The organism is Mycobacterium sp. 1274756.6, from assembly GCF_001668625.1.
Classification (GTDB): domain Bacteria; phylum Actinomycetota; class Actinomycetes; order Mycobacteriales; family Mycobacteriaceae; genus Mycobacterium.
In genome coordinates this window covers 1-53,010 of the sequence record NZ_LZLJ01000086.1, presented here as the reverse complement: position 1 = coordinate 53,010, position 53,010 = coordinate 1, and the positions used below count along the sequence as shown (strand labels likewise).

The 53,010-nt window shown below is 71.1% G+C and carries 49 protein-coding genes; 17 read left to right on the top strand and 32 right to left on the bottom strand.

All coding sequences use genetic code 11. The features are described from left to right. Positions 1-77: 77 nt before the first annotated feature. The 5 genes from A5643_RS13395 to A5643_RS13375 all read right to left on the bottom strand — a co-directional run bounded on the left by A5643_RS13395 (position 78) and on the right by A5643_RS13375 (position 4,281). Positions 78-1,082 carry a sulfate/molybdate ABC transporter ATP-binding protein gene (locus A5643_RS13395; RefSeq protein ID WP_066856284.1) on the bottom strand — a complete coding sequence of 335 codons (1,005 nt, stop codon included), beginning with the start codon at positions 1,080-1,082 and terminating at the stop codon, positions 78-80. A 17-nt stretch (positions 1,083-1,099) separates the two neighbouring features. After that, on the bottom strand, positions 1,100-1,912 hold the full coding sequence (gene cysW / locus A5643_RS13390; protein ID WP_066856281.1) for a sulfate ABC transporter permease subunit CysW: 813 nt from the start codon (positions 1,910-1,912) through the stop codon (positions 1,100-1,102). After that, positions 1,909-2,742 carry a sulfate ABC transporter permease subunit CysT gene (gene cysT / locus A5643_RS13385; RefSeq protein ID WP_066856278.1) on the bottom strand — a complete coding sequence of 278 codons (834 nt, stop codon included), beginning with the start codon at positions 2,740-2,742 and terminating at the stop codon, positions 1,909-1,911. The genes cysW and cysT overlap by 4 nt, the downstream gene beginning before the upstream one ends. Further along, on the bottom strand, positions 2,739-3,752 hold the full coding sequence (locus tag A5643_RS13380) for a sulfate ABC transporter substrate-binding protein (protein WP_066856276.1): 1,014 nt from the start codon (positions 3,750-3,752) through the stop codon (positions 2,739-2,741). The genes cysT and A5643_RS13380 overlap by 4 nt, the downstream gene beginning before the upstream one ends. A 328-nt stretch (positions 3,753-4,080) precedes the next feature. After that, positions 4,081-4,281 carry a hypothetical protein gene (locus A5643_RS13375; RefSeq protein WP_066856318.1) on the bottom strand — a complete coding sequence of 67 codons (201 nt, stop codon included), beginning with the start codon at positions 4,279-4,281 and terminating at the stop codon, positions 4,081-4,083. A gap of 53 nt (positions 4,282-4,334) precedes the next feature. Here A5643_RS13375 and A5643_RS13370 point away from each other — a divergent pair, with 53 nt between their 5' ends. Continuing rightward, the gene (locus A5643_RS13370; protein ID WP_066856274.1) at positions 4,335-5,573 is read left to right on the top strand and encodes an FAD-dependent oxidoreductase; all 1,239 of its coding nucleotides are present in this window, start codon (positions 4,335-4,337) and stop codon (positions 5,571-5,573) included. 55 nt (positions 5,574-5,628) lie between these two features. Beyond that, a complete protein-coding gene (locus tag A5643_RS13365) occupies positions 5,629-7,617 on the top strand; it encodes a glycoside hydrolase family 15 protein (RefSeq protein WP_066856314.1) in 1,989 nt (662 codons plus the stop codon). Positions 7,618-7,663: 46 nt separating this feature from the next. Here the strand turns inward: A5643_RS13365 and lepA are convergent, their stop codons facing one another. Further along, positions 7,664-9,571 (bottom strand): translation elongation factor 4, encoded by a 1,908-nt coding sequence (lepA, locus tag A5643_RS13360; RefSeq protein WP_066856311.1) that lies wholly within the window; start codon positions 9,569-9,571, stop codon positions 7,664-7,666. Between the two features lie 57 nt (positions 9,572-9,628). Between lepA and A5643_RS13355 the strand changes: the two genes are divergently transcribed. After that, positions 9,629-10,231 (top strand): type II toxin-antitoxin system PemK/MazF family toxin, encoded by a 603-nt coding sequence (locus A5643_RS13355; RefSeq protein ID WP_066856271.1) that lies wholly within the window; start codon positions 9,629-9,631, stop codon positions 10,229-10,231. 63 nt (positions 10,232-10,294) lie between these two features. On the opposite strand, the gene A5643_RS13350 is transcribed toward A5643_RS13355, so the two are convergent. After that, the gene (locus A5643_RS13350; RefSeq protein WP_066856308.1) at positions 10,295-10,723 is read right to left on the bottom strand and encodes a CBS domain-containing protein; all 429 of its coding nucleotides are present in this window, start codon (positions 10,721-10,723) and stop codon (positions 10,295-10,297) included. Positions 10,724-10,987: 264 nt separating this feature from the next. Here A5643_RS13350 and rpsT point away from each other — a divergent pair, with 264 nt between their 5' ends. Continuing rightward, entirely contained in the window at positions 10,988-11,248 is a 261-nt protein-coding gene (gene rpsT / locus A5643_RS13345; protein ID WP_066856268.1) for a 30S ribosomal protein S20, read from the top strand. 4 nt (positions 11,249-11,252) lie between these two features. Here rpsT and holA read toward each other — a convergent pair whose 3' ends face one another. The 3 genes from holA to A5643_RS13330 form a co-directional block, all read right to left on the bottom strand. Next, a complete protein-coding gene (gene holA, locus A5643_RS13340) occupies positions 11,253-12,200 on the bottom strand; it encodes a DNA polymerase III subunit delta (protein ID WP_197497730.1) in 948 nt (315 codons plus the stop codon). Between the two features lie 70 nt (positions 12,201-12,270). Continuing rightward, on the bottom strand, positions 12,271-13,809 hold the full coding sequence (locus A5643_RS13335; protein WP_156628802.1) for a ComEC/Rec2 family competence protein: 1,539 nt from the start codon (positions 13,807-13,809) through the stop codon (positions 12,271-12,273). Positions 13,810-13,813: 4 nt separating this feature from the next. After that, positions 13,814-14,644, bottom strand: a complete 831-nt coding sequence (locus tag A5643_RS13330) for a ComEA family DNA-binding protein (RefSeq protein ID WP_066856262.1) — start codon at positions 14,642-14,644, stop codon at positions 13,814-13,816. A 186-nt stretch (positions 14,645-14,830) separates the two neighbouring features. Between A5643_RS13330 and A5643_RS13325 the strand changes: the two genes are divergently transcribed. From A5643_RS13325 to A5643_RS13310, 4 genes are all read left to right on the top strand, one after another. Further along, positions 14,831-16,003, top strand: coding sequence for an acyl-CoA dehydrogenase family protein (locus A5643_RS13325; protein WP_066856259.1), 1,173 nt, complete (start codon positions 14,831-14,833; stop codon positions 16,001-16,003). A gap of 7 nt (positions 16,004-16,010) precedes the next feature. Continuing rightward, positions 16,011-17,099: an acyl-CoA dehydrogenase family protein gene (locus A5643_RS13320; protein WP_066856256.1), complete on the top strand. Its 1,089-nt coding sequence runs from the start codon at positions 16,011-16,013 to the stop codon at positions 17,097-17,099. 142 nt (positions 17,100-17,241) lie between these two features. Further along, positions 17,242-17,922, top strand: a complete 681-nt coding sequence (locus tag A5643_RS13315) for a phosphodiesterase (RefSeq protein ID WP_066856253.1) — start codon at positions 17,242-17,244, stop codon at positions 17,920-17,922. Positions 17,923-17,983: 61 nt separating this feature from the next. Next, positions 17,984-19,027: an NAD(P)H-dependent amine dehydrogenase family protein gene (locus tag A5643_RS13310; protein WP_066856251.1), complete on the top strand. Its 1,044-nt coding sequence runs from the start codon at positions 17,984-17,986 to the stop codon at positions 19,025-19,027. A gap of 14 nt (positions 19,028-19,041) precedes the next feature. Here the strand turns inward: A5643_RS13310 and A5643_RS13305 are convergent, their stop codons facing one another. Genes A5643_RS13305 through nadD form a run of 5 tightly spaced genes read right to left on the bottom strand, consistent with a single transcriptional unit; the run spans position 19,042 to position 22,249 of the window. Continuing rightward, positions 19,042-19,884 carry a DegV family protein gene (locus A5643_RS13305; protein WP_066856249.1) on the bottom strand — a complete coding sequence of 281 codons (843 nt, stop codon included), beginning with the start codon at positions 19,882-19,884 and terminating at the stop codon, positions 19,042-19,044. Then, positions 19,881-20,627, bottom strand: a complete 747-nt coding sequence (gene octT / locus A5643_RS13300) for a diglucosylglycerate octanoyltransferase (protein ID WP_066856246.1) — start codon at positions 20,625-20,627, stop codon at positions 19,881-19,883. Before octT ends, A5643_RS13305 begins: the two co-directional genes overlap by 4 nt. Then, positions 20,617-21,279, bottom strand: a complete 663-nt coding sequence (gene gpgP, locus A5643_RS13295) for a glucosyl-3-phosphoglycerate phosphatase (RefSeq protein ID WP_066856243.1) — start codon at positions 21,277-21,279, stop codon at positions 20,617-20,619. Before gpgP ends, octT begins: the two co-directional genes overlap by 11 nt. Beyond that, a complete protein-coding gene (gene rsfS / locus A5643_RS13290) occupies positions 21,276-21,647 on the bottom strand; it encodes a ribosome silencing factor (RefSeq protein WP_066856239.1) in 372 nt (123 codons plus the stop codon). The genes gpgP and rsfS overlap by 4 nt, the downstream gene beginning before the upstream one ends. Continuing rightward, positions 21,644-22,249, bottom strand: a complete 606-nt coding sequence (gene nadD, locus A5643_RS13285) for a nicotinate-nucleotide adenylyltransferase (protein ID WP_286143655.1) — start codon at positions 22,247-22,249, stop codon at positions 21,644-21,646. Before nadD ends, rsfS begins: the two co-directional genes overlap by 4 nt. Positions 22,250-22,725: 476 nt before the next feature. Here nadD and A5643_RS13280 point away from each other — a divergent pair, with 476 nt between their 5' ends. The 3 genes from A5643_RS13280 to A5643_RS13270 are packed head-to-tail and all read left to right on the top strand — an operon-like array spanning position 22,726 to position 25,806. Further along, on the top strand, positions 22,726-23,646 hold the full coding sequence (locus A5643_RS13280; protein WP_066856233.1) for a cyclopropane mycolic acid synthase family methyltransferase: 921 nt from the start codon (positions 22,726-22,728) through the stop codon (positions 23,644-23,646). Positions 23,647-23,659: 13 nt separating this feature from the next. Beyond that, positions 23,660-24,556 carry a cyclopropane mycolic acid synthase family methyltransferase gene (locus tag A5643_RS13275; RefSeq protein WP_066856230.1) on the top strand — a complete coding sequence of 299 codons (897 nt, stop codon included), beginning with the start codon at positions 23,660-23,662 and terminating at the stop codon, positions 24,554-24,556. Beyond that, positions 24,553-25,806 carry a KasA/KasB family beta-ketoacyl-ACP synthase gene (locus A5643_RS13270; RefSeq protein WP_066856227.1) on the top strand — a complete coding sequence of 418 codons (1,254 nt, stop codon included), beginning with the start codon at positions 24,553-24,555 and terminating at the stop codon, positions 25,804-25,806. Before A5643_RS13275 ends, A5643_RS13270 begins: the two co-directional genes overlap by 4 nt. Positions 25,807-25,826: 20 nt before the next feature. On the opposite strand, the gene A5643_RS13265 is transcribed toward A5643_RS13270, so the two are convergent. Further along, a complete protein-coding gene (locus A5643_RS13265) occupies positions 25,827-26,879 on the bottom strand; it encodes an NAD-dependent epimerase/dehydratase family protein (RefSeq protein WP_066856224.1) in 1,053 nt (350 codons plus the stop codon). A gap of 251 nt (positions 26,880-27,130) precedes the next feature. On the opposite strand from A5643_RS13265, the gene A5643_RS13260 reads away from it, so the two are divergent. Further along, on the top strand, positions 27,131-27,721 hold the full coding sequence (locus tag A5643_RS13260) for a methyltransferase family protein (RefSeq protein WP_066856221.1): 591 nt from the start codon (positions 27,131-27,133) through the stop codon (positions 27,719-27,721). A gap of 11 nt (positions 27,722-27,732) precedes the next feature. Here the strand turns inward: A5643_RS13260 and A5643_RS13255 are convergent, their stop codons facing one another. From A5643_RS13255 to A5643_RS13245, 3 genes are read right to left on the bottom strand one after another with little or no spacing between them, the layout of a single operon-like run. Next, positions 27,733-29,157 carry a vWA domain-containing protein gene (locus tag A5643_RS13255; protein ID WP_066856218.1) on the bottom strand — a complete coding sequence of 475 codons (1,425 nt, stop codon included), beginning with the start codon at positions 29,155-29,157 and terminating at the stop codon, positions 27,733-27,735. Positions 29,158-29,161: 4 nt separating this feature from the next. Then, positions 29,162-30,037 (bottom strand): AAA family ATPase, encoded by an 876-nt coding sequence (locus tag A5643_RS13250; RefSeq protein ID WP_066856215.1) that lies wholly within the window; start codon positions 30,035-30,037, stop codon positions 29,162-29,164. Between the two features lie 25 nt (positions 30,038-30,062). Further along, positions 30,063-31,343 carry a glutamate-5-semialdehyde dehydrogenase gene (locus A5643_RS13245; protein WP_066856212.1) on the bottom strand — a complete coding sequence of 427 codons (1,281 nt, stop codon included), beginning with the start codon at positions 31,341-31,343 and terminating at the stop codon, positions 30,063-30,065. Between the two features lie 83 nt (positions 31,344-31,426). Here A5643_RS13245 and purU point away from each other — a divergent pair, with 83 nt between their 5' ends. Together purU and A5643_RS13235 are read left to right on the top strand one after the other, a co-directional pair. After that, positions 31,427-32,320: a formyltetrahydrofolate deformylase gene (purU, locus tag A5643_RS13240; RefSeq protein WP_066856209.1), complete on the top strand. Its 894-nt coding sequence runs from the start codon at positions 31,427-31,429 to the stop codon at positions 32,318-32,320. 7 nt (positions 32,321-32,327) lie between these two features. Next, entirely contained in the window at positions 32,328-33,185 is an 858-nt protein-coding gene (locus A5643_RS13235) for a PfkB family carbohydrate kinase (RefSeq protein WP_156628801.1), read from the top strand. Positions 33,186-33,201: 16 nt separating this feature from the next. Here A5643_RS13235 and A5643_RS13230 read toward each other — a convergent pair whose 3' ends face one another. Beyond that, positions 33,202-35,244, bottom strand: a complete 2,043-nt coding sequence (locus tag A5643_RS13230) for an NAD(+) synthase (RefSeq protein ID WP_066856206.1) — start codon at positions 35,242-35,244, stop codon at positions 33,202-33,204. Between the two features lie 56 nt (positions 35,245-35,300). Here A5643_RS13230 and A5643_RS13225 point away from each other — a divergent pair, with 56 nt between their 5' ends. The 3 genes from A5643_RS13225 (at position 35,301) to A5643_RS13215 (ending at position 38,078) form a co-directional block, all read left to right on the top strand. Beyond that, positions 35,301-35,846 carry a cysteine hydrolase family protein gene (locus tag A5643_RS13225; protein WP_066856298.1) on the top strand — a complete coding sequence of 182 codons (546 nt, stop codon included), beginning with the start codon at positions 35,301-35,303 and terminating at the stop codon, positions 35,844-35,846. Positions 35,847-35,865: 19 nt separating this feature from the next. Next, a complete protein-coding gene (locus tag A5643_RS13220) occupies positions 35,866-36,729 on the top strand; it encodes an NAD-dependent protein deacetylase (RefSeq protein WP_231995564.1) in 864 nt (287 codons plus the stop codon). Between the two features lie 89 nt (positions 36,730-36,818). Then, positions 36,819-38,078, top strand: coding sequence for an MFS transporter (locus tag A5643_RS13215; protein ID WP_156628800.1), 1,260 nt, complete (start codon positions 36,819-36,821; stop codon positions 38,076-38,078). Positions 38,079-38,086: 8 nt separating this feature from the next. On the opposite strand, the gene A5643_RS13210 is transcribed toward A5643_RS13215, so the two are convergent. The 12 genes from A5643_RS13210 to A5643_RS13155 all read right to left on the bottom strand — a co-directional run bounded on the left by A5643_RS13210 (position 38,087) and on the right by A5643_RS13155 (position 52,820). Continuing rightward, a complete protein-coding gene (locus A5643_RS13210) occupies positions 38,087-39,346 on the bottom strand; it encodes a cytochrome P450 (RefSeq protein ID WP_066856203.1) in 1,260 nt (419 codons plus the stop codon). Positions 39,347-39,425: 79 nt separating this feature from the next. After that, positions 39,426-40,526 carry a glutamate 5-kinase gene (proB, locus tag A5643_RS13205; RefSeq protein ID WP_066856200.1) on the bottom strand — a complete coding sequence of 367 codons (1,101 nt, stop codon included), beginning with the start codon at positions 40,524-40,526 and terminating at the stop codon, positions 39,426-39,428. Continuing rightward, positions 40,523-41,959, bottom strand: coding sequence for a GTPase ObgE (gene obgE, locus A5643_RS13200; protein WP_066856196.1), 1,437 nt, complete (start codon positions 41,957-41,959; stop codon positions 40,523-40,525). The genes proB and obgE overlap by 4 nt, the downstream gene beginning before the upstream one ends. Before the next feature lie 102 nt (positions 41,960-42,061). Then, on the bottom strand, positions 42,062-42,328 hold the full coding sequence (gene rpmA, locus A5643_RS13195) for a 50S ribosomal protein L27 (RefSeq protein WP_066856193.1): 267 nt from the start codon (positions 42,326-42,328) through the stop codon (positions 42,062-42,064). Positions 42,329-42,340: 12 nt separating this feature from the next. Next, a complete protein-coding gene (gene rplU / locus A5643_RS13190) occupies positions 42,341-42,652 on the bottom strand; it encodes a 50S ribosomal protein L21 (RefSeq protein WP_066856190.1) in 312 nt (103 codons plus the stop codon). Positions 42,653-42,832: 180 nt separating this feature from the next. Beyond that, positions 42,833-45,640, bottom strand: a complete 2,808-nt coding sequence (rne, locus tag A5643_RS13185) for a ribonuclease E (RefSeq protein WP_197497729.1) — start codon at positions 45,638-45,640, stop codon at positions 42,833-42,835. 294 nt (positions 45,641-45,934) lie between these two features. Further along, entirely contained in the window at positions 45,935-46,345 is a 411-nt protein-coding gene (ndk, locus tag A5643_RS13180) for a nucleoside-diphosphate kinase (protein WP_066856187.1), read from the bottom strand. A gap of 30 nt (positions 46,346-46,375) precedes the next feature. Beyond that, entirely contained in the window at positions 46,376-46,723 is a 348-nt protein-coding gene (locus A5643_RS13175) for a DUF4233 domain-containing protein (RefSeq protein ID WP_082948951.1), read from the bottom strand. A gap of 47 nt (positions 46,724-46,770) precedes the next feature. Next, entirely contained in the window at positions 46,771-48,183 is a 1,413-nt protein-coding gene (folC, locus tag A5643_RS13170) for a bifunctional tetrahydrofolate synthase/dihydrofolate synthase (protein WP_066856181.1), read from the bottom strand. Then, positions 48,180-50,858, bottom strand: coding sequence for a valine--tRNA ligase (locus A5643_RS13165; RefSeq protein ID WP_066856178.1), 2,679 nt, complete (start codon positions 50,856-50,858; stop codon positions 48,180-48,182). Before A5643_RS13165 ends, folC begins: the two co-directional genes overlap by 4 nt. Before the next feature lie 45 nt (positions 50,859-50,903). After that, positions 50,904-51,485 carry a DUF937 domain-containing protein gene (locus A5643_RS13160; RefSeq protein ID WP_066856287.1) on the bottom strand — a complete coding sequence of 194 codons (582 nt, stop codon included), beginning with the start codon at positions 51,483-51,485 and terminating at the stop codon, positions 50,904-50,906. A 78-nt stretch (positions 51,486-51,563) separates the two neighbouring features. Continuing rightward, positions 51,564-52,820 carry a saccharopine dehydrogenase family protein gene (locus A5643_RS13155; protein WP_066856175.1) on the bottom strand — a complete coding sequence of 419 codons (1,257 nt, stop codon included), beginning with the start codon at positions 52,818-52,820 and terminating at the stop codon, positions 51,564-51,566. Positions 52,821-53,010: the final 190 nt, after the last annotated feature.

Genomic DNA, 53,010 nt, shown 5'->3' with positions numbered 1-53,010 from the left:
AATCACCACCGAGCCCACTCCGCCCTCGGAGGCCGGCCACCGGTCACCCGACTGACCAACCTCCCCGGACATCACAGCTAGGGCGCGCTGAGCGACGAGGTCTGGGTGGCCCGCACGTAGACGGTGTCACCGGCGTTCAGTTGCAGCGCCTCGGCATCCCCGCGGGTGATCTGGGCGGTGAACGGGCGGCCGGTGGCGGCGCTGGTCAGCTCCACCCGCACCTCGAACCCGAGCATCACCACCCGGTTGACGGTGGCGCGCAGCACCGCCGCCTGCGCGCCGGGACCGCCTGCCGCGACGGCCATCTCCGGGGTGCGCCCCACCCGGATGTCGTGCGGGCGCACCAGGCTGCCGTTGAGGGAGGACACCGGCCCCAGAAACGACATGACGAAGGCGTTCGCCGGCTCGTCGTAGACCTCGTCGGGGGTGCCGACCTGTTCGATGCGGCCCTGGTTGAGCACCGCGATCCGGCCGGCCACGTCGAGGGCCTCGGCCTGATCGTGGGTGACCAGCACGGTGGTGACGTGCACCTCGTCGTGCAGCCGGCGCAGCCAGACCCGCAGGTCGTCGCGGACCTTGGCGTCCAACGCCCCGAACGGTTCGTCGAGCAGCAGCACCTGCGGGTCGACGGCCAGCGCGCGGGCCAACGCCATCCGCTGGCGCTGCCCGCCGGAGAGCTGGCTGGGATAGCGGTCCTGGAACCCGGCCAGGCCGACCACCTCGAGCAGGTTGTCGACCTTCTTGGCGATCTCGGCTTTGGGCCGGTGCCGGATCTTCAGGCCGAAGGCGACGTTGTCGCGCACCGTCATGTGTTTGAAGGCCGCGTAGTGCTGGAAGACGAACCCGATCCCGCGCTGTTGCGGCGGCACCCCGGTGACGTCGCGGCCGTGGATGGTGATCGTCCCGCTGTCGGGGTGGTCGAGGCCGGCGATGGCGCGCAGCAGCGTCGATTTGCCCGACCCGCTGGGCCCCAGCAGCGCCGTGAGCGACCCCTGCGGCACCGAGAAGTCAACGTTGTCCAGTGCCACGAAGTCGCCGTAGCGCTTGTTGGCGCCGGACACCGTGATCGCGTCGTCCGCCATCGGCTCTCCTTCGGTGTTCACGCGGCCGCTCTCTTCCGCCGGGCGTCCAGGATCACCTGGGCGACCAGGACCAGCACCGCCACCCCCATCAGCAGCGTGGACAACGCGTAGGCGCCGTACTCCTCGCCGCGGCTGTAGCGGTCGGAGACCAGCAGGGTCAGCGTCTGGGAGGTTCCGGGCAGGTTGGACGACACCATCAGCACCGCACCGTATTCGCCGAGCGTGCGGGCGACGCTGAGCACGATCCCGTAGGTCAGGCCCCACCGGATGGCCGGCACGGTGATGTGCCAGAAGGTCTGCCAGCTGTTGGCGCCGAGCGTGGCCGCGGCCTCCTCCTGGTCGGTGCCCAGCTCACGCAGCACCGGCTCAACCTCCCGGACCACGAACGGGCAGGTGACGAAGACACTGGCCAGCACGATGCCCGGCAGGCCGAAGATGATCTTGAACCCGAGGTTGTTCTCCACGAACCCCAGGGCGCCGGCCGATCCCCACAGCACGATCAGCGCGACGCCGACCACCACCGGGGACACCGCGAACGGCAGGTCGATCACCGCCTGCAGCAGGCCTTTGCCGCGGAACCTGTTGCGCGCCAGCACCAGCGCGGTCGGCACGCCGAAAATGACGTTGAGCGGCACCACGATCGCCACCACCAGCAGCGACAGGTCGAGTGCGGCGATCGCCGCCGGGGTGCTGATGTAGGCGAAGAACTGGCTGAGCCCGGGCTGGAAGGTGCGCCACAGGATCAGCGAGACCGGCACCACCAGCAGCGCCAGGACGTAGGCGAGCGCCACGAACCGCAGCACCAGCCGGACCGGGGTGGACAGCGTCATGCGAGCTGCTCCTCGTGCCGCGCGACCCGGGTGCCCACCAGGCGCAACAGCAGCAGCACGCTGAACGAGATCGTCAGCAGCACCACCGAGATCGCGGCGGCGCCGGCCCGGTCGTCGTTCTCGATCAGCGTCCGGATCCACTGCGAGGACACCTCGGTCTTGCCCGGGATCGCGCCGCCGATCAGCACCACCGACCCGAATTCGCCGATGGCGCGGGAGAACGCCAGGCCCGCGCCGGTGAGCAGGGCCGGCGCCAGGGCGGGCAGCACCACGGTGCGGAAAACGGTGCCGGGTCCGGCGCCCAGCGACGCCGCGGCCTCCTCGGCCTCCCGGTCGATCTCGAGCAGCACCGGTTGCACGGTGCGTACGACGAACGGGCAGGTGACGAAGGCCAGCGCCACCCCGACCCCCCAGGCGGTGTGCTGCAGGTGCACGTCGACCGGGCTGTTGGGTCCGTACAGCGCCAGCATGACCAGGCTGGCGACGATGGTGGGCAGCGCGAACGGCAGGTCGATGATGGCCTCCACCAACCGTTTTCCGGGGAAATCGTCCCGGACCAGCACCCAGGCGATCAACAGCCCGAAGACCAGGTTCAGCGCGGTGACGCCGGTGGCGATCGTGACGGTGACGCGAAACGACTCCACCGCCGCCTTCGAGGTGACCGCGGAGACGAAGGCCTCCGGCCCGGCGTCGGCGGCCTGCCACACGATCGCCGCCAGCGGCAGCAGCACGATCACCGACAGCCACCCGGTGGCCATCCCGACCCGAAGTCCGGTGCCACCGCGGCGCAGCGGCGCCGGTGGGCGCTCGAGCGTCGCGGTCAGACTCATCCGGTCGCCTCGAGGTAGATGGCGGTGATCGCGCCGGTGTTCTTGGCGAACAGCTGCGGGTCGACCACGTCCCAGCCGCCGAGGTCGGCGATGGTGAACAACCGCTTCGGCGCCGGGAACCGGTCCCGGAACTCCGCGATCGCCGCCGGGTCCACCGGCCGGAACCCGGCCTGCGCCCAGATCCGCTGCGCCGTCGGCGTGTACAGGAAGTTCTTGAACGCGGTCGCCGCACTCAGATGCCTGCTGGTGGTCAGCACCGCCACCGGGTTGTCGATCTTGAAGGTCTGTTCCGGCACCACGTGCTCGATCGGCTTGCCCTGCCGTTGCGCCTCGATCGCCTCGTTCTCATAGCTGATCAGGACGTCGCCGCTGCCCTGCACGAACACGTCGGTGGCCTCCCGCCCCGACGCCGGCCGCAACGTGACGTGGTCGTTGACCAGCCGGGTGACGAAATCCAAACCGGCCTGAGGGTTTTTGCCTGCGTCGCTCTTGACCGCGTACGGCGCCAGCAGGTTCCACTTCGCCGACCCGGAGCTCAGTGGGCTCGGGGTGACGACCTCGATGCCGGGGCGGAGCAGGTCGTCCCAGCCCCGGATGTTCTTCGGGTTGCCGGCACGCACCACCAGCGCCACCACCGAGCCGAACGGGATACCCTTGGTGGCGTCCTCGTTCCACGACGGGGAGACCTTGCCGGCGTCGACCAGCCGGGTGATATCCGGCTCGACGGAGAAGTTGACCACGTCGGCGGGTTTACCGTCGGCCACGCCCCGCGACTGGTCCGCCGAGGCGCCGTACGAGGCGGTCACCTCGATTCCGTCGCCCTCCTCGGAGTCGTTGAACGCCGGGATGATCTTGCTCCAGCCCGGTTCGGGCACCGCGTAGGTGACCAGCGTGATCCGGGTGTGGGCGTCTTTGAGTCCGCTGGAGCCCACCACATCGCTGGGGCCACCGCCGCAGGCGGCGAGCAGGGTGACCACCGCCGCGAGTGCGGCGAACCGGGGAGCGAGCATCGGGGACCTTTCCGGGTGGGCTTCGGCGACAGCGGGCGCACGGCTGCGGTCGGGGTGCCGAGCCGGAACGGGGTGTTCAGACCCGGAGCACCGGTCCGCAAGCGGGGGTGCCGGTCAGCGGCAACAGTCCACATCGGTGACGGCGCAGACCGGCGCGGACGGGCGCGCCGGGACACGGCACGTCACTCGACCGGGGGCTGCGCACATGGCGGGAAGCCTAACAGAATCCGGACCGCCGGCGACGCTCAGCGGGTCAGCAGCCAGGTGACGATCACCAGCACGATCAGCGCCACCAGAATCAGGGTCACCCGGGACCGCGGCATCGGCTTCACGACGGCCGCTTCGTCTCGTCGAGGCCCCGGGCGCGGTGCATCAGCCAGATGCCGTTACCCAACAGCCCGTCGAGCACCACCGCCACACCGTAGGACAACAGCAGCACGATCGGGATCACCACGATGGTCTGCAGGGCGAACCCGAGGCCGGAGAGCCACAGCTCCACACCGTCCCACCAACTCAGGAAGCCGTCCACGATCTCCACCCTAGGGGTCGCGGCGCTCGGCACCAACGTGAAACGATCGGCAGATGACCGCCGAGGCCGCCCCCGCGGAGTCGACCGGCGTGGTGATCGTCGGGGGCGGGCCGGCCGGGATGGTGCTGGGGTTGCTGCTGGCGCGCGCCGGGCTGGCCGTGGCGGTGCTGGAGAAGCACGCCGATTTCCTGCGCGACTTCCGGGGCGACACCGTGCATGCCAGCACCTTGCGGCTGCTCGACGAACTCGGGCTCGGCGAGCGGTTCGCCCGGTTGCCGCAGCGGCTGATCGACTCGATCGTGCTGCGCGTGCAGGGGGTGGCGGTCACCGTGGACGTCAGCGCGATCCCCGGCCCGCATCAGCACATCGCGCTGGTGCCGCAGTGGGATTTCCTGGAGTTGCTGGCCGAGGCGGCGGCCGCCGAGCCCGGCTTCCGGCTGCTGCGCAACGCCGAAGTGGTCGACGTGCTGCGCCGCGGCAGCCGGGTCACCGGGGTCACCTACCGCGAGGCGAACGGTCGGCTGCGGCGGCTGCAGGCGCCGCTGACCGTGGCCTGCGACGGCCGGTCCTCGACGGTGCGTCGGGTGCTGGGCGCAGCGCCGCGCCGGTTCGGCGTGCCGATGGACGTGTGGTGGTTCCGGTTGCCGCGCCGCGACAGCGACCCGGCCGGGCTGGCCGGAGTGCTCGACGCCGGCCGGGCGATCATCATGATCGACCGTCGCGACTACTACCAGATCGCCTACCTGATCCCGAAGGGCCGCGACGCGGAACTGCGCGCCGCGGGGCTCGGGGCGCTGCGTCGGGCGCTGGTCGAGCAGGTGCCGTGGTTGGTCGACCGGGTCGACGCGCTGGGCTCGTTCGACGAGGTGAAGCTGCTCGACGTGCAGCTCAACCGGCTGCGCCGCTGGTCGCGGCCGGGGGTGTTGCTGTTGGGCGACGCCGCGCACGCGATGTCGCCGGTCGGCGGGGTCGGGATCAACCTCGCGGTCGCCGACGCGGTCGCCGCCGCGCGGCTGCTGGCCGCGCCGCTGCGCCGCGGCCGGGTGGCGCGCCGGCACCTGGCCCGGGTCCAGGCGCGGCGTTGGCTGCCCACGGTCCTGGTGCAGATGGTGCAGCGGGTGCTGCACGCGAAGGTGATCGCGGTGGCCGTCACGGCGGCGGATCCGACGCCGCCGCGGCTGGTGCGGCTGGCCGGCCGCTCACCGCGGCTGCAACGGTGGGCCGGGTACGCGGTGGCGATCGGGCCGCTGCCCGAACCCGCCCCCGCGTTCGCCCGTCGACCGGGCTGCTGACGGTCGCGCCGCGCGGGCGGTGGACTCCGCGGCGTTTACCGAAGATGATGTCGGCATGGTTATGCATGTCCAGCCGGCCAGTGACGCCCCACCACCGCCGCACGCGGTCACCGAACCGGTGCCCGAGGCCGTCAGCGGGCTGCGCAACCCGTTCCCGCCGATCGCCGACTACGCCTTCCTCTCCGACTGCGAGACCACCTGCCTGATCTCGGCGGCCGGCTCGGTGGAGTGGCTGTGCGTGCCACGCCCGGATTCGCCGAGTGTGTTCGGCGCGATGCTCGACCGCAGCGCCGGTCATTTCCGGATCGGCCCCTACGGGGTGTCGGTGCCCTCGGCGCGTCGCTACCTGCCGGGCAGCCTGATCCTGGAGACCACCTGGCAGACCCACACCGGGTGGCTCATCGTGCGCGACGCCCTGGTGATGGGGCCCTGGCATGACATCGAGACCCGCTCACGCACCCACCGGCGCACCCCGATGGACTGGGACGCCGAACACATTCTGCTGCGCAGTGTCCGCTGTGTGAGCGGCACCGTCGAGCTGATGATGAGCTGCGAACCGGCGTTCGACTACCACCGCATCGGCGCCACCTGGGAGTACTCCGCCGCCGCCTACGGCGAAGCGGTGGCCCGCGCCAAGACCAACCCGGACGCCCACCCGATGCTGCGGCTGACCACCAACCTGCGGATCGGCCTGGAGGGCCGGGAGGCGCGGGCGCGGACCCGGTTGAAGGAGGGCGACAACGTCTTCGTGGCGTTGAGCTGGTCGAAGCACCCGGCGCCGCAGACCTACGAGGAGGCCGCCGAGAAGCTGTGGAACACCACCGAGTGCTGGCGGCAGTGGATCAACATCGGTGACTTCCCCGACCACCCGTGGCGCTCCTACCTGCAGCGCAGCGCGCTGACGCTCAAGGGGCTGACCTACTCCCCGACCGGTGCGCTGCTGGCCGCGAGCACCACGTCGCTGCCGGAGACGCCGCAGGGCGAACGCAACTGGGATTACCGCTACGCCTGGATCCGCGACTCGACGTTCGCGCTGTGGGGCCTCTACACCCTCGGGCTCGACCGGGAGGCCGACGACTTCTTCGCGTTCATCGCCGACGTGTCCGGCGCCAACAACGGCGAGCGGCACCCGCTGCAGGTGATGTACGGGGTCGGCGGCGAACGCAAGCTCGAGGAGGAGGAGCTCAACCACCTGTCGGGCTATGACAACGCCCGGCCGGTGCGGATCGGCAACGGCGCCTACAACCAACGGCAACACGACATCTGGGGCACCATGCTCGATTCGGTGTACCTGCACGCCAAGTCGCGCGAGCAGATCCCCGAGGCGCTGTGGCCGGTGCTCAAGCAGCAGGTCGAGGAGGCGATCAAGCACTGGCGCGAGCCCGACCGCGGCATCTGGGAGGTGCGCGGCGAGCCGCAGCACTTCACCTCCTCGAAGATCATGTGCTGGGTGGCGCTGGACCGCGGCGCCAAACTGGCCGAAGTGCAGGGCGAGAAGAGCTACGCCCAGCAGTGGAGCGCCATCGCCGACGAGATCAAGGCCGACGTCCTCGAACACGGCGTCGACGAGCGCGGCGTGCTCACCCAGCGCTACGGCTCGGATGCGTTGGACGCCTCGCTGCTGCTGGCCGTGCTGACCCGCTTCCTGCCGCCGGACGACCCGCGGATCCGCAGCACGGTGCTGGCGATCGCCGACGAACTCACCGAGGACGGGCTGGTGCTGCGCTACCGGGTGGAGGAGACCGACGACGGCCTCACCGGCGAGGAGGGCGCGTTCACCATCTGCTCGTTCTGGCTGGTCTCGGCGCTGGTGGAGATCGGTGAGATCCACCGCGCCAAGCACCTGTGTGAGCGGCTGCTGTCCTTCGCCAGCCCGCTGCACCTCTACGCCGAGGAGATCGAGCCGCGCACCGGGCGGCACCTGGGCAACTTCCCGCAGGCCTTCACCCACCTGGCGTTGATCAACGCGGTGGTGCACATCATCCGCGCGGAGGAGGAAGCCGACAGCTCCGGGGATTTCCAGCCGGCGAACGCCCCGATGTAGCGGCCGGCGTAGGGCGCGACGTAGCGGCCGGTCCGGCCGGGGCGGGTTACTTCTTGGCCTTGTCGCCGGCGGCGTCGGTGGACAGCGCGGCGACGAAGGCTTCCTGCGGGACGTCGACCCGGCCGATGGTCTTCATCCGCTTCTTGCCTTCCTTCTGCTTCTCCAGAAGTTTGCGTTTGCGGGAGATGTCACCGCCGTAGCACTTGGACAGCACGTCCTTGCGGATCGCCCGGATGTTCTCCCGGGCAATGATTTTCGAGCCGATCGCGGCCTGCACCGGCACCTCGAACTGCTGGCGCGGGATCAGCTCTTTGAGCTTGGTGGTCATCTTGTTGCCGTAGGCCGCCGCCGAATCCTTGTGCACGATGGCGCTGAAGGCGTCGACCGCCTCGCCCTGCAGCAGGATGTCCACCTTGACCAGGTCGGCTTCCTGCTCGCCGGCCTCCTCGTAGTCCAGGCTGGCGTAGCCGCGGGTGCGGGACTTCAGCGAGTCGAAGAAGTCGAAGATGATCTCGCCCAGCGGCAACGTGTAGCGCAGTTCGACCCGGTCCGGCGACAGGTAATCCATGCCGCCGAGTTCCCCGCGCCGCGACTGGCACAGTTCCATGATGGTGCCGACGAACTCGCTGGGCGCCAGGATCGTGGTCTTCACGATCGGCTCGAACACGGTGCGGACCTTGCCCTCCGGCCAGTCGGAGGGGTTGGTGACCTGAATCTCCTCCAGCTCACCGGATTTGCCGTCGCGCAGCACCCGGTAGACCACGTTCGGCGAGGTGGAGATCAGGCCGAGATCGAATTCGCGTTCCAGGCGCTCCCGGGTGATCTCCATGTGCAGCAGGCCCAGGAACCCGCACCGGAACCCGAAGCCCAGCGCCACCGACGTCTCCGGTTCGTAGGTCAGGGCGGCGTCGTTGAGCTGCAGCTTGTCCAGGGCGTCGCGCAGGTTGGGGTAATCGGAGCCGTCGACCGGGTACAGCCCGGAGTAGACCATCGGTTGCGGTTCGCGGTAGCCGGTCAGCGCCTCGGTGGCGCCGTGGCGCGCGGTGGTGACGGTGTCCCCGACCTTGGATTGCCGGACATCCTTCACCCCGGTGATCAGGTAGCCAACCTCCCCCACACCGAGCCCGTCGGTGGGTTTCGGCTCCGGGGAGACGATGCCGACCTCGAGCAGCTCGTGGGTGGCGCCGGTGGACATCATCTCGATCTTCTCCCGCGGGGTGATCGCCCCGTCGACGACCCGGACGTAGGTGACCACGCCGCGGTAGATGTCGTAGACCGAGTCGAAGATCATCGCCCGCGCCGGGGCGTCGGGATCGCCGGTGGGGGCGGGCACGGTGGCGACCACCGCGTCGAGCAACTCCGGCACCCCCTCCCCGGTCTTGCCCGAGACCCGCAGCACGTCGGCCGGGTCGCAGTCGATGATGTGGGCCAACTCGGCCGCGTAGTGCTCCGGGTCGGCGGCGGGCAGATCGATCTTGTTGAGCACCGGGATGATGGCCAGGTCCCGGTCGAGCGCCAGGTAGAGGTTGGCCAGCGTCTGCGCCTCGATGCCCTGGGCGGCGTCGACGAGCAGGACCGCGCCCTCGCAGGCCTCCAGCGCGCGGGACACCTCGTAGCTGAAGTCGACGTGGCCGGGGGTGTCGATCAGGTGCAGGACGTACTCCTGGTCACCGGACCGCCAGGGCAGCCGCACGTTCTGCGCCTTGATCGTGATGCCGCGTTCCCGCTCGATCTCCATGCGGTCCAGGTACTGGGCGCGCATCGACCGATCGTCGACCACGCCGGTGAGCTGCAGCATCCGATCGGCCAGCGTCGACTTGCCGTGGTCGATGTGGGCGATGATGCAGAAGTTCCGAATCTGCGCCGGCGCGGTGAAGGTCTGGTCGGCGAAACTGCTGATGGGAATCTCCTGGTCGGCGGCGGGATGGGCGGGGTGGAACGTCCTCCAGCGTATCCGGGGGCGGCCGCGGCGGCACAATCACGCCGCCCGGCTTGGCCTACGCTGGCGGCTATGGCTTCCCCGCGGAAGACGCCTTGGCAGAACTGGCAGCGCTTCGCGGAGAACGTGGTGTTCAACGAGGCTCCGAAGGTTCTCCGTTCGCTGCGGCACTCCCCGACCCTGCGGCGCGGTATCCAGCAGGGTCTGCGGATCGGTGTGGAGATGATCGCCGGCGCCACCACCGAGCCGCCCGCCGAGGTGACCGCCGGGCGGCCGGTGAGCAGCGCCAGCGTCCCCACCGCGCAACGTGCCCGCAAACTGGTCTACGCCCCCGACCTCAACGGGCGCGCCGACCCCGGCGAGGTGGTGTGGGCCTGGGTGGTCTACGAGGACGATCCCAGCCAGGGCAAGGACCGCCCGGTGCTGGTGGTCGGCCGGGACCGCAGCACGCTGCTGGGTTTGATGCTGTCCAGCCGGGACCACGGCCACGACACCGCGCACTGGATCGGGATCGGGTCGGGCGCCTGGGATTACGAGGGTCGGGCCAGTTGGGTGCGGCTGGACCGGGTGCTCGACGTGCCCGAGGAGGGCATCCGCCGGGAGGGCGCCATCCTCGACCGCGCGGTCTTCGACCGGGTCGCCGCCCGGCTGCGGGCCGACTATTCGTGGCACTGAGCGTATTCGTGGCACTGAACGCCGCGACCGGAGCGCCGTCCCGGCCCCGGTGCTGTGGCGGGCTCAGCCCTGGGTGATGTAGTCGTGCAGTTGCTCGCGCTCGGCGTGTAGCTCTTCCATCCGGGTCTTGACCACGTCGCCGATGCTGACGATGCCGGTGAGCCGGCCGTTCTCGAGGACCGGGATGTGCCGGACGCGTTTCTCGGTCATCAGCTCGCTGAGATCGTCGACCTGATCGCCCGGGCCGCAGGTGGCGACCAGCGCGGTCATGATGTCGGACACCGGGCGGTCCAGCAGCCCCGCGCCGAACTGGTGCAGTTTGCGCACGACGTCGCGTTCGGAGGCGATGCCCACGACCCCGTCGGAGTCCACCACCACCATGGCGCCGATGTTGTGTGCGGCCAGCCCGGCCAGCAAATCGGTGACCGTCGACTGCGGTGCCACCGTGGCCACGGCCGACCCCTTGTTCCGTAGCACGTCTGCGATGCGCATCGATTCCTCCAAGGCCATTCCTTCAGGACGACTCCGTCAGGGCGGAAGTGACCGACCTCACACCAGGCTAGCGCGGTTATGATCCGGGTGCCGCGGCTTCGTCCGCGGTCGGGCCTGCCCCGGCCGGTAGACACCGTTTGCGCAGGCCAGTCGGCTCCGCTTTGGGAGATGAGCCCACCGGCTGGTAACCTGAACAGCCGCTGCCCGGCGCCCGGCGCCGCAGCCCCAAAGCCAACCGATTGAATTCACGAAGGAACCGCACGCGTGGCCAACATCAAGTCGCAGGTGAAGCGCAACCGCACCAACGAGCGCCGCCGGCTGCGCAACCAGTCGGTGAAGTCCTCGCTGCGCACCGCGATCCGGTCGTTCCGCGAGGCCGCGGCGGCCGGCGACAAGGACCAGGCCACCGAACTGCTGGCCCAGACCGGCCGCAAACTGGACAAGGCCGCCAGCAAGGGCGTCATCCACAAGAACCAGGCCGCCAACAAGAAGTCGGCGCTGGCGCGGGCCCTCAACAAGCTCTGAGCCCTCACCGCCCGTCGGCGGCCAGCTCCGCGACGGTGCGCACGGCCGCCTCCAACGCGTAGTCGGCGTCGGCGGCGGCCCCTTTCACGTCGGCGTTGAGCGCGGCCACCACCCGGATCGCCTCCGCCACCGAATCGCGTGACCAGCGACGGGCTTGACGCTGCGCCTTCTGCACCCGCCACGGCGGCATCTTGAGCTCCCCGGCCAGCCGGTAGGGATCCCCCGAGAGGGGTCCGACCCGCGCGATCGTGTGCACCGCCTCGGCCAGCGCATCCGCCAGCACCACGTGCGGTTCGCCGCGCAGCATCGCCCAGCGCAGCGACTCCGCGGCGCCGGCGACATCCCCGGTGACCGCCTGGTCGGCGATCTCGTAGCCCTTCACCTCGGCCTTGCCGCTGTGATAGCGGTGCACCGCGGCCACGTCGACCTGCCCGCCGGTGTCGGCGACCAGCTGCGAGCACGTCGCGGCCAGTTCCCGCACGTCCGATCCGACCGCGTCCAACAGCGCGGTCACCGTCTCCTCGTCGACCTTCACCCGCTGGCCGGCGAACTCGTCGCGGACGAACTGGGCGCGCTCGGCGGGCTTGGTGATGCGGGCGCACGGATGGACCCGGGCACCGAGTTTGCGCAGCTGATCGGCGAGCGCCTTGGCCCGGCCGCCGCCGGAGTGCACCACCACCAGCACCGTGCCGTCCGGGATGTCCGCGGCGGCCGACCCGACCAGCGCTGCTGCGTCCTTGCCGGCCTCGCCGGCCGCTTCCAGCACCACCACCCGCTCGTCGGCGAACAGCGAGGGGCTGAGCAGTTCGGCGAGTTCGCTGGCGCTGACGTCGCCGGCCCGCATCCGGTTGACCGGGATGGCGTCGACACCGGCGCGCTGCCGCACCGAGCGCAGCACTCCGGCGACCGCGCGCTCGACCAGCAGTTCCTCGTCACCGAGGACCAGGTGCAACGACGAATCCGAATCGGCCACGAGGGCATCGTGTCACGGCCCGCCGTCACGCCCGGCCGCGAGGCACGCGTCAGCCGCCGCCCAGCAGTCCCGACAGCGACCAGGACAGCAGCGCCAGCCCACCCGCGGCGACCGCCGCGCGACACCAGCGCCACCGCCAGCCCGCGACCACGGCGACGGTGGCGGCACCCACCAGCACGGCGCCGCCGGCCCCGGCCGGGACCGGCACGGTGGCGCCCGGCAGGCTGCCGGCCCAGTGCGCCACCGCGCGCACCCACCAGACCTCCGGGCCGGTGAACCGGATCAACAGCTCCGCTACCGGCGGGGACAGCCCGCCGAGCGCGGCGGCGGCGCTGCCCAGCACCGTGATCGGTGCGACCAGCGCGGCCACCGCCAGGTTCGCGGCGGCCGAAACCACGCTGACCCGACCGGAGATCCCCGCGATCAGCGGCGCGGTCACCAGTTGTGCCGCACCGGCGATCGCCACCGCGTCGGCCACCGGTTTGGGCCAGCGGCGGGCCACCAGGTACCGCGACCACACCGGAGCCACCACCACCAGCGCGGCGGTGGCCACCACCGACAGCGCGAAGCCGACGTCGACCGCGAGCTGCGGTGCGACGGCCACCAGCACCAGCACCGAGGCCGCCAGGCTGGGGATGGCCTGGCGGCGCCGGGACGAGAGCACCCCGAGCAACGCGATCGCACCCATCACCGCGGCGCGCAGCACGCTGGCGGTGGGCTGCACGACGACGACGAACCCCGACAGCGTCACCCCGGCCAGCGCGACGGCGGCCCGCGGACCGATCAGCCACGCCGAGAGCAGCACCGCGCCGCAGACGATGGTGACGTTGGCTCCCGACACCGCCATCAGATGGGTCAGGCCCGCGGCTTTGAACTCCCGGTTGGCGGTGCCGCTGAGCGCCGAGGTGTCGCCGAGCACCAGCGCGGGCAGCAGGGCGGCCTGCTCGCCGGGCAGCGCGGCGCGGGTGGCCGCGGCGAACCGGCAGCGCACCTCGTGCGCGGCGCGGTCAACCGGCCCGGCGCGCCCCCGCCGCGGCGGCCCGACCGCGTTGAGTACGGCGACGCTCAGGTCGCGGCGGGCCGGGCCGGTGATGTGCGCCCGGAACGTGACCGGCTGACCGACCATCACCGCACCGAAGCTGCGGGTGGACGCGAAGACCACCACCCGTCCGCCCGCCGGCGCCGCCTCGACCCGGCGCACCACCGCGCGGAACATCAGCCGGGAGCTGCCCACCGGGACCGCGCTCTCGGTCGCGGTGACCGTCACGGTGCGCTCCGCACCGAACACGGCGGTGAGCGGGTGCCGCTCGACCGCGGCGGCGCGGACACCGATCGCCACCGCGAACCCGGCTATCACCACCCCGAGCGCGACCAGCCCGGCGGTCAGCACCGGCACCCGCCACCGGCAGGCCAGCCCGACGATCACCAGCAGCACGCCGGCGACCGCCGCCGGCCCCGCGGTGGCGGGCCACTCGATGCCGGCCGCGGTGATCAGCCAGGCGGCCAGCGCCGCCGGGACCAACCGCAGGTCCGGCCGGGTCGCGCTGCCGGTGTCCGGCGGGGCCGGCGACGGTCCGGCGGCGGTCATCGGGTCAGACCCGCACCTGGGTCCGCAGTTTCGCCAGCCGCGCCGGGCCGATGCCGTCGACCTCACCGAGCTGGTCGACGCTGCTGAACCGGCCGTGGCTCTCCCGCCACGCCACGATCGCGGCGGCGGTGACCGGGCCGACCCCCGGCAGCGCGTCGAGCTGGTCCACGGTCGCGGTGTTGAGGTCGACCAGGGCGCCGGGCCGGGCGGCGGTGGTCACCGGTCCCGCCGGCGGGACGGCGGGGGTAGCCGGGGCGGGGCTTGCCGGCGCCGCAGGGGTGTCGGCGCCGACCGAACTGCCCAGTGCCGGCGGCAGACCCGGGCGCGGCGCGATGCCCACCACGATCTGTTCGCCGTCGGCGACCTGGCGGGCCAGGTTGAGTCCGAGCGTGTCGGCGCCGTCGAGCGGGTCCCCGGCGGCCTGCAGCGCATCGGCGATCCGCGCGCCCGGTGCCAGGGTGACCAGGCCGGGCGCGTGCACCAGCCCGACGACGCTGACCACCACCGGCCCCTGCGGTTGGGTCGAGGGCGCCGCCGAGGACACCATCTCCACCGGCGGAAGCTGGGCCGACGCCACCGGCTCGGTGGGGCTGCGCAGCACGGTGAAGACGGTGACCAGCACCGCGATCACCGCGATCACGGCCAGCAGCAGCGCGCCGGCTCGCCCCGGGTCGGCGCGCACGCGCGCCACGATGCCCTCCGGCGGCTCCGGCTGCCAGCGCGGCAGCAGGCTGGCCGGGTCGTCCTCGTCGGCCGGGTCCGGTTCGGCGTCCGTCGCGGCTGCGGTGCCGGCCAACCGCTGCTGGAGCCGTTCGACGGGTGATGGGGTTCGCATGCCGCCGACGGTAGGACGCGCCGCCGTCGGGTGCCGCCCCGTTTCCGGGTGGCGGCGCGCGGTTGGGGATCGGCGCGGAACTGGGGATCGATCCGACGCTCACCGGGATCGCGGCGATGCCCGATGCGGGTCCCCCGCGTCACGCTAAGGTGCTCAGCAGCGTTCCCCCGACACAGGAGACGGCCCGTGCATCTGGCGCTCAGCGAGGACGAATCCGCTTTCCGCGACGACTTGCGCACCTTCTACACCACCAAGATCCCCGCCGAGATCCGGGAGCGGACCCGGCTGGGTCTGGGGCCGACCCGCGACGACATCGCGACCAGCCACAAGATCCTCCACGAGCACGGCCTGGCGGTGCCCAACTGGCCGGTGGAGTGGGGCGGCAAGGACTGGACGCCGACCCAGCACGAGATCTGGCTCGACGAGATGCAGTTGGCCAGCGTGCCGGAGCCGTTGACGTTCAACGCGCGGATGGTCGGGCCGGTGATCGCCGAGTTCGGCTCCGAAGAGCTCAAGCAGCGTTTCCTGCCTCCCACCGCGAGCCTGGACATCTGGTGGTGTCAGGGGTTTTCCGAACCCGAGGCCGGGTCCGACCTGGCGTCGTTGCGCACCACCGCGGTCCGCGACGGTGACAGCTACGTCGTCAACGGGCAGAAGACCTGGACGACGCTGGGCCAGTACGCGGACTGGATCTTCTGCCTGGTGCGCACCGACCCGCAGGCCCCCAAACGGCAGGCCGGGATCTCGTTCCTGCTGTTCGAGATGGACACCCCGGGCGTCACACTGCGTCCGATCAAACTGATCGACGGCGGTTACGAGGTCAACGAGGTCTTCTTCGAGGACGTGCGGGTCCCCGCCGACCAGCTCGTCGGCGAGGAGAACCAGGGCTGGTCCTACGCGAAGTTCCTGTTGGGCAACGAGCGGACCGGCATCGCGCAGATCGGCCGGACCAAGGTCCGGCTCGCCGAGGTCAAGCGGCGGGCCCGGGAGCGGGGCCTGCTCGACGACCCGCTGTTCGCCGCGCGGCTGGCCGAAGCCGAAAACCAGGTGCTGGCACTGGAGCTCACCCAGTTGCGGGTGACCGCCGACTCCGCCGACGGCAAACCGAATCCGGCGTCGTCGGTGCTGAAGCTGCGCGGCAGTCAACTGCAGCAGACCGCCACCGAGCTGATGCTCGAGGTGGCCGGGCTCGACGCGCTGCCGGTGGATGCCTGGACCGGCGAGGCCGCCGACATCGCCTCGCCGCAGTGGGCTCAACTCAGCGCGCCGCACTATCTGAACTATCGCAAGACCTCGATCTACGGCGGCAGCAACGAGGTGCAGCGCAGCATCATCGCGTCGACGATTCTGGGATTGTGAGGCAGCCATGGACTTTCAGCTCACCGACGAACAGTCGCTGCTGCGCGACACCACCCGCGACCTGCTGGCCCGCAGTTACGACACCGAGACCCGCAACACGGTGGTCGCCACCGACGACGGGTTCAGCCGCGACGTGTGGAAGCAGCTGGCCGACACCGGCATCCTCGGGCTCGGTTTGGAGGAGGACACCGGCGGCCAGATCGAGGTGGCGGTGGTGTGCGCCGAGATCGGACGCCGGCTGGCGCCCGAACCGGTGCTGACCGCCGCGCTGGGGCCCGGTGCGCTGATCGCCGAGCTGGGCAGCGCGGAACAGCGCGGGCTGCTCGACGCGGTGGGTGCGGGCCGCACGCTGCTGGCGTTCGCCCACCACGAGCCGGCGGGTACGAGCACCACCGCTGCGCAGCAAGGTGATTCGTGGCACCTCAGCGGCCGGAAGAACCCGGTGCTGGCGGGGCACTGCGCCGACCGGTTGATCGTCAGCGCCGCACTGCCCGACGGCGGCACCGGCTTGTTCCTGGTCGATGCGGCGTCGGTCACGCGGCACCCGTACCGCACCTTCGACGGCCTGCGCGGTGCCCAGATCGAGCTGGACGACACGCCCGCCGAACCGCTGGGCAGCGCCGCGGACGCCACCGCGGCCATCACCGCGGCCGGCATCCGGATGCACTCCGCGTTGTGCGCCGAGGCGGTCGGGGCGATGGAGGAAGCGCTGCGGCTGACCACCGAGTACCTGACCACCCGTAAGCAGTTCGGGGTCACGCTCAACAAGTTCCAGACCCTCACCCAGCGCGCCGCCGACATGTATGTCTCCCTGGAGTTGGCCCGCAGCATGAACCTCTACGCGGCCATGTCGATCGCCGACGGCACCGTCGATCCGGTCATCGCCGCGCGGGCCGGCCTGCAGATCGTCCGCTCCGGCCGGCACATCGCCGAGGAGGCGATCCAGTTGCACGGCGGCATCGGGATGACCGCGGAGTATCCGGTCGGCCACTACGCCGCCCGGATCACCGCGATCGAGCAGACGCTGGGGTCCTCGGCCGGTCAGCTGCGGGTGCTCACCGGTAATCTCGGCGACTACGAGGTGGCCGCGCTGTAGCGCGGCGCTGCGGAAATCGACAGCCCAGCGCTGCCACAGGCCGTTTTCGGGTCGATATCGGCCCGATTGACGTCGATCTCAGCACCGGGTCGGTACCGCCTGGCGGCGTTTGCCCCGGCGCGGCAGCGGGCAACCCACCGGCATGGATTCTTCGGAGTTGGTGGCGGCACCCTTCCGGTGGGGTGCGGCGCTGCGGAACCGGCGGCTGTTCCATCCCACCGGCGTGCTGGCCACCGGAGACCTGGACCGCATCGCACCGCCCGAGCAGGGCCTGCCGGTGCCGTCCTCGGCGATCGTGGCCCGCATCTCCAAAGGCCTGGGCACTCCCGGGGCGTTGCCCGACGCGGTGGGGCTGGCCTTCCGGGTGACGATGGCGCGGCAGCAGCCGGGACCGTGGGACGTGCTGATGGTCACCGCCGGTTCCGGGCCGCTCAGCCGGGTGATCGGGGTGCATCCGGTGCTGTCCTGGTCGGGACTGACCCTGTCCACGTTGATGCCGCTGCGCTATCACGGCCGCCCGTGGTGGTTGCGGGCGCGGATGCACACCGGCCTGACCGGGCCGGGCCTGTCGCTGACCGCCGTGGGCGACCAGCTCGATCGGGCAGAGATCCGCGTCGAGCTGGATCAGGCCGCCGGCGGCGGCGACTTCCGGCCGCTGGCCGAACTCACCCTGCGCAAGCGGCTGGTGCCGGTGCGTGACGACGATGTGGCGTTCGACCCGGTCCGCAACACCGCCCCGGGGGTGGAGCTCAGCCCGCACTGGCTGGCCGGTCTGCGGGCCAGCGCCTACCGCGGTAGCCGCACCGGGCGGGCCGCCGGGTAGCGGTCTTCGGATCGGCCCATAGGGTGTGGAAACCCGGCCCCGCCGACCCAGGAGGCTTCGATTGACCACACCGTTGCGGGTGATCCAGTGGACCACCGGAAACATCGGGCGCCGCTCGCTGCACGCCATCCTGGGCCGACCCGACATGCAGCTGGTCGGGGTGTATGCCCACGGCGCGGCGAAGGTCGGGGTCGACGCCGCGCAGTTGGCGGGCTGGCCGGAGCCGACCGGGGTGCTCGCCACCGACGACATCGCGGCCCTGCTGGCGCTGCAGCCCGACGCGTGCTGCTACAACCCGCTGTGGCCCGACATCGATGACCTGGTGCGGCTGCTGGAGGCGGGGGTCAACGTCTGCACCAGCGCCGCCTGGATCACCGGCGGCAAGCAGTCGCCCGACGACCTGGCGCGCATCCGGGCGGCCTGCGAACGCGGTAACGCCTCGATCTTCGGCAGCGGCGCGCACCCCGGCATCACCAACATGGTCGGGATGGTGCTGTCGGGCGCCTGCGCGCGGGTCGACGAGATCCGGATCACCGAGTCGGTGGACTGCTCAACCTACGAGTCGGCGGACACCATGGCCGCGATGGGGTTCGGCCGCGCCCCGGAGACCCCCGGTCTCGCCGAGAGCGTGCGCCGCGAAAGCGAGGTGTTCGCCGAGTCGGCCGCGATGATGGCGCAGGCGCTCGGCGCCCGGTTGGACCGGGTCACCTTCGATGTGCAGTTCACCGCCGCCACCGGGGACAGTGACCTGGGGTTCATGCGCATCCCCGCCGGGACGGTCGCCGGCGTGTACGGCTACCACCGGGGCTGGGTGGGCGAGCACAACCTGGTCAGCGTCGGGTTCAACTGGACCATGGGCGATCAGGTCACCCCGCCCAAGCCGCTCGCGCACGGCCATGTCATCCAGGTCTTCGGAGTGCCCAACATGCGCACCGTGCTGCATTGTCTGCCGCCGGCCGACTGGACCGAGCCGAGCTTCGAGGGCCTGGGCTCGATCTACACCGCGATGCCGGTCACCAACGCGGTGCCCGCCGTGGTGGCCGCCCCGCCGGGCATCGTCACGCTGGCCGATCTGCCGCCGGTCACCGGGCGCGCCGCCCGGTAGCCGCCCGGCCGCGGTCAGCCCTGCGGTGCGGCCGGGTCGACGCAGACCGCCAACGCACCGGGCCCGACGTGCAATCCCAGCACCGGGCCCAGGTCGGTGACGATCGGCGGCGGGCACTGCGGCAGCCGCTCCCCCACGGTGGCGGCGAGCTCGGCGGCGCCGTCGGGGTCGGTGACGTGGTGCACCGCGAGACCCGCGGGTTCGTCACCGACCGCCTCGCAGACCCGGTCGACCATCGCCGCAAGCGCTTTGCCCGCTGTGCGGATCCGCTGGGCCAGAACGAGTTTGCCGTTGTCGATGCGCAGCAGCGGTTTCAGGGACAGCGCGGTGCCCAGCCAGGCGCTGGCGCCGCCGATGCGGCCGCTGCGGCGCAGACTGTCCAGCCGTTGCACCACCAGGTAGGCCCGGCCGCGTTCGGCGGCGGCCGCTGCGGCCGTGACGACGGTCGCCAGGTCGGCGCCGTCGGCGGCGGCGCGGGCCGCCGCGAGGGCCGCGAAGCCCGCTCCCATGCCCGCCGAGCGGGAGTCGACGACCCGCACGGCATCGCCGATCTCCCCGGCGGCGGCCCACGCCGCTCCGACCGTTCCGGACAGTTCCGCCGAGAGGTGTACGGCCACCACCCCGTCGCCCCCGCTGGCGGCATAGGCGCGCCGGTAGGCGATGCGAAGCTCTTCGGGGGTGGCGGCCGCGGTGCTGATCTGGCTGCGCTCCAGCAGGTCGGCGGGGATGTCGTCGACGCCGTCACGCAGGTCCTCGCCGTCGGCCAGGATGTGCAGTGGGACCTGCTCGATGCCCCACCGGGCGCGCAGGGGCGCCGGGATTCGGGCCGCCGAATCGGTGACCACCACCACCGTCACGAAGCGCTCCCGCCGACGCCGGCCTCGGCCAGCGCCTTGAGCATCAGTTCGGCGACCGCCTGGTGGGCCTCGAAGTTCCAGTGGATGCCGTCGGGGTTGCCGCGACCGGCCATCACGTGCTCGCCCACGGCGGCTTTCAGATCGACCAGCGGAACGTCGTGTTGTGCCGCCCAGTCGGTCAGCGCGGCCACCGTCGGCCGGCGGCCGTGGTGCGCCCGGCCGTAGGTGTCGGCGATGTGCACCGACGGCAGGCACGCCACGACCGGGATGTTCGGCCGGTTGAAATCGATGGCGGCGCGGGTCTGTTCGAGGTAATCCACCGTCAGCTGCGGCGGCAGGGCGGAGCGGGCGACCGGTGACAGGCGCGGCTGCAGCCAGCCGTAGCCGTCGCGGACCCAGCGTCGCAGCCGCGGCGGCCGCACGTAGCGGATCAGCTCGCGCAGCGCGGTGGGCAGCACCGACGGCAGCGAGTCCATTCCGCTGGTGGCGAAGACGACCGCCCCGGCGCGCGGCAACGCCGCCCATGCCCGCGGGTCCTGGGTGGCCGCCCACCACACGTCGCGGCTGGTCCATCCGATCCGTCCGATCAGTTCGACGTCCCAGTCGAGTTCCGCGGCAACCAGATTCGGCCAGATCCTGGGGTCGTCGGCGGGCAGGCCGCCGGTCGGGCCGTAGTAGGACAGCGAGTCGGCGAACACCAGCAGCGTCGGCTTAGCCCCGGGGCGGTGGTGCTCAGAGGACATCGTTGGCCACCTGCGCCGAGGCGTTCCACACGTCCAACCGCCAACTGATCGCGTCCGGGTCGGCGCCCGGGTGACCGCTGAGCTGCACCCAGCTGGCGTTGGCCAGGCCGCCGAGTGCCGGCCAGTTCGCGACCGGCAGCCGCAGCAGGGCCGCGGTGAGCGCCGCGATCAGTCCGCCGTGGGCGACCAGCACCACCGGGCGCTGCTCGGGGTCGGCGCCCCAATCCGGTTCGCCGGCCACCAGTTCGGCGACCAGCGGCAGGCTGCGGTCGGCGACGTCGATGCGGTTCTCCCCGCCGTGCGGCGCCCAGGTGGCGTCCTCGCGCCAGGCCAGCCGGGCGCCGGGGGCGGCGGCGTCGACCTCGGCGTGGGTCAGCCCCTGCCAGTCCCCCAGGTGGGTTTCGCGCAGCCGGGGGTCCACCCGCACCGGCAGGCCGGTGTGCTCACCCAGGGTGGCGGCGGTGTCGTAGGCGCGGCGCAGATCCGAGGAGACGATGAGCAGCGGCTGCCGTTTGGCGAGCACCTCCGCCGCGGCGATCGCCTGCGCCCGCCCCAGCTCGCTGAGTTCGGTGTCCAACTGGCCCTGCATCCGGCTGGCGGCGTTGAACTCGGTCTGCCCGTGCCGCAGCATCACCAGGCGGCGCACGCTCACGAGTCGTCCCCGCCGGGCTCGATCGGCACGCTCGGGCAGTCCCGCCACAGCCGGTCGAGGGCGTAGAACTCGCGTTCGTCGTGGTGCTGGATGTGCACGACCACGTCGACGTAGTCCAGCAGCACCCAGCGGCCCTCCCGGGTGCCTTCCCGGCGCGCGGGTTTGTACCCGCCGCGGCGCATCTTCTCCTCCACCTCGTCGACGATGGCGCCGACCTGCCGCTCGTTGGCGGCCGAGGCGAGCACGAAGTAGTCGGTGATCACCAGTTGGCTGGAGACGTCGATGATGACGACGTCGTCGGCGAGTTTGTCGCCCGCCGCCTCGGCGGCGATGCGGGCCATGGCCAGTGCCTCGGTGGCTGATGTCATCGCTGCCCTCGCTGGTCTGCGTAGAGGTTCCGTTTGGTGACGTACTGCACCACACCGTCGGGGACCAGGTACCAGATCGGGCGGGATTCGGCGGCGCGGCGGCGGCAGTCGGTCGAGGAGATCGCCAGCGCGGGGACCTCGATGAGGGTGAGCGCGTCGTCGGGCAGGTCGTCGAGGACGTGGCCGAGGTGGTCGTCGTTGAGGTCGTAGCCGGGGCGGCTCACCCCGACGAACCGGGCCACGGCGAACAGGTCCGCCCAGTCCTGCCAGGACAGGATGGTGGCGAGGGCGTCGGCGCCGGTGATGAAGTACAGCTCCGCATCGGGGTTGAGTTCGCGCAGGTCGTGCAGGGTGTCTTTGGTGTAGGTCGGGCCGGCGCGGTCGATGTCGACGCGGCTGACCGAGAACCGCGGGTTGGAGGCGGTGGCGATGACCGTCATCAGGTAGCGGTCCTCCGCGGCGGTGACGTGACGCTCCTTCTGCCAGGGCTGACCGGTGGGCACGAAGACGACCTCATCGAGGTCGAACCGTGCGGCCACCTCACTGGCGGCGACCAGGTGGCCGTGATGGATGGGGTCGAACGTCCCGCCCATGACCCCCAATCGCCGTCGTTGCACAATTGGCCAGCTTACTGGAGTGCGGGGCACGCAAACGATCGCGCAGCCGGTCCCCCGACCGCCGGTCAACGGTCGTTGCGCGGGCCGCCTGCCGGGGGGTCGACCCCACGGGATGGCGCTCAGTGGGCGTCCCGTCGACCACGTCTGGCAACCACCTCGCCCGGCTGCGCGCGGACGATTCGTCGGAATCCAGTATTTGCCCAGCCATTTCCCAGAATCTGGTGGGCAAGTGCCTGCTGTTTTTCGTGTGAATTCTCGACCCTATCCGGCGGAAAAAAATTCGTGACAGCGATCACATCAGCCCTACACTCGGAACCGGGCGGGGAGGAAAACGGGGAGGCGGTACACGCTATGCAATTCCGATCCATACCTGCCGGCGGCGCGATCGCGGCGACGACTGCAATGCCATCCGAGACGTCGGCTCCCGACCAGGCGTTCCACGCCGGCGGGGCAGGCCTCTGATGACTCAGCACGCGACGCCCACCGGGCTGCGACCCAATGTCGAGCACGTCCAGTCCCACTACGACCGGTCCAATGACTTCTTCCGGCTCTGGCTGGACCCGTCGATGACCTACAGCTGCGCCTATTTCGAACGCGACGACATGACCTTGGAGCAGGCGCAACGGGCGAAAATCGATCTCGCGCTGGGCAAACTGGACCTGCAGCCCGGGCTGACGCTGCTCGACATCGGCTGTGGCTGGGGTTCGACGATGCGCCGGGCCGTCGAACGCTACGACGTCAACGTGATCGGCCTGACGCTCAGCAAAAACCAACTGGCGCACGACCGGCAGAAGTTCGCCGAGATGTCCAGCCCGCGTTCCAAAGAGGTGCGGTTGCAGGGCTGGGAGTTCTTCCACGAACCGGTCGACCGGATCGTCTCGCTGGGCGCGTTCGAGCACTTCGCGGACGGCATCGGCACCTACGAGCGCTACGCCGATTTCTTCAAGATGTGCTACGAGGTGCTGCCCGATGACGGGGTCATGCTGCTGCACTCCATCGTGGTGCCCCCGGCCGAAGACGCCGAGCGCCTCGGCCTGCAGGCCACCATGTCCCTGCTGCGGTTCATCCGGTTCATCCTGACCGAGATCTTCCCCGGCGGCCGGCTGCCGATGGTCTCCATCGTCGATCGATACGCGACCGAGGCCGGGTTCGCCATCACCCGGCACCACCACATCGGCTCCAACTACGTGCGCACGCTGAGCACCTGGGCGGCGGCGCTGGAGGCCAACCGTGACCAGGCGATCGCGCTTCAGGGCGAAGAGGTCTACGAGCGCTACATGAAGTACCTGACCGGTTGCAGCGAGCTGTTCCGGGACGGCTATACCGACGTGTGTCAGTTCACCCTGGCCAAACCGAACAGCCGCGTGGCGCGGCACGGTTAGGAGGGCCGCGGCCGTGGTGGATTTGAAGCCGTACTACGAAGAATCGCAACTGGCCTACGACATCTCCGACGAGTTCTTCGCGCTGTTTCTCGATCCGTCGATGACCTACACGTGCGCTTACTTCGCGCGCGATGACATGACGCTGGAGGAAGCGCAGCGAGCGAAATTCGACCTGGCGTTGGACAAACTCGACCTCGAACCCGGCATGACGCTGCTGGACATCGGCTGCGGATGGGGCGCCGGGCTGGTGCGGGCGGTGGAGAAGTATGACGTCGACGTCGTCGGCATCACCTTGAGCCGAAACCACTACGCCTACAGCGCCGCCACCTTGGCGGCGCTTCCGACGCGCCGGCGCGCCGAGGCACGGCTGCAGGGTTGGGAGGAATTCGACGAACCGGTCGATCGGATCATCACCGTCGAGGCGTTCGACTCGTTCAAAAAGGCGCGCTACACCGCGTTCTTCGACCGTGCCTACGACATCCTGCCCGACGACGGTCGGATGCTGCTGCACAGCATCTTCACCCACCCGCGGACCTACTGGCGTGAGCACGGCATCCCGATCACGATCAACGACCTGAAATTCGTCCGGTTCCTGGGCCGGGAGATCTTCCCGGGCGGGGAGATGGCCGGTATCGACGACATCTACGCGTACTCACAGGCGGGTGGGTTCGACCTCACCGAAACGCAGTTTCTGCCCACCCACTATGTGCGGACCCTCGACACCTGGGCCGCCAACCTACGGGCCCATCGCGAGCGTGCCATCGAGGTCCAGTCCGAAGAGGTCTACGAGCGCTACCTGCGTTACCTGACCGGTTGTGCGGGCCTGTTCCGCAAGGGAATCGCCGACGTCGGCCAGTTCACGTTGACCAAGGGCGACCGCCGCCGCACCGACGACGCCGTGCCGCGATGAGCCTCCTCGCGACCGGGAACGGTCTGCCCGATGTGGTGGTCACCGGAGTGGCGTTGACGACCGCGCTGGCCACCGATGCCGAGAGCACGTGGAAGAACCTGCTGGACGGGCAGTGCGGCATCCGCAAGCTCGCGGACCCGTGGGTCGAGCAGTTCGACCTGCCGGTGCGCATCGGCGGACACCTCCTCGAGGACTTCGATGCGGAACTGACCCGCAAGGAACTGCATCGGTTGTCGTACCTGCAGAAGATGTCCACGGTGCTGGGCCGGCGCGTGTGGCAGGCCGCCGGCGCACCGGAAGTGGACACCCGACGGCTGCTGGTGTCCATCGGGACCGGCCTGGGTTCGCCCGAAGAACTGGTCTGGGGTTATCAGGGGATGGTCGAGCGCGGCATGCGCGGAGTGTCACCGCTGGGCGTGCAGAAGTACATGCCCAACGCGGCGGCCGCTGCCGTCGGGCTGGAACGCGGTGCGCAGGCCGGGGTCTTCACCCCGGTGTCGGCGTGCGCGTCCGGCGCCGAGGCGATCGCGAACGCCTGGCGCAACATCGTCTACGGGGAGGCCGACATCGCCATCTGCGGCGGCGTCGAAACCAAGATCGAGGCCGTGCCGATCGCCGGCTTCGCGGCCATGCGGATGGTGTTGTCCACCACCAACGACAACCCCGCCCGCGCCTGCCGCCCATTCGACCGGGACCGCAACGGCTTCGCGTTCGGTGAGGCCGCCGGGCTCATGGTCATCGAGACCGAGCAACACGCAAAGGCGCGCAACGCCGGCGTTCTCGGCCGGATCATGGGCGCCGGCGTCACCTCGGACGGCTATCACATCGTCGCCCCCGACCCGCAGGGCGGACGCGCCGGTTACGCCATGACCCGCGCCATCGAGTTGGCCGGCTTGCGCCCGACCGACATCGACCACGTCAACGCGCACGCCACCGGCACCCGCATCGGCGATCTGGCCGAAGCCCAAGCGATCCACAACGCGCTGGGCGACCATCGGGCCGCGGTCTACGCCCCCAAAGCCGCCCTCGGGCACTCCGTCGGCGCGGTGGGAGCGGTGGAGGCCGTGCTCACCGTGCTGGCCCTGCGGGACGGTGTCATACCGCCGACGTTGAACCTCGAGCATCTCGATCCGGAGATCGACCTGGACGTCGTGGCCGGCGAGGCCCGCCACGGCGACTACCGGTACGCGGTCAGCAATTCCTTCGGGTTCGGCGGACACAACGTCGCGCTGGCCTTCGGGGCGTACTGACCACCTCGCCCGACCGCGGCCTACCGTCGCGCCGACCCGTCGTCGATCATCTGCTGGAAGTGCGCGACGATGGACTCCTCCACCGGCCGCAGGGTGATGCCGAGTTCGGCCGGCGCGCGCGAACCGTCGAAGCACAGCGGCCAACCCACGTTGCGCTCGACGTAGGTGCGGGTCAGGCCGGCGACCGGCGCGGCGAGTTTGATCAGGAACTTCGGCATTTCGCGGGTCGGGAAGCCCAGTCGCGGCCCGAAGTGGCGCCGCAGCATCCGGCTCAGCCCGAGCATGCTGACGATTTCGGAGTTGACCACGTAGCGACCGTGCGCCGCGCCGGTGAACCCCGCGGCGATGTGGGCTCGGGCGACGTCGCGCACGTCGACGGCGCCGAGTTGCAGCGCCGGTGCGCCCAGCGCCATCGACAGGTCGACGAAGTGGCGCATGGTCGTCATGCTGCCGGAGACGCTGGCGGTGGTCAGGGCCGGGCCCAGCACCAGCGACGGGTGGATGGTGACCAGATCCCAGCGGTGCTGGGTCTGCTGAATCGCCCACGCCTCGCGCTCGGCGACGGTCTTGGAGTACGAGTACGGCTGGTGGTCTTCGCTGCTGGTGGTGTTCCAGTCCGCTTCGGTGAAGCAGTCCTTGCCGGCCATGTCGGCGTTGTCGCCGTAGATCGCGGCCACGCTGCTGGTCAACACCACCCGCTTGACCGACTCGGTGGCGTCCACGCCGGCCAACACGTTGCGGGTGCCCTCGAGTGCGGGGCGGATCAACTGCTCGTGCGGGTCGCGGATCGAGCCCATCAGGAACGGTGAGGCGGTGTGGATGACCAGTTGGCAGCCGTCCATCGCGGTGGAGAAACTGCCCGGTTCCAGCAGGTCGGCGCGGTGCAGCGTGAGCCGGCCGGGGTGTTCGCGCTCCAAGGCGTGCAGGTGCTCCAGGCCGCGGGGTTTCTGCGGATCGCGCACGGTGGCGCGCACCTGGTGACCGTCCTCGAGCAGGTAGCGCACGATCCAGCTGGCGATGTAGCCGCTGCCCCCGGTGACCAGCACCGGGGCGTTCGGGTCGATGGTGGTCATGGCGTCCTTCTTCGCTCGAATGGGGTGCGGCGACCTCGCTGAGAACTGCGATGGCCCAACTACTCAGGCGCACCACCACTCGGCAGAACCTGCAGGTCTCCTGCCAAAAATATACGCAGTTTTGCCGATGTTTTGACCGATGCGTGGTCGCACGCTGAGCGTCCCGCTCGCGACCGCACGTTGACACCCCCGTGCCCACCAGATAGATATATACATAGCCATGTGTGCATCTATTTGTGGAAAGGGTCGTGATGGCGTTCGTCGCGCTGGCGCTCTATCTGGTGTTCGCCGCCGTCGGGTTCGGTTGGCGCAGTTGGGCGCAGTACCGGCGCACCGGCTCGACCGGGTTCCGCCGCGTCGAATCGACCCCCGGTGCGCTGCTCGCCGGCGCCGGTTTCCTGCTCGCGGTGCTCGCCGGTGCGCTGGCGCCGGCGTTGCAGATCGCCGGGGTGCTGTCCCCGGTGCCGGTGCTGGACGCCGGGTGGCTGCAGATCGCCGGGCTGGTGCTGGCGGTCACCGGGATGCTGGGCACGTTTTATGCCCAGCGGGACATGGGCGAGTCCTGGCGAATCGGGGTGGATCAGGCCGAGACGACGCAGCTGGTGCGTGCCGGCGTGTTCGGCCTGGTCCGCAACCCGATCTTCACCGCCATGCTGGCCTTCGCCGCGGGCATCGCCCTGCTGGCGCCGAATCCGTTGGCGCTGGGGGCGTTCGGGTTGCTGCTGGTCAGCATCGAGGTGCAGGTCCGGGTGGTCGAAGAGCCCTACCTGGCGACGGTGCACGGCGCGGAATACGACAGCTACCGCACGCAGGTGGGCCGGTTCCTGCCCGGGATCGGTTGAGCGCCCGCCGGTTACACCGGCAGCAGCTGATCGATGACCGCCGCCAGCTGCTTGGCCGAGCGGCATTCGTGCATGGTGATCAGATCCTGGTAGCGCGGCGCCACCGAATCACCGCTCCCCCACAGTTGCCGCGGTTCGGGGTTGAGCCAATGGGCATGACGGCTGGCCGACACCAGATCGGCGAGCACCCCGAGGGCGGGGTCGCGGTAGTTGTTGCGGGCGTCGCCGAGCACCAGCAGAGAGCTGCGCGGGGACAGCACGTGCGGGAAGTTGTCGGCGAAGGAGGTCAGCGCGTGGCCGTAGTCGGAGTGGCCGTCGATGGTGTACACCCCGGCCTCCCGGGTGACCCGCTGGATGGCCACCGCCAGATCCGCGTCCGGGCCGAACAGGTGGGTCACATCGTCGGTGGTGTCGATGAACGCGAACACCCGCACCCGGGAGAACTGTTGACGCAGCGCGTGCACCAGCAGCAGGGTGAAGTGGCTGAACCCGGCCACCGAACCCGACACGTCGCAGAGCACCACCAGCTCGGGTCGGGCCGGCCGGGGTTTGCGCAGCACCACGTCGATGGGCACCCCGCCGGTGGACATCGATTTACGCAGGGTCTTGCGCAGGTCGATCGCCCCCGCCCGGGAGCGGCGCCGCCGCGCGGCCAGCCGGGTCGCCAGGGTCCGCGCCAGCGGCGCCACCACCCGGCGCATCTGACGCAACTGGTCGCCGGAGGCGCGCAGGAACTCCACGTTCTCGGCCAGCTGCGGGATGCCGTACATCTGCACGTGGTCCCGCCCCAGCTGCTCGGCGGTGCGCCGCTTGGTTTCGTCTTCGACCATCTTGCGCAGGCCGGTGATCTTCTTGGCCGCAACGGCTTTGGCGATCTGCTCCTGGCTCGGGGTGGGTTCGTCGCCGTAGCCGGCGAGCAGACCGGCCAAAAGCCGGCCCTCCAGCTCGTTCAGCGACATCGCCTTGAGCGCCTGATACGACGAGTACGACGGGCCGCGGCTGGAGTTGTACCGGCCGTAGGCCTGCACGATCTGCGCCACCAGCCCGGCCAGCCGATCCTCGGCGGCCGGGTCGGTGTCGGTGAGCGCCTCGAGCAGCATCGCCCGCATCGCCTCGACGTCGTCGGGCGGCACCACCGCGGTGGTGTCGTCGTCGAGCACGGTGCGCCCGCCCAGCGCAGCGGGGAACCACAGGTCGAACAGGGCGTCGTAGGTGTCGCGGTGATCGGGGCGGCGCAGCACCGCGCAGGCCAGTCCCTCGCGCAGCACCTCGCGGTCGCCGAGGCCGACGACCGTGAGGACCCGGCCCGCATCGACGGTCTCCGAGGGGCCCACGGCGATGCCGTGGCCGCGCAGCGCCTCGACGAACCCGACCAGGTGTCCGGGGATGCCCTGCGGCGCGAGCGGCTGGGCGGGTCGGGTGCGGCGCGGTGTCATCGGTTCAGTTCAGCCGCAGCTCGCCGGCGGCGCGGGTCTGATCGGACTGGTGTTTGAGCACCACCCCGAGGGTGGCGGCGATGGTCTCGTCGTCGAGGGTGTCCAGCCCCAAGGCCAGCACGGTGCGACCCCAGTCGATGGTCTCGGCCACCGACGGCAGCTTCTTCAGCTGCATGCCGCGCAGTACGCCGATGATGCGGACCAGTTCGTCGGCCAGCCGCTCGGGCAGCTCGGGCACCCGGGACAGCAGGATGCGCCGCTCGAGTTCGGCGTCGGGGAAGTCGATATGCAGGAACAGGCAGCGCCGCTTGAGCGCCTCGGACAGTTCCCTGGTGGCGTTGGAGGTCAGCACCACGAACGGCGCCCGGGTGGCGGTGATGGTGCCCAGCTCGGGAACGGTGACCGCGAAGTCGGAGAGCACCTCCAACAGCAGCCCCTCGATCTCGATGTCGGCCTTGTCGGTCTCGTCGATGAGCAGCACGGTCGGCTCGGTGCGCCGGATCGCGGTCAGCAGCGGCCGCGACAGCAGGAACTCCTCGGAGAACACGTCGGTCTTGGTCTGGTCCCAGTCCCCCGACCCGGCCTGGATCCGCAGGATCTGCTTGGCGTGGTTCCACTCGTAGAGGGCGCGCGCCTCATCGACTCCCTCGTAGCACTGCAGGCGCACCAGGCCCGAGCCGGTGGCCTGGGCGACGGCGCGGGCCAGCTCGGTCTTGCCCACCCCGGCCGGGCCCTCCACCAGCAGCGGCTTGCCCAGCTGGTCGGCGAGGTAGACCGCGGTGGCGGTGGCGGTGTCGGGCAGGTAGCCGGTGGCGGCCAGCCGGTCGGCCACATCGTCGATGTCGGCGAAGAGGGCGGCGGGCCGGGCGGGCAGACTCACAGTGGATGCTCCAAGGGTTCGTCGGTCAGGCGGGCCGGGTGTGGCCGTCGCCCCACACGATCCATTTCGTCGAGGTCAGTTCGGTCAGGCCCATCGGGCCGCGGGCATGCAGCTTCTGGGTGGAGATGCCGATCTCGGCGCCGAAGCCGAACTGCTCGCCGTCGGTGAACGCCGTCGAGGCGTTGACCATCACCGCCGCGGCGTCCACCTGCTCGGTGAACCGTTGCGCGGCCGCCATGTTGGCGGTCACGATCGCCTCGGTGTGCCCGGTGCCGTACTCGTTGACGTGCGCGATGGCGGCGTCGATGTCGTCGACGACCTTCAGCGCGATGTCCATCGAGAGGAATTCGGCGCGCAGCTGGTCCTCGCCCGCCGCGGCGTCGCCGCCGTGCACGGTCACCCCGGCGGCGGTGAGCGCGTCGAGCAGCCGGGGCAGCGCCCGCTCGGCGATCGCGGCGTCGACCAGCAGCGACTCGGCGGCGTTGCACACGCTGGGCCGGCGGGTCTTGGAGTTCAACAGGATGCGCTCGGCCAGATCCATGTCGGCGGCCTCGTGGATGTAGACGTGGCAGTTGCCCACCCCGGTTTCGATGGTCGGCACCTGCGCGTCGCGCACCACCGCCTCGATCAGCCCGGCCCCGCCGCGCGGGATCACCACGTCGACCAGGCCACGCGCCTGGATCAGGTGGGTGACCGTGATGCGGTCGGAGGCGTCGAGCAGCTGCACCGCGTCGGCGGGCAGGTCCTCGCCGAGCAGGGCGTCGCGGACCACCTCGACCAGCGCCTGGTTGGAGTTCACCGCCGAGGAGCTGCCCCGCAACAGGGCCGCGTTGCCGGATTTGAGGGCCAGGCCGAAGGCGTCGACGGTGACGTTGGGCCGTCCCTCATAGACCATGCCGACCACCCCGAGCGGCACCCGCAGCTGACGCAGCATCAGCCCGTTGGGCAGGGTGTAGCCGCGCAGCACCTCCCCGACCGGGTCGGGCAGCCCGGCGACCTGCCGCAGCCCGGCGGCGATGCCGTCGACGCGCTGGGCGTCCAGCGCCAGCCGGTCGATCATCGCCTCCGGGGTGCCCGCCGCGCGCGCGGCGTCGACGTCGTCGCGGTTGGCGGCGAGGATCTTCTCGCGGTGCTCGGTGAGCGCGTCGGCGGCGGCGTGCAGGGCGTGGTCCTTGGCGACGGTGGGCAGCGTCGCGAGCACCCGCGCGGCGACCCGGGCACGGCGGGCCGCATCGTGGACCTGTCGGCGCAGGTCGGGCTCGGGTTTGCCGTCCGAGGCCAGATCGGGGATCAGGTGCGAACTCATCCGTCCAGGGTATCGGGCCGTCGCCGGCGGACGCCGGTCGGCGGCCCGCCCGGGCCGGGCGGCGGGCGACTAATCTGCCCGTCATGACGACTTCCGGCGGCGCGTCGCGCCGCTCCCTTCCGGTCGAGGACATCGGCCGGCTGGTCCTTCGCTGCCCCGACCAGCCCGGCATCGTCTCGGCGGTGAGCACGTTTCTGGCCCGGGCCGGGGCGAACATCGTCTCCCTCGACCAGCACTCCACCGAACCGGTCGGCGGCACCCTGCTGCAGCGCACCATCTTCGTCCTGCCCGGGCTGGCCGCCGCCCGCGACCGCCTGGAGGCGGAGTTCGGCGCCACCGTCGCCGCCGAGCTGGGCATCGACTTCCATTTCACCGAGGCCGCCACGCTCAAGCGGGTGGCGATCATGGCGTCGCGCACCGACCACTGCCTGTTGGATCTGCTGTGGCGCAACCAGCGCGGTGAGCTGGACATGTCGGTGGTGATGGTGATCTCCAACCACCCCGACCTCGCCGACCGGGTGCGGCCGTTCGGAATCCCGTTCGTGCACATCCCGGCCACCGCCGCCAACCGGGCCGAGGCCGAGCAGCGTCAGCTGGAGCTGCTGCACGGCAACGTCGATTTGGTGGTGCTGGCCCGCTACATGCAGATCCTCACCCCCGATTTCCTGCAGCGGATCGGCTGCCCGCTGATCAACGTGCACCACTCGTTCCTGCCGGCGTTCGTCGGCGCCAACCCCTACCAGCAGGCCCGGGAACGGGGGGTCAAGCTGATCGGGGCCACCGCGCACTACGTCACCGACGACCTCGACGAGGGCCCGATCATCGAGCAGGACGTGGTCCGCGTCGACCACACCCACCTGCTGGCCGATCTGGTGCGCATCGGCGCCGACGTGGAGCGCGCGGTGCTGTCGCGGGCGGTGCAGTGGCACTGCCAGGACCGCATCGTGCAGCACGGTAACCAGACGATCGTGTTCTGAGCCGGCCATGGTGGACAGCGCGCGGGTCGGCGTGGTGGGCAGTGTCAACCTCGACACCGTCTACGGCGTGGCGGACCTCCCGCGGGTCGGGGAGACCGTGCTGGCGGCCACCACGGCGAGCGGTCCCGGCGGCAAGGGCGGCAACCAGGCGGTGGCCGCGGCGCGGGCCGGTGCGGCGGTGCGGTTCGTCGGCGCGGTCGGCGACGACGCGGCCGGCCGGCGCCTGCGCGAGCACCTGGCGGCCAATCGGGTCGACCTGCAGGGTTTGGTGTGCCGGCCGGAACCCAGCGGGCGGGCGCTGATCGTCGTCGACGACGCCGGGCAGAACATGATCGTCGTGTCCCCGGGCGCCAACGGCGGACTCGAACTCGACGCCGCGACGCGGGCGGTGATCGCCGGCTGCGCCACGGTGCTGATCCAGCTGGAGATCCCGGTGGCGACCGCGGTGGACGCCGCCACCGCCGCGCGGGCGGCCGGCGCGACGGTGATCGTCAACGCCTCCCCGGTCCGCGCCGGCCTCGAGGAGCTGGCCGCGCTCACCGACGTCGTGGTGGTCAACGAGGCCGAGGCCGCGCACTGGCGCTGGCCGGTGCCGCACCGGGTGCTCACCCTCGGCGCCGACGGCGCCCGCTACGACGGTTCGGCGGGGCGGTTCGCGGTGCCTGCACTGCCGGTGTCCCCGGTCGACACCGCCGGCGCCGGCGACGTGTTCGCCGGGGTGCTGGCCGCCGGCTGGTCGGCGGGCCCGCACGTCGCGGTGCGCCGCGCCTGCGTGGCGGGCGGGTTGGCGACGTTGGTGCGGGGGGCGGGTGACTGCGCGCAGAGCGCCGCCGCCATCGACGCCGCGCTCCCCGACCTGCCCTGACCGGCGCGGGGCGGGTTCAGCGCTCGGGTATCTCGCGCTCGATCGCGTCGAGCCAGATCCGCGCCGACAGGTCCGACGGGGCGCGCCAGTCGCCGCGCGGGGACAGCGCCCCGCCCGCACTGACCTTGGGGCCGTTGGGCATGGCGGAACGTTTGAACTGGCCGAAACCGTAGAAGCGGCGGCAGAAGACCTGCAGCCAGTGGCGGATCTCGGCCAGCGAGTACTCCGGCCGCTGCCCGGCCGGGTACCCCGACGGCCAGGCGCCCCGTTCCGCGTCGTGCCAGGCCTGCCAGGCCAGAAACGCGATCTTCGCCGGGCCGAACCCGTGCCGCAACACGTGGAACAGCGTGAAGTCCTGCAGCGCATAGGGGCCCACCGCGTCTTCGCTGCGCTGGATGTCGTCGCCGTGACCGGGCGGCACCAGCTCGGGGCTGATCTCGGTGTCGAGCACCGACGCCAGCACCTTGGACACGTCGGTGGAGAACTGGTCGGAGGAGATCACCCACCGGATCAGGTGCTGGATCAGGGTTTTCGGCACGCCGCCGTTGACGTTGTAGTGCGACATCTGGTCGCCCACCCCGTACGTCGCCCAACCCAGCGCCAATTCGGAGAGGTCCCCGGTGCCCAGCACGAGGCCGCCGCGCTGGTTGGCGATCCGGAACAGGTAATCGGTGCGCAGCCCGGCCTGCACGTTCTCGAACGTGACGTCATAGACCGGTTCGCCGCGCCCGGCGGGATGGCCCAGTTCGGTGAGCATCAACGTCGCGGTGTCGCGGATGTCGATCTCCTCGATCGTGGCGCCCAGGGCGCGGCTCAACGCGATCGCGTTGTTCTTGGTGTGCTCGCCGGTGGCGAAGCCGGGCATGGTGAACGCGAGAATGTCGCTGCGGGGCCGCTGTTGGCGGTCCATCGCCCGCGCGGCGACGATCAGCGCGTGCGTGGAGTCCAGCCCCCCGGAGACCCCGATCACCACCTTGGGGTTGCCGATCGCCCGCAGCCGCTGTTCCAGGCCCGACACCTGGATGTTGTAGGCCTCGTAGCAGTCGCGTTGCAGCCGGGCCGGGTCGGCGGGCACGAACGGGAACCGCTCCACCCGTCGGCGCAGGCCGATATCGCCGTCGGGCGGCTCAACGCTGAACGCGATGGTGCGGAACGACTCGGTGGCCGGCCGATGCTCGCGGCGGTTGTCGTCGAAGGTGTTCGCCCGCAACCGCTCCGCGCGGATCTTGGCGACATCGATGTCGGCCACGGTGCGCCGGGCGCCGGTGGGGAACCGTTCCCCTTCGGCCAGCAACACGCCGTTCTCGTAGATGACCGACTGGCCGTCCCAGGCCAGGTCGGTGGTCGACTCCCCCGGCCCGGCCGCCGAGTAGATGTAGCCGGCCAGGCAGCGCGCGGAGGCCGAGGCGGCCAGTAGTTTGCGTTCCTCGGCGCGGCCGATCGTGATCGGGCTCGACGACAGGTTGGCCAGCACGGTCGCCCCGGCCAGCGCGGCGCGCGCGCTCGGCGGCACCGGGACGAACATGTCCTCGCAGATCTCCGCGTGCAGCACCAGGTCGGCGACGTCGTCGGCGGCGAACAGCAGGTCCGGACCGAACGGCACCTGCGCCCCGACCACCTCGATGACACCGTGCTCCTCGGCACCGGCGGCGAACCAGCGCGGCTCGTAGAACTCCCGGTAGGCCGGCAGGTAGGACTTGGGGACCACGCCGAGCACGGCGCCGCGGTGGATGATGACCGCGGTGTTGTACACCCGGTTGCGGTGGCGCAGCGGAGCACCGAGCACCAGCACCGGACGCAGCGCCACCGAGGCCGCCACCACCGTCTCCAGCGCGGTCTGCACCGACGCCAGCAGCGTGTTCTGCAAGGTGATGTCGTCGATCGAGTAGCCCGAGAGGGTCAGCTCCGGGAAGACGGCCACGGCGACGCCGTCGTCGTGGCAGGCCCGGGCCAGCGCCAGCACCGACTCGGCGTTGGTCTCTGGCTCGCCTAGCGCGGTGTGGTGGGTGCACGCGGCGACCCGGACGAACCCGTGGCGGTAAACGCTGTAGAAGTCCATTCCCGCCATTGTTGCCGCTGCGGTGTCGTTTCGCTGCCGTTGGGTACCAGATGGGCATGAGTGATACCGCCGTGCTGGTCGTGGACATGATGAACGATTACCGGCACCCGGATGCCGAACTGCTGGCCCGCGACGCCGCCCGGATCATCGAGCCGCTGGCCGATCTGATCGGCGAGGCCCGCCGCCGCGACGACGTCGACCTGGTCTATGTCAACGACAACTACGGCGATTTCACCGCCGATTTCTCCGACCTGGTCGACGCGGCGCTCGACGGCGCGCACCCGGATCTGGTCCGGCCGATCGCGCCGGTCGCTGACAGCATGACCGTCACCAAGGTGCGCCACAGTGTGTTCTACGCGACCGCGCTGGGGTATCTGCTCGAGCGCCGGAAGGTCAAACGGTTGGTGCTGGCCGGCCAGGTCACCGAGCAGTGCATCCTCTACAGCGCGCTGGACGCCTACGTGCGCCATATCCCGGTGACGGTGGCCACCGACGCGGTGGCCCACATCGACGCCGACCTCGCCGAGGCGGCGCTGCGGATGATGCGGCAGAACATGGGGGCGCGGCTGGAGAGCGCCGCGGAGTGCCTCGAGCACCGTTAACCTCGACGGGGTGACGGGTGTGATCGAGGCCGACGGCGCGACGGCCCCCGACCTGGTGGCGCTGCTGGCCGGGCGGCGGGTCGCGGTGCTGACCGGCGCCGGGGTCTCCACCGACTCCGGAATCCCGGACTACCGCGGGCCCGACTCGCCGCCGAGCAACCCGATGACGATCGCCCAGTTCACCGGCGACCCGCTGTTCCGGCAGCGCTACTGGGCCCGCAACCATGTCGGCTGGCGGCACATGGCGGCCACCGCGCCCAACGCCGGGCACCGGGCGCTGGCCGCCCTCGAACGCGCCGGGGTGGTGTGCGGGCTGATCACCCAGAACGTGGACCTGCTGCACTCCAAGGCGGGCAGCTGCGCGGTGATCGACCTGCACGGCCGCTACGACCGGGTGGTCTGCCTGGGCTGCGGACACACCGTCGGCCGGGCTGCGCTGGCGGTCGAGTTGGAGCGGCTCAACCCCGGTTTCGGCCGGACGGCCGGCCCGGTGGGCGGGATCGCGGTGGCCCCCGACGCCGACGCCGTGGTCACCGACACCGCGGGGTTCCGGTTCGTCGACTGTCCGGTGTGCGCCGGCATCCTCAAGCCCGACATCGTCTACTTCGGGGAGAACGTCCCGCGGGACCGGGTCGCCCGGGCCTACGCGCTGGTCGACGAGGCCGATGCGCTGCTGGTGGCCGGCTCGTCGCTGACGGTGTTCTCCGGGTACCGCTTCGTGCGGCGCGCCGCCGCGCGCGGCATCCCGGTCGCGATCGTCAACCGCGGTCCCACCCGTGGCGATGCGTTGGCGACGGTGAAACTCGACGCGGGCTGTTCCCCGCTGCTGGCGTTGCTCGCCGGGGAGCTGACCCATCCGAGCGCGGTCAGCCTCGGTCGGTGAGGCCGCCGCGGCGGTGATCGCCTCCCGGTGCCCCGAAGTGCGCTGAGTCCGCGGCGGGAGCGGCCCGTACCCCATGCCAGGATGCTGCCGTGACCAAGCAGCGGCTCACCTCCGATCAGCGCAACGCGTTCCTCGCCGCGTTCTTGGGCTGGACGATGGATGCCTTCGACTACTTCCTGGTGGTGTTCGTCTATGCCGACATCGCCGCGGACTTCGGCCATTCCAAGACCACGGTGGCCTTCCTGACGACCGCCACGCTGGTGATGCGGCCGGTCGGTGCGCTGCTGTTCGGATTGTGGGCCGACCGGGTGGGCCGGCGGGTGCCACTGATGGTCAACGTGGTGTCCTACTCGGTCGCCGGGTTCCTGTGCGCCTTCGCCCCGAACTTCACCGTCCTGGTGGTCCTGCGGATGCTGTTCGGCATCGGGATGGGCGGCGAGTGGGGCTTGGGTGCGGCGCTGGCGATGGAGAAGGTGCCCACCGCGCGGCGCGGCTTCTTCTCCGGGTTGTTGCAGCAGGGCTACATGGTCGGCTATCTGCTGGCCAGCCTGGCGGCACTGGTGATGATGGACTGGCTGCAGCTGTCCTGGCGGTGGCTGTTCGCGTTGAGCATTCTGCCCGCCGCGATCAGCCTGATCATCCGGTACCGGGTGAAGGAGTCCGAGGCGTGGGAGGCCACCCACGATCGGATGGTGTTGACCCACACGCGGATCCGTGATGTCCTCGCCACTCCCGCGGTGATCCGCCGGTTCGGCTATCTGGTGCTGCTGATGACCGCGTTCACCTGGATGAGCCACGGCACCCAGGACGTGTACCCGGTGTTCCTGCAGGCCACCGACGACGGCGGCGCCGGGCTGTCCAGCACTGCCGTCAAGTGGATCGTGGTGATCTACAGCATCGGCGGGATCATCGGCGGGGTGGTCTTCGGCGCGCTCTCCGAGCGGTTCGGGCGGCGCCACACCGTGATGTGGTGTGCCGGTTCGGCGTTGCCGATCGTGCCGTTGTTCGCGTTCTCACAGTCCGCGGCGCTGCTGTGTCTCGGTGCGTTCCTGATCCAGGTGTTCGTCGTCGGCGCCTGGGGGGTGATCCCGGCGCATCTCAACGAGATGTCCCCGGATGCGATCCGCGGTCTGTATCCCGGCGTGACCTACCAGCTGGGGAATCTGTTCGCATCGTTGAACTTGCCGATTCAGGAGCAACTGGCCGCCGCCCGGGGCTACCCGTTCGCGCTGGCGGTCACCATCGTGCCGGTGTTGGTGATCGTGGTGCTGCTCGCCGCGATCGGCAGGGACGCCACCGGGCGGGAGTTCGGCGCCACCGCGGCCGCCGACACCGCCGCCCCGACCTAGCCGGCCGGCTAGAACGTCACGGGCATGGCGCGGATGGCGTGGACGAAGTTGCTGGGCACGAAGGCGGGCTCGCCGGCCCGGATGTCGGGCAGCTGGTGCAGCAACTCGCCGATGATGGCCCGCAGCTGGGCGCGCGCGACATGGGTGCCCAGGCAGTAGTGCGCGCCGCCCCCGCCGAAACCGATGTGCGGATTGGGGTCTCGGCTCAGGTCGAGCCGATCCGGCTGGTCGAAGACGGTCTCGTCCCAGTTGCCGGACTGGTAGAACATCACCACCTTCTCCCCCGCCCGGATGTGCTGGCCGGCCAGCTCGGTGTCGATGGCTGCGGTGCGCCGGAAGGTCAGCACGGGGGTGGCCCAGCGGATGAACTCCTCGACGGCGGTGCCGATGCGCGCGTCGAAATCCGCGGTCAGCCAGGCCCGCTGGTCGGGGAATTCGGTGAGGGCCTTCAGCGCATGGCTGGTGGCTTGTCGGGTGGTGTCGTTGCCGGCGACGCACAGCAGCACGAAGTAGGCCGCGATCTCGTTGGCGGTCAGTCGGTCTCCGTCGACCTCGGTGTTGGCCAGGCTGGAGAACAGGTCGTCGCTGGGGTTCTCCCGGCGGTCGGCGGCCAGGGTGGCGGCGAGCTGGTGCAGATAGGCCTGGTTTTCGAACAGGACTTCCAGCGGGTTGCGACCGTCGAGGTAGACCGGGTCGGCCCACGACACCAGCGCGTCCGCGGCGTCGGCGACCCGGTCCCGTTCGGAGTCGGGGATGCCGACCATGTCCGAAAGGGTGCGCACCGGCAGTTCTTTGGCGCAGTGTTCGACGAAGTCCGCGCCGCTGCCCGCGGCGGCCAGTTCTTCGACGATGGCCTTGGCGTTGGCTTTGATCGAGTCCTCGATGCGTCGAACCTGCCGCGGCGTGAACGCCGCACTGGCCAGTTTGCGCAGCTTGGTGTGCCGCGGCGGGTCCATCGCGAGGAAGGACTGGTTGCCCTCCAGCAGTTCCTCGGGCACATTGTCGAACAGCACGCCCTTACCGGAGAGGAACACCTCGTTGGTGCGGCTGACGGTGACGATGTCACGGTGGCGGGTGACCGCCCAGTAGCCCGGGTCGGTCGGGTCGGCGATCAGGGTGTCCTGTACCGGCGGATGCCAACTCACCGGGCGCTCCGCGCGCAGCGTCGCGAACGCCTGCTCCCGATCGGCGGCGGTCGTCGACCAGAACGCCCGCGAGGACAGGTCGATCGGGTCGTAGCCGCGCTCGGCGACCGGTGACGTGGACATGAAACCTCCTGCGCCGTGACGTGGACCACACTCACCCTAGGGGATAGCAGGTAGGTCGACGCCACTCCCCGGCGCGTCGTCAGACGGCGACCAGGTCGTCGGCGTGCACCGCGGGCCGTCGCAGCTCGGCGGGCAGCTCCGAGGTCGACCGACCGGTCATCCCGGCCAGTTCGGTGGCGTCGTAGGCGACCACGCCGCGGGCGATGACCCGGCCGTCGGGGTCGCAGAGTTCGACCACGTCGCCGCCGGTGAACTGGCCGCGGACCGCGGTGATCCCGGCGGGCAGCAGCGAGCCGCGCCGGGCCAGCACCGCCTCCACCGCGCCGGGGTCCAGGGCGAGGGTGCCCGCGGAGTCCGCCGCGTAGCGCACCCAGAACCGGCGGGCCGACATCCGCGCGCCCCGGGCGGTGAACACGGTGCCCACCGAGGCGTCGGTGAGGGCGGTGGCCGCGTCGGCGGCCGCGGCCAGCAGCACCGGCACCCCGGCGTCGGCGGCCAACAGCGCCGAGGACAGTTTGGAGGCCATGCCGCCGGTGCCCAGGGAGCTGCCCTGCCCGGCGACCACCCCGGTGAGGTCGTCGGGGCCGGTCACTTCGCCGATGAACCGCGCCGGACCCTTGCGCGGGTCGGCGTCGTAGAGCCCGTCGATGTCGGAGAGCAACACCAACGCGTCGGCGCCGACCAGGTGCGCCACCAGCGCGGAGAGCCGGTCGTTGTCGCCGAACCGGATCTCGTTGGTGGCCACCGTGTCGTTCTCGTTGACGATCGCCACGGCGTGCAGCGCGCGCAGCCGGTCCAGGGTGCGCTGGGCGTTGGTGTGGGAGACCCGCCGGGCGATGTCGTGGGCGGTGAGCAGCACCTGCCCCACGGTGCGGTCGTGGCGGGCGAAGGCGGCGCTCCAGGCGTTGACCAGCGCGACCTGCCCGACGCTGGCGGCGGCCTGCTTGGTGGCCAGGTCGCTGGGCCGCCGGGTGAGCCCGAGCGGCTCGAGGCCGGCGGCGATCGCGCCGGAGGACACCAGCACCACGTCCGAGCCGGCCCGCATGCGGGCTTCGATCGCGTCGACCAGGCCGGCGAGGCGGCCGGCGTCGAACATGCCGCTGTCGGTGGTCAGCGCGGTGGTGCCGACCTTGACCACCACGCTACGGGCCCCCCGGATCAGCTCGCGGGTGCCGCTCACCGGCCCGGCTCCCGGCGGGCCCGCCGCGCCGCCTTGCGGTCCGCGGCGCTGGGCCGCTCGCTGCGATCCATCCGCGGGTCGGTGCCGCGCCCGCTCAGCGGCACGTCGACCCCGGCCGGCGTCGACGGCTCCCAGTCGAAGGTCATCTCCCCGATGGTCACCGTCGCGCCGGGCCGAGCGCCCAGCCGGACCAGTTCGTCCTCCACGCCGAGCCGGGCCAGCCGGTCGGCGAGGTAGCCGACTGCCTCGTCGTTGTCGAAGTCGGTCTGCTGCACCCAGCGGTGCGGGCGGGTGCCGTGCACCACGAAACCGCCCTGGCCGTCGCGTTCGACGGTGAAGCCGGATTCGTCGACCGGGATCGGGCGGATCACCGGGCGGCGCGGCGCGGCCTCGGGCTGCGCGGCCCGGTAGGCCGAGACCAGCTCGGCGAGGGCGAAGGTCAACGGGCGCAGCCCCTCATGGCTGACCGTGGAGACCGTGAACACCGGCCAGCCGCGTTCGGCGACGTCGGCGCGCACGAAGTCGGCCAGTTCCCGCGCCTCGGGCACGTCGATCTTGTTGAGGATGACCGCCCGCGGCCGGTCGGCCAGGTCCCCCAGGGCGGTGTCGCCCCGCAACGTCGGGGTGTAGGCGGCCAGCTCGGCTTCCAGCGCGTCGATGTCGGACAGCGGGTCGCGGCCGGGTTCCAGGGTGGCGCAGTCGACGACGTGCACCAGCACCGCGCAGCGTTCGATGTGCCGCAGGAAATCCAGGCCCAGACCCCGCCCGGCCGAGGCGCCCGGGATGAGTCCGGGCACGTCGGCGACGGTGAAGGTGTGGTCGCCGGCGGACACCACCCCGAGGTTGGGCACCAGCGTGGTGAACGGATAGTCGGCGATCTTGGGTTTGGCCGCCGAGATGGCGGCCACCAGCGAGGACTTGCCGGCCGAGGGGAAACCGATCAGCCCGACGTCGGCGACGGTTTTCAGCTCCAGGACCAGGTCGCGTTCCTGTCCCTTCTCCCCGAGCAGGGCGAAGCCGGGGGCCTTGCGGGCACGGGAGGCCAACGCGGCGTTGCCCAGTCCCCCGCGTCCCCCGGCGGCCGCATCGAAGCGGCTGCCCGCACCGACCAGGTCGGCCAGCAGGGCGCCGCGGTCGTCGAGGACGACGGTGCCGTCGGGGACCTTGACCTCCAGGTCGGCGCCGGACGCGCCGTCGCGGTTGCCGCCCATCCCCTGCTTGCCTGACGGCGCGATGAGGTGGGGCCGGAAATGCAGATCGAGCAGGGTGTGGACCTGGGGGTCGACGACGAGCACGACGCTGCCGCCGCGGCCGCCGTTGCCGCCGTCGGGCCCGCCGAGCGGTTTGAACTTCTCGCGGTGCACCGAGGCGCAGCCGTTTCCACCGGAGCCGGCGCGCACGTGAATGACCACGCGGTCGACGAACCGGGGCATCGAACGTCCTTTCACCCCTGCTCACGCGCCGAGCGTGTCACCACTGCGAAATTTCGCGCGGATTCTCGCAGCCGGTGCACGTTCGCGGTGCGCGGCCGGCTGCTAGCTCTGGTCTGCGCCGGCCGGGACGATGTTGACGGTCTTGCGGCCGCGTTTGACGCCGAACTCCACGGCGCCGGCAGCGGTGGCGAACAGGGTGTCATCGCCGCCGCGACCGACGTTGACGCCCGGGTGGAACCGGGTGCCGCGCTGGCGGACCAGGATCTCGCCGGCCTTGACCACCTGGCCGCCGAACCGTTTGACGCCGAGTCGCTGCGCGTTGGAGTCCCGCCCGTTGCGCGAGCTGGACGCGCCCTTCTTGTGTGCCATGTTCGGCTCCTGCTACTTGATTCCGGTGACCTTGAGCACGGTCAGCTGCTGACGGTGACCCTGCCGCTTGTGGTAGCGGGTCTTGTTCTTGAACTTGTGGATGCGGATCTTGGGGCCCTTCTTGTGCTCGAGCACCTCACCGGTGACCGCGACCTTGGCCAGCGCGTCGGCGTCGGTGGTGACAGTGGCGCCGTCGACGACCAGCGCGACCGGCAGCGAGACCGACTTGCCGGCCTCGGCGTCGAGCTTCTCGACCTTCACCACATCCCCGACCGCGACCTTGTACTGCTTGCCGCCGGTCTTGACGATTGCGTACGTCGCCATCGTGTCGTTTCCTCTGCTTCGCTCATCGGTGCGCGCGCAACACGCTCGGTGCGCGGGCGGGTTCTGGGGTGTGTCGGCCACGGCTCGGCCCACCCCGACGGTGGGCCTGGCGACAACTGCTCAAGGGTACGTGACCAGCGGTGACGGGTCAAACCGGGGGTAAGTCACCGCCCGCCCCGGTCAGTTGTCGGCGGCGGGTGGCCCGGCCGGTCGCGCCGCCGCGCGCCGGCGTCGTGGCCGCGCCCAGTGCCGATCGTCGGTGCCGGCCGGTCCGTCACGGTCCTCGTCGTGCTCGTCGGCGTCGTGCTCGTCGGTGTCGTGGTCGTCGGCGTCGAAGTCGTCCTCGTCGTCGTCTTCTTCTTCGTCGTCGTCGTCGAGGTCGTCGTAGTCGCTGTCGTAGTCGGTGTCGAAGTCGTCGGTGTCGTCGGTGTCGTCGGTGTCGTCGTAGTCCTGCTCGTCCTCGTCGACACCGTTCTCATCGACCTCGGCGGGATCGGTGTCCGCTTCGCCGACGTGGCCGGCTCGGCCGGCGCCTTCGACCGGCGCGGCGACCGAGTCGGTGTCCGCGTCGCGCGCGGCCTCGGCGTCCTCGGTGTCCTCGGCGGCTTGCGCGGCAGCCATCGCCTTGAACATCGGGTGCTCCCCGGCGGTGTGGGTCGGCACCTTCGCGACCGCCGGTTCCTCGGACCGGCCGCGCCGGGAGCGGCGGCCGCGGCGGCCACCGTTGTCGGAGCGCCGGCCGCTTGACGAACCCGATTCGACCGGGTCGGCGTGCAGGGTGATACCGCGGCCCGTGCAGTGCGGGCAGGTGCTGGAGAACGCCTCGATCAGCCCGGTGCCCAACCGTTTGCGGGTGAGCTGGACCAGGCCCAGCGAGGTGACCTCGGAGACCTGATGGCGGGTGCGGTCGCGGGCCAGCGCCTCGGTGAGCCGACGCAGCACCAGATCCCGGTTGGACTCCAGCACCATGTCGATGAAGTCGATCACCACGATGCCGCCGATGTCGCGCAGCCGCAGTTGCCGCACGATCTCCTCGGCGGCCTCCAGGTTGTTCTTGGTGACCGTCTCCTCCAAGTTGCCGCCCGCGCCGGTGAACTTGCCGGTGTTGACGTCCACGACGGTCATCGCCTCGGTGCGGTCGATGACCAGGGTGCCGCCCGACGGCAGCCACACCTTGCGGTCCAGCGCCTTGGTCAGCTGCTCGTCGATGCGGTGCACGGCGAAAACATCCGGGCCGGGCTGCCCGTCCGGGCCGCTGGGCGGCTCGTATTTGTCGACCTTGGACAGCAATTCGGGGGCGACGGAGTCCATGTAGCCGGTGATCGTGGCCCACGCGTCGTCACCGGAGACGATGAGCCGGGAGAAGTCCTCGTTGAACAGGTCGCGGATCACCTTGACCAGCACGTCGGGTTCTTCGTAGAGCGCGACGGCCGCTCCGGCGGCCTTCTTCTCGGTCTCCTTGGCGGTGGCGTCGATCTGGCTCCAGCGCTCCTGCAGCCGGTTCACGTCGGCGCGGATGTCGTCTTCCTTGATGCCCTCGGAGGCGGTGCGGATGATCACGCCGGCGTCGGCGGGCACCACCTCACGCAGGATCTGCTTGAGCCGCTGCCGTTCGGTGTCGGGCAGCTTGCGGCTGATGCCGGTCGAGGAGGCCCCGGGCACATAGACCAGGTACCTACCGGCCAGCGACACCTGGGTGGTCAGTCGGGCGCCCTTGTGCCCCACCGGGTCCTTGCTGACCTGCACGACGACGTAGTCGCCGGGCTTGAGGGCCTGTTCGATCTTGCGGTTGGCGCCGCCGAGTCCGGCGGCCTCCCAGTTGACCTCCCCGGCGTAGAGCACGCCGTTGCGGCCGCGGCCGATGTCGACGAACGCCGCTTCCATCGACGGCAGCACGTTCTGCACGATGCCCAGATAGATGTTGCCGACCAGCGAGGTCGACGCGCCGGAGGTGACGAAGTGCTCGACGACGATGCCGTCCTCGAGCACCGCGATCTGGGTGTAGCGGGTGCCCTCGTGCGGCGCTTCGGTGCGCACCTTGTCGCGCACCACCATGGTGCGTTCGACCGATTCGCGGCGGGCCAGGAACTCGGCCTCCGACAGCACCGGCGGGCGGCGCCGACCGGCGTCGCGGCCGTCGCGGCGGCGCTGCCGTTTGGCCTCCAGCCGCGTCGAGCCGTTGATGCCCTGGATCTCGGAGTCCTTGCTGCGCGGCGACCGTTCGTGGACGACGGTGTTCGGCGGGTCGTCGCTGGAGTTGTCGTCGGTGTCGTCGCCGGAACCGGACTTGCGGCGCCGGCGGCGCCGGCGGCGTCGGCTGGTGCCCTCGCCGGTGCCGTTGTCCCCGTTGTCGTCCTTGTCTCCGCTGGCGTCGCTGTCGTTGTTGTCGTCTTTGTCGCCGGCGTCGTTGTCGGTGGCGCCGTCGGTTTTGCCCGATTCGCCGCTCTGGTCACCGGGTGCGCCGCTGTCGGTGCCGGTGTCGTCGGCGCCCTGCTCCCCGCGGCCTCGGCCGCGGCCGCGTCGCCCGCGGCGGCGCCGCCGGCCGGCCGGCCGGTCGCCGTCCTCGCCGTCCTCACCCTCGTCGCTGTCGTCGGTGTCGCCGTCGTCGGCGCTGCCCGTGCCGGCCACGACGGCGGGGACCGGTTCGGGTGCGACGAACAGCGGCATGTATTCGGCTTGGGTGGCCGTCGTCTCCAGCATCAGCCGGGATTCCGGCTCGTCGGCGGTGACGACCGCGGGCACCTCGGGGGTGGGGTCCTCGGCGAGGTCGGGAGCGGCCAGCAGATCCCGGACCCGGACCGCGTCGACCCGGTCGACGCTGGAGTGGGCGCTGCGAATCCGGCCGTCGAGGTCGGCGAGCGCGTCGAGCACCCGCCGGCTCGTCGTCCCCAGCACCCGGGCGAGCGAGTGGACCCTCAGTTTCTCCGGCAGGTCAGCGGCCTCGGTTGCGGCCTCGGATGAAGATATGGATTGGACATCATCACTCACGTGAGTCTCCTCGAGCCCCCGGGCGCGTCTGGTCGACGCGGCCTGCACGAGGGCTTCCGCTATATGCCCGGGTCACGTTTCCCGAGCTTGTGGTGGTCTCGCTCCGAGCGGCTCGTGGCGAACCCACTCGGCGCCTGGCTGATGATCACTTCGACTATCCGCGCCACATCATGGCTGCGATGGTCGCGCTTGTCTAAGTCGTCACCGGGGTGTCGGGCATCGGTTCGATGTCGTTCACCTCCGCCCAGTATCCCACACTGTGGCGCCGGCGCGAACCAAGTCGGTGATCTGTCCCTAAAGTCCGGGGAACCACAACTCGATCTCGCGGCGCGCCGCGTCCGCCGAGTCGGAGCCGTGCACCAGGTTGGACTGGATTTCCAGCCCGTAGTCGCCGCGGATCGTGCCGGGGGTGGCCTTGTCGACCGGGTCGGTGCCGCCGGCGAGTTGCCGGAACGCCGCGATCGCCCGCGGGCCCTCGACCACCGCTGCCACCACCGGGCCGGAGGCGATGAACTCCAGCAGCGAGCCGAAGAACGGTTTGCCGTCGTGTTCGGCGTAGTGGCGGCGGGCCAGGTCGTCGGTGACGTGCTTGAGCTCCAACGCCACCAGCGTGAGCCCCTTGCCTTCGATGCGGCGCAAAATCTCGCCCGTCAGGCGTCGGCCCACGCCGTCGGGTTTGATCAACACCAGGGTGCGTTCGGTCACGGCGCACAGCGTAACCGACGGCGCCGCGCCTCAGGCAGCGCCGTCGGGCGGCCCGCTCTGCCCGGGCAGCAGCCCGCGCCGCTGCCTGCGCAGCACCTCGACCCGGAAGTAGGCGATCAGCACCCACACCAGGGTGAACACCACCCCGACGAACCCCACCCCGGGGTAGACGGCGAACCCCAGCAGCAACACCATCTGCATGGCCAGGTTCACCCAGATCGCCCACGGCCGGCCCTGGATGCCGGTGAGCAGCACCAGCACGAACGCGACGCCGAGCAGGTAGGCCAGCGAGGCGGTGGTCAGTCCGCCGCCGACCATGCCGACCACCGGCAGGGCCAGCAGCACCACGATCGCCTCGAGGAGCAGCGTGGCGGCCATCACCCCACGGAAACTCTTCCACGGGTCGACCGGGGCGGGTCGATCGGTCACTGCGGTTCACCTCCGAGCAGGCTGCGGGCGGCGCCGGCGGTCACCACCGAACCGGTGATGACGACGCCGGTGCCGGAGAGCGTGCCGTCGACGCCGGCGTCTTCGACCAGCGCGGTCGCGGCTTCGATGGCGTCGGGCAGGGTCGGTGCCGGGCTAACCCGGTCGGGTCCGAACCGCTGCTGGGCGGCCAGCGCCAGTTCCTCGACGGGCACCGCCCGCGGCGACCCGTTGTGGGTGACCACCAGATGGTCGAAGACCGGTTCGAGGGCGGCCAGGATGGCGTCGACGTCCTTGTCGGCGAGGATGCTGACCACCCCGACCAGGTACCGGAAGTCGAATTCGTCGCTGAGGGTCTGCGCCAGCGCGGCGGCGCCCGCCGGGTTGTGGGCGGCGTCGATGAACACGGTCGGGGCGCTGCGCAGGCGCTCGAGCCGGCCGGGGCTGCGCACCGCGGCGAACCCGGCGCGCACGGCCTCGACGTCGAGTTGGCGGTCCTTGCCCGCGCCGAAGAACGCCTCCACCGCCGCCAGCGCCACCGCGGCGTTGTGCGCCTGGTGCTCACCGTGCAGCGGCAGCAGGATCTCGGAGTAGACCCCGCCCAGGCCTTGCAGGGTCAGCAGCTGCCCGCCGACGGCGACCTGGCGGTCGAGCACGGCGAACTCGGCGTCCTCCCGGGCGACGGCGGCATCGGTGTCGACCGCCCGGGCCAGCAGCGGCTCCATCGCCTCGGGTCGCTGCCGGGCGATCACCGCGACGGTGTCGACCTGGTCGTCGCCGGTGGCGTGGATGATCCCGGCCTTCTCCGCGGCGATCCCGGCCAGGTCGCTGCCGAGGTACTCCACGTGGTCGATGCCGATCGGGGTGATGGCCACCACCGGCGCGTCGACCACGTTGGTGGCGTCCCACCGGCCGCCCAGGCCGACCTCGACGACGGCGACCTCGACCGGCGCGTCGGCGAACGCCGCGAACGCCATTCCGGTGAGCACTTCGAACTTGCTCATCGCCGGGCCGCCGGTGGCGCGGGAGGACTCGTCGACCATCTGCACGAACGGTTCGATCTCCCGGTAGGTGGCCACGTACTGCGCCGGGCTGATCGGGTTGCCGTCGACGGCGATGCGCTCCACCGCCGATTGCAGGTGCGGGCTGGTGTACCGGCCGGTGCGCCGGTGCAGCGCGGTGAGCAGCGCGTCGACCATCCGCGCCACCGAGGTCTTGCCGTTGGTGCCGCCGATGTGGATCGTGGGGTAGCTGCGCTGCGGGGAGCCGAGCAGATCGAGCAGCGCGTTGATGCGGGTCAGGCTCGGCTCGATCTGGGTCTCGCCCCACCGCTGGTCGAGCAGGTGCTCGACCTGCAGCAGCGCCGCCACCTCGTCGGGGGTGGGGGTGTCGTCGCCGGTGGGGATGCTCACGCCAGGTCCGCCAGCCGGGCGGTGATGCGGTCGGCTTCCTCCCGGGCGAGGTGCTGACGGCTGCGGATCTTGTCGACGACGGGGGCGGGCGCCTTCTCCAAAAACGCCGGGTTGTCCAGCTTGGCGGTGGTGGTGGCCAGTTCCTTCTGCGCGGCGGCCAGGTCCTTTTCCAGCCGGCGCCGCTCGGCGGCGACGTCGACGGTGCCGGAGGTGTCGACCTCGACGACGACGGTGGCCCCGCTGAGCCGCACCTCCAGCGCCGCGGAGGCGGCGAAGTCGGCGCCGGGGGCCGCCAGCCAGGCCAGCGCCTGCACGGTCGCCAGCTCGGTGTCCAGGCCGGCGGTGTCGATGCCGGCCAGCCGCGCCGGAACCTTCTGCCGGTCGGCCAGGCCCTGGTCGCTGCGGAACCGGCGGACCTCGGTCACCAGTTTCTGCACGTCGGCGACGCGGGCGGCGGCGTGCGGGTCCAACGCGATCCCCGACGGGGTGGGCCACTCGGCGATCACCAGCGAGGGCGCGGCACCCGAGTCGCGGGTCAGCGCCTGCCACAGGGTCTCGGTGACGAACGGGATCACCGGGTGCAGCAGCCGCAGCAGGGTGTCGAGGACGGCGGCCAACACCGCGGTGGTGTGGGGGTGTCCGGCGCCGAGCTGCACCTTGGCCAGCTCGACATACCAGTCGCAGAACTCGTCCCAGGTGAAGTGGTACAGCGCCTCGCAGGCCTTGCTGAACTCGTAGCCGTCCAGGGCGGCGTCGACCTCGGCGCGGACCTGTTCGAGGCGGCCCAGGATCCAGCGGTCGGCGGCGGTGAGCTCCGCGGGCTCCGGTAGCGGCGCCGGGGCGGTGCCGTTGAGCAGCGCGAACCGGGTGGCGTTGAACAGCTTGGTGACGAAGTTGCGGGAGGCGCGGGCGTGGTCCTCGCCGATGGACAGGTCGCCGCCGGGGCTGGCGCCGCGGGCCAGGGTGAACCGCAGCGCGTCGGCGCCGAACCGCTCCACCCAGTCCAGCGGGTCGATGCCGTTGCCGCGCGACTTGCTCATCTTGCGGCCGTGTTCGTCGCGGATCAGCCCGTGCAGGAAGACGTTGTGGAACGGCACCTGCGGGCGCCCGCCGCGGTCGGGCGCGGACCCGCCGGTGATGGCGTCGTCGTCACCGACGAAGGTGCCGAACATCATCATCCGCGCCACCCAGAAGAACAGGATGTCGTAGCCGGTGACCAGCACGCTGGTCGGATAGAACTTCGCCAGCTCGGGGGTGCGGTCGGGCCAGCCCATCGTGGAAAACGGCCACAGCGCCGAGGAGAACCAGGTGTCGAGGACGTCGGGGTCCTGTTCGTAGCCGGCCGGCGGCTCCTCGTCGGGGCCCACGCACACGACCTGGCCGTCGGGTCCGTGCCAGATCGGGATGCGGTGGCCCCACCACAGCTGCCGGGAGATGCACCAGTCGTGCATGTCGTCGACCCAGCCGAACCAGCGTGGCCGCAGCCCGGCCGGGTGGATCTCGGTGTCACCGTGGCGCACCGCGTCGCCGGCCGACTCGGCCAGCGCGGCGACCTTCACCCACCACTGCAGCGACAGCCGGGGTTCGATGACCTCGCCGCTGCGCTCGGAGTGGCCCACGCTGTGCACGTAGGGGCGCTTCTCGGCGACGATGCGGCCCTGCTCGGCCAGCGCCTCGCGGACCTTGACCCGCGCTTCGAACCGGTCCATACCGTCGAAGACGGTGCCGGTGTCGGCGATGCGGCCCTTGGTGTCCAGGATCGAGGGCATCGGCAGGTCGTGGCGCAGGCCGATCTCGAAGTCGTTGGGGTCGTGGGCGGGGGTGACCTTGACCGCGCCGGTGCCGAATTCGGGGTCGACGTGGTCGTCGGCGACGATCACGATGTCGCGCTGCAGGAACGGGTGCGGCAGGGTGGCGCCGACCAGATGGCGGTACCGGTCGTCGTCGGGGTGCACCGCGATGGCGGTGTCGCCGAGCATGGTCTCGACCCGGGTGGTGGCAACCACGATGTGCGGGCCGTCGTCGTCAAGGGCGCCGTAGCGGAACGAGACCAGTTCGCCTTCGATGTCGTCGTATTTGACCTCCAGGTCGCTGATCGCGGTCTCCAGCACCGGCGACCAGTTGACCAGCCGTTCGGCGCGGTAGATCAGCCCGGCGTCGTAGAGGCGTTTGAAGATGGTGCGCACCGCGCGGGACAGGCCCGCGTCCATGGTGAAGCGGTCCCGGCTCCAGTCCACGCCGTCGCCGAGCCGGCGCATCTGTTCACCGATGGTGCCGCCGGACTCCTCTTTCCACTCCCACACCTTCGCGATGAAGGCCTCCCGGCCGAGGTCCTCCTTGGTCTGCCCGGCGTCGGCGAGGCGGCGCTCCACCACGCTCTGGGTGGCGATGCCGGCATGGTCCATGCCCGGCAGCCACAGCACCTCGTAGCCCTGCATCCGTTTGCGGCGGGTGAGTGCGTCCATGAGCGTGTGGTCCAGCGCGTGCCCCATGTGCAGGCTGCCGGTGACGTTGGGTGGCGGCAGCACGATCGAGTAGCCGGGCTTGTCGCTGTGCGGGTCGGCGGTGAAGTAGCCGGCCTCCACCCAGCCCTGGTAGAGCGCGGCTTCCACGGCGCCCGGGTCCCAGGATTTCGGGAGGGCGTCATCGGTCGGGCGGCTCGGGCTGGCGGTCACCCGGCCAATTCTAGGAAGCCCGCAAATCGGCGGGCAGCCGCCGGGCTACTTCTTGCCGCCCAGCAGACCCCCGAGGATGCCGCCGAGGATGCCACCCTTGTTGTCGCCGAGCATGCCGCCCAGGATCGTGCCCAGCGGGTTGTTGCTGCCACCGCCGAGGATGTTGCCCAGCACCTCGCCGAGCCCACCGTCGCCGTGGGACTCGGCCGCGTCGTCCTTACCGGCGCCGCCGAGCTGCTTGCCGATGTAGGCCAGCACGATCGGGGTCAGGATCGGCAGCAGCTTCTGGATCAGGTCGTTGTTGCCCGCGCCGCCGCCGGAGAGCGCGGCGGCGACCTCGGTGTTGTCGTTGCCGCCGAAGATGGTGGCGACCGCCTGCTGTCCGGCGTCCTCGTCGACGTCGTCGAGGACGGAACCGCGGTCGAGCAGCCCGCGTGCGGCGTGGCTGTTGGCCGCCGACTCGATGTCGGCGACGTTCTCCGGGTTCTCGGCGTTGTGCTGCAGGCCGCCCACCAGCACCGGCACCAGGGTCTGGATCGCCTCGTCGACCTCGGCTTCGTCGGCGCCGAGCTTCGCGGCGATCTGCTGGGTGGGGATCTGGGCGAACAGATCGTCAAGACCGGCCATGGTGTGCACGCTTCCGTTGCGGGTGTCGGGGCCTGCGCGGGCCCGGGAGGTCAGCGGGCTTGGCGCCGCAGGTCGAGCCTAACCCAGCCGGGTGGTCTCGACCGCGACTTCGGCGGCCGGGAACCGCTCCAGCAGCGCGTCGCCCATCGCGGCGGCCGGGGTGAGCACACCGCGCAGCTCGGAGAGCTTCTCCCGGTCCAGCGCCAACGCCAGCCCGCTCTCCCCCAGCAACACCGATGTCGCCTGGTAGCCGGGGTCGCCGCGCTGGGCGAAGCTGGTCACATAGCGGGCGCCGGTGTCGGTGGTGGCGTAGGTCTCCACCCGGTAGTGGCCGCGTTCGCGGGCGGCGGCGCTGGGCCCGGTGCCAGGCTTGGGTGCGATGGCCTCGACCAGCCGCCGCGGCAGCAGCCGGAAGTAGCGGCCGCCGAGCCCCATGGTCGCCGCGGTGACGCCGGTGGCCAGCGCCGCTGCGGCCGGCGCGAGCAGCGAGCCGCCCAGGCTCATCTGTTCGCTGTAGCGGAACCGCCTGCCGTAGGCCCAGCCCTGCAGTTCGTTGCTGCGCCGCACGATGCGGGTGTTATACGGCGCCATCAAGAACCCGCCGGTCCACAGCCCGGCCAGCTCAGGGGCGATCTCGGCGCCGCGCCGCCACGGGAAGTCCGGCTGGGGGCCCAACCGGGGTTCGGCGGCGATGTCGTTGCTCAACGTGTACGGGTCGGCGAGCAGACGCCGCGCGTCGGGGTCGGTGGAGGAGGTGGCCATCATCTCCATCCCGGAGGCGATCGTGCCCCCGGAGAGTCCGCCGCTGAAGCGGCGCAGGACGTAGTCGGTGTCGAGCAGTTCGCCGGCCTGGTCGGCGCGCACCTGCCGGTAGAGGGCGTAGACGCTCAGATCGGAGGGGATGGAGTCGAAACCGCAGGCGTGCACGATGCGCGCGCCGGTGTCCGCGGCCTGCTTGTGGAAGGTGTCGATGCTCTCGCGCACGAACATCGCCTCGCCGGTGAGGTCGGCGTAGTCGGTGCCGGCCGCGGCGCAGGCGCCCACCAGCGGCAGGCCGTAGCGGGTGTAGGGGCCGACGGTGGTGACCACCACCTGGGCGCGCTTCGCCAGGTCGGTCAGGGTCGCGGGCTCGGCGGCGTCGGCGTGCAGCAGAGGCCAGTCCCGGGCCGGCTCGCCCAGGCTGTCGCGGACGGCGCTGAGCCGCTCGGTGGAGCGGCCGGCCAGGGCGATGCGGGCCGGACCGCCCGCGCGGGCCAGGTAACGGGCGGTGAGTTTCCCGACGAAGCCGGTGGCTCCGTAGAGGACCAGGTCGAATTCACGTTGCTCGGCGCTCACGGGTCCGACGCTACCGGCCAGGGCGGGCCAGGGTGATCCAGGCCACCGCGGGCGGCGAAAGCAGTGGTGGGGGGGGGGGGCCGGGCCCCCCCCCCCCGCCGCGGGGGGGGGGGGGGGGGCGGCGCCCCCCCCCCCCCCCCCCCCCCCCCGCCCCGGGGGGGCCCCCCCGGGGGGCCGGCCCGGGGCGGGG

Coding starts and splice junctions, on each gene's coding strand:
- obgE (WP_066856196.1), bottom strand. CDS start 41,959: ATGCCCCGGTTCGTCGACCGCGTGGTCATTCACGTGCGCGCCGGCTCC.
- A5643_RS13225 (WP_066856298.1), top strand. CDS start 35,301: ATGAGTGATACCGCCGTGCTGGTCGTGGACATGATGAACGATTACCGG.
- A5643_RS13335 (WP_156628802.1), bottom strand. CDS start 13,809: ATGACCGCCGCCGGACCGTCGCCGGCCCCGCCGGACACCGGCAGCGCG.
- A5643_RS13395 (WP_066856284.1), bottom strand. CDS start 1,082: ATGGCGGACGACGCGATCACGGTGTCCGGCGCCAACAAGCGCTACGGC.
- A5643_RS13315 (WP_066856253.1), top strand. CDS start 17,242: ATGGATTCTTCGGAGTTGGTGGCGGCACCCTTCCGGTGGGGTGCGGCG.
- cysW (WP_066856281.1), bottom strand. CDS start 1,912: ATGACGCTGTCCACCCCGGTCCGGCTGGTGCTGCGGTTCGTGGCGCTC.
- A5643_RS13365 (WP_066856314.1), top strand. CDS start 5,629: ATGGTTATGCATGTCCAGCCGGCCAGTGACGCCCCACCACCGCCGCAC.
- rsfS (WP_066856239.1), bottom strand. CDS start 21,647: ATGACATCAGCCACCGAGGCACTGGCCATGGCCCGCATCGCCGCCGAG.
- A5643_RS13355 (WP_066856271.1), top strand. CDS start 9,629: ATGGCTTCCCCGCGGAAGACGCCTTGGCAGAACTGGCAGCGCTTCGCG.
- octT (WP_066856246.1), bottom strand. CDS start 20,627: ATGTCCTCTGAGCACCACCGCCCCGGGGCTAAGCCGACGCTGCTGGTG.
- A5643_RS13380 (WP_066856276.1), bottom strand. CDS start 3,752: ATGCTCGCTCCCCGGTTCGCCGCACTCGCGGCGGTGGTCACCCTGCTC.
- A5643_RS13330 (WP_066856262.1), bottom strand. CDS start 14,644: ATGCGAACCCCATCACCCGTCGAACGGCTCCAGCAGCGGTTGGCCGGC.
- A5643_RS13160 (WP_066856287.1), bottom strand. CDS start 51,485: ATGGCCGGTCTTGACGATCTGTTCGCCCAGATCCCCACCCAGCAGATC.
- A5643_RS13280 (WP_066856233.1), top strand. CDS start 22,726: ATGACTCAGCACGCGACGCCCACCGGGCTGCGACCCAATGTCGAGCAC.
- A5643_RS13245 (WP_066856212.1), bottom strand. CDS start 31,343: ATGAGTTCGCACCTGATCCCCGATCTGGCCTCGGACGGCAAACCCGAG.
- A5643_RS13235 (WP_156628801.1), top strand. CDS start 32,328: ATGGTGGACAGCGCGCGGGTCGGCGTGGTGGGCAGTGTCAACCTCGAC.
- A5643_RS13320 (WP_066856256.1), top strand. CDS start 16,011: ATGGACTTTCAGCTCACCGACGAACAGTCGCTGCTGCGCGACACCACC.
- cysT (WP_066856278.1), bottom strand. CDS start 2,742: ATGAGTCTGACCGCGACGCTCGAGCGCCCACCGGCGCCGCTGCGCCGC.
- A5643_RS13270 (WP_066856227.1), top strand. CDS start 24,553: ATGAGCCTCCTCGCGACCGGGAACGGTCTGCCCGATGTGGTGGTCACC.
- A5643_RS13265 (WP_066856224.1), bottom strand. CDS start 26,879: ATGACCACCATCGACCCGAACGCCCCGGTGCTGGTCACCGGGGGCAGC.
- A5643_RS13230 (WP_066856206.1), bottom strand. CDS start 35,244: ATGGACTTCTACAGCGTTTACCGCCACGGGTTCGTCCGGGTCGCCGCG.
- A5643_RS13175 (WP_082948951.1), bottom strand. CDS start 46,723: ATGGCCGCCACGCTGCTCCTCGAGGCGATCGTGGTGCTGCTGGCCCTG.
- rplU (WP_066856190.1), bottom strand. CDS start 42,652: ATGGCGACGTACGCAATCGTCAAGACCGGCGGCAAGCAGTACAAGGTC.
- purU (WP_066856209.1), top strand. CDS start 31,427: ATGACGACTTCCGGCGGCGCGTCGCGCCGCTCCCTTCCGGTCGAGGAC.
- A5643_RS13255 (WP_066856218.1), bottom strand. CDS start 29,157: ATGACACCGCGCCGCACCCGACCCGCCCAGCCGCTCGCGCCGCAGGGC.
- A5643_RS13210 (WP_066856203.1), bottom strand. CDS start 39,346: ATGTCCACGTCACCGGTCGCCGAGCGCGGCTACGACCCGATCGACCTG.
- A5643_RS13350 (WP_066856308.1), bottom strand. CDS start 10,723: ATGCGCATCGCAGACGTGCTACGGAACAAGGGGTCGGCCGTGGCCACG.
- A5643_RS13260 (WP_066856221.1), top strand. CDS start 27,131: ATGGCGTTCGTCGCGCTGGCGCTCTATCTGGTGTTCGCCGCCGTCGGG.
- rpmA (WP_066856193.1), bottom strand. CDS start 42,328: ATGGCACACAAGAAGGGCGCGTCCAGCTCGCGCAACGGGCGGGACTCC.
- A5643_RS13370 (WP_066856274.1), top strand. CDS start 4,335: ATGACCGCCGAGGCCGCCCCCGCGGAGTCGACCGGCGTGGTGATCGTC.